Raw genomic sequence first — 55,294 nt, 5'->3', positions numbered from 1 at the left:
GGTCGCCCTGCTCGCCATAGAAGGCCGCGCCGTCCTCGATGTCGAATTCGCACAGCACGTTCTTGGCGGCATAGACCTTTTCCAGGCTTTGCACCAGGTCTTCGGCACGGCCTGCAATCGGCACCGCGGCAGCTGCAAACGTCTGGCGTCCGGTCGTCGCTGCACGTGCCAGCTGGTAGGCGACCAGTTCGTCCATGCGGCGCACCTGGTCCAGCACCGGTGCGCGCACGGTGGGTGGCAATTCACTGGCTTCCACCTGCGAGCGAATGACCGCCAGTGGCGTCTTCAAGCTATGCGCCAGGTCGGCCAGCGTGTTGCGATAGCGCGTACGCTGCTCGCGCTCGCTATCGATGAACGCATTGATGCGCCCGGTAAGGCCGGTGAGTTCGGCCGGATATTGGCTGTCCAGATGATCGCTCTGCCCGCGCTCGACCCGGCTCATGTCGCTGGCGACCTTGCGCAACGGCGTAAGGCTCCAGCGCAGCAGCAACAGCTGCAGCACGATCAACATCACCCCCAGCGTGGCCAGCCAGCCGACCAGGCTGCGCCGGTAGACGGTGGTGTTGCTTTCCAGTTCGGCTTCGGTTTGCGCCACCGTAAAGGTGAGATGCACCGGTGGACGCTCCGGTGCGCCGGCTGCAACCGGCACATCCAGCGCTACGCCGAAGCTGTAGTAGTAAAGCCGCCCGAGTTCCGTATCCACCGGGCCGATGAATTGCTGCTGCCCCGGTTGCAACGGATGCAGAAAACTGAAATCGCGCTGCAAGGCGGATGACGATTCCCAATGGAAGCCGTGATCGCCCATCACCACGGCATACAGGCCGGAGCCAGGGCGGGAGAACATCGGGTCCGGCGGCGTATCGGGCATCAATGGCGTGCCATCGCGCCGCGGATCGGTGCCGGCGATGTAGGTGATTACATAATCGTGCAGGCGGGCCTGCAGCTTGTTGAGTTCGCTGGCGGCGTAGGTGCGCGACAAGGTCCAGCCGACGGCGCCCAGGAAGGCAGCCAGCACGAGGCCGGTGGTAAGCGCCGCTCGCGCCGCCAGCGAGAACGGGCGGCGCTCGGCTGCATCATTCGTCTTCGCTGCGAGGAATGGCAAAGCGATACCCGCGTCCACGCACCGTCTCGATCGGCTTCAACGTCCCTTCCGGATCCAGTTTCCTGCGCAGGCGGCCGATGAAAACCTCAAGCACATTCGAATCGCGATCGAAATCCTGTTGATAGATGTGTTCGGTGAGGTCGGCCTTCGACACCAGTTCGCCGGCGTGCAGCATCAGGTATTCGAGCACCTTGTATTCATAGCTGGTGAGGTCCACCGGCTTGCCTTCCACCATTACCGTCTGCGCGGTGGTGTCCAGCTTGATCGGCCCACAGGCCAGCACCGGCTTGGACCAGCCGCTGGCACGGCGCACCAGCGCATTGATGCGCGCCAGCAGCTCTTCGACGTGGAACGGCTTGACCAGGTAATCGTCGGCGCCATGCTTCAGGCCTTCCACCTTGTCCTGCCAACTGCCGCGTGCGGTGAGAATCAGGATGGGATAGCGCTGGCCGGCTTCGCGCAGCGACTTGACCAGGTCCATACCCGACATCTTGGGCAACCCTAAGTCGATGATCGCCAGATCGAACGGCACCTCGCGGCCCAGGTACATGCCCTCTTCGCCGTCCTGTGCGGTATCCACGGCAAACCCGTCTCGTTTGAGTCGAGCCGCCAGCGTCTCGCGCAGCGGCGCTTCGTCTTCGACCAGGAGGATGCGCATCAGTGTTTCTCCTTCTTGCTCCCGCCGTTGGGAGACTTCTTGGGGGATTGTGCCGCAGGCGGCACGCGGGTGGCATCAGCAGGCACGGCGATGACGCGCACATGCCCTTCGGGCGTAAGCACCTTGATGCGGTACTCCACCCGGCGCCCGATATGGCGCGGCTCGGCCGACAACACCTTGCCGCCGACCCGTTGCTGTACTTGCGTAACGGCCTGATCCAGGCTCATGCCGCCTTGTGGTGGCGATGACTGGGCGACAGCCGAACCGGCCATCAACAGCCCGGCTGCAGCCATCCAAGCGAGTTGCTTCAAAGCCATATTCCCTTAAGTTGCGCGCCGGGAGGGGTCCGGCCGACGGGACATACTGCTCAACCCGGGCTGAATAATGACCGGACGGCTGAACGAACCTCGCCGCCGCCTTTATGCCGCCGCCAGCATCGGCGCCATCGCCTGCTCGAGCAGCGCCCAACCCGCCCCTTCCCGATGCGCCCCTTCGCTCAAGACGCGCCGGAAACCACGCGCGCCCGGCTCGCCCTGATACAACCCCAGGATGTGGCGGCTGATGTGCTTGAGCGCCGTGCCCCGCGCCAGCTCCGCCTCCACATAAGGCCGCATGTGTTGCAGCACGCTTTCACGCGTGGGCAGCGGCACGCCATACAGTGCTTGCTCGACCCGGGCAAGCACGTAGGGATCGTGATACGCCGCGCGCCCCAGCATCACCCCATCCACGTGCGCGAGATGCTCGCGCACTGCATCCACCGCAGTGATGCCGCCATTGATCACCACCACCAGCTGCGGGAACTCGCGCTTCAGTCGATACACGCGCTGGTAATCCAGCGGCGGAATCTCCCGGTTCTCCTTCGGCGAAAGTCCTTGCAACCACGCCTTGCGCGCATGCACCACCAGCACTTCCACGCCGGCTTGCAGCATGGTTTCGGTGAAGTGCTGCAGATCCGCGTACTCGTCCTGCTCATCCACGCCGATGCGGCATTTCACCGTCACCGGCACCGATACGGCATCGCGCATCGCCGTCACGCAGTCGCCCACCAGCACCGGCTCGCGCATCAGGCATGCTCCGAAGCGCCCGGACTGCACGCGATCGGAAGGGCAGCCCACGTTGAGATTGATTTCGTCATAACCGGCGTCCGCACCATGGCGCGCGGCTTCCGCCAGCTCGTGCGGATCGCTGCCACCTAGTTGCAACGCCACAGGATGTTCCTGCTGGCTGTGCTCAAGCAGCCGTAACTGCTTGCCGCGCACCAGCGCCGCGCTGGTGACCATTTCGGTATACAGCCGGGCGTTGGGAGAAAGCAGGCGGTGGAAGTACCGACAGTGCCTGTCTGTCCAGTCCATCATGGGCGCTACGGACAGGCGCCAGTCGTTGGAGTTGATGCTGTGCATGCCCATGATTCTACCTGCAAGGCAAGCCACAGGCCTTTTCAGCCACGCTCGCTACGTAAGTTCGAGAATCGAACTGATGACAAAGTCGGGGCTGCTCATCCTGATGTCCTGGCCATAGTTATAACCATAGTGCACAGCCGCGACAGCCATGCCGGCCGACCTAGCGGCATCAACATCGTTGATGGAATCACCAACTACCAAGCAATCCCTCGGAACAAGCGCCAGTTTCCTGGCGGTGTGCCACAACGGCATAGGATCCGGCTTTTTCACAGGGAGATCGTCGCCACCTACCCACGCACTAAAGAAACTGCCGATCTGAAGATGATCGAGCAAAGGCTTTATTAAATGCGAGGGCCGGTTGGAGCAAATGGCCAGACGGTAGCCTCGGGCAACGAGTGCTGGCAATGCTTCCAACACATCATGGAAAAGCCTGGAGCGTGAGGTGAACTCTTCGCCGAAGTGCTGCATGAACAGCGCCAGCGCGCGTTCGTGCTCATGCATCGCATCCATTCCGGCAAAGCGTAACGCGCGCTCGACAAGCTTGCTCGCTCCGTTGCCCAACCAGTCTCTGACGCGGATTTCTCCCGCCGGAGCATGCCCCAAATCAACAAGTGTCCGGTCTATGGCAACGGCGAGATCGGGCACAGTGTCGACCAGGGTTCCGTCGAGGTCGAAGATGATGCCTTTGTAGCGAATGGGATTGGCAAGACGAGCAGCGTATTCAGAAGAAGACACGCGCAATTCCCCAGCAATGGCTCGGGCAAATTGACCCGGCGACGACGGATGATTATCCAGGGACATATGGCGATGGGATGGCCAATATCTGCACTAGGGATGCTCTGATTTAAGGCATCACAAACCTCCGGCCCAGTGCCAAGCGTTCGCGCCCGCTGCATTCCATAGCGCTGCAGTCTGCAGTTTGAGGCGGGTGGGTCCACGCAACTTTGGATTCCAGAACTGCGGTGCATCGAAGGCGGACATCCATGATGGTCCACGATGCACACGTAGCCGTAGGTGCCTTTGACGGCTTCGACCTAGCCGTGCGGTTGCAGCACCATCACCGCGGCATGGTCAGAAATAGTCGCTGGCCATGCTGCGCGCCAGCTTTTATCTCGGCCGGCCGGTCAGCCATCAGGTACCGGGACAGGGGCGTGACGCAAACCGGCACCGCCCCGCATCCTCTTGTCTCCCCTGCCCCAGGCCCCATGTGAGAAAGCCGTTAACGCGAAAACCGGGCAAATGACGTAACCTACGCCACTTGTCCCGTGGCAAACACGGCACTCGCAAGGCAACGGCCCTGCCTCTCCCCGCGAGTTATCCGCTGTCCATGCAGCGCTTTCCCCTGTTCCACAACCCGAGAAGATAATCACCATGGTGGCTTTGGCGACCGAGCAAGTAATCGACGTCCATCACTGGAACGGCAGCCTTTTCAGCTTCCGCACGACGCGCGATCCGGGCTTCCGCTTCGACAGCGGCCAGTTCGTGATGATCGGCCTGCACGTGGACGGACGCCCGCTGATGCGCGCCTATTCCATCGCCAGCGCGAGTTGGGAAGAGCACCTGGAGTTCTTCTCGATCAAGGTGGAGAACGGTCCACTCACCTCGCGCCTGCAACACCTCAAACCGGGCGACAGCATCACGGTAAGCCGCAAGCCTACCGGCACGCTGGTGCTGACCGATCTCAAACCCGGCAAGCACCTGTATCTGCTGGGCACGGGCACGGGGCTAGCGCCGTTCATGAGCATCATCCGCGACCCGGAAACCTACGAGCGTTTCGATAAAGTCGTGTTGGCCCACGGCGTGCGCAACATCGACGACCTGGCCTATTCGAACTACCTGCAGAACGAACTGCCGCAGCACGAATACCTCGGCGAGCTGGTGCGCGAAAAGCTGATCTACTACCCCACAGTCACGCGCGAACCGTTCCGCAACCGTGGCCGCATTACCGACAACATCGTCGATGGCGCGATGGCGTCGGCAATTGGCTTGCCGACGCTCAATCCGGACACGGACCGCGTGATGCTTTGCGGCAGCCCGGCGATGCTGGACGATCTGTGTGCGTTGCTGGATGCGCGTGGATTCCAGGCATCGCCGCGTACGCGCGAGCCGGGGGATTACGTGATCGAGCGGGCGTTTGTCGAGAAGTAATCAAAGACGAAAATGCACGGCGACCCTTCCGGACGTCATTCCCGCGAAAGTGGGAATCCATCTTCGCTTTTCCGCAGCAGAGCAAATGGATTCCCGCTTTCGCGGGAATGACGGCTGTGAGGAGTCATGAAGATCACTCGCGCACGCGGCCTTTGCCTTCGTTATCCCAATAACCAAACACCTTTCGCGCAATCAGCTTGTAAAGCCGCTTGCCTGTCGCACGCCACACGCGCGAATGCGGCGCGGGCGTATTCAATATCGCCCACTGACGTGCGGTGAGTGCATGCGCGCAATAGGTGCGTTTGTGTTTGAGCAGATGACGCAAATCTTCACGCGCCAATAAACGAAACAGACGACCGCGCCTGCCGCGCGTCCAGGCAATCTGGAAGTCGACCAGCGCGGGGCGCCCATCGTCGCGCACCAGCCAATTGGGCTCTTTCGCCAGGTCGTTATGCACGATGCCGCGCCGATGCAGTTGCGCCAGCAGGCGCAGCGCATCGCGGTAATAGGCCGGATCACGCGGCTGCGCGTGTTGCATCGGGCGCCCGGCAATATAGCTGCGCAACAACTCGCGGCCGCTCCATCCCAGCAGCGCCGGCACGCCATCAAGGCCTTCCAGCTTGGCCAGCGCACGTGCTTCGCGCGCGGCGGCGCGATATGCAAACGCGCGTGCCCACCATCTCGCCGCACGAATATCGCGACGAACGCACGGCACGCCGTCGCGCCGGACGATCTCGATGCGCCCCAGTTCGTCGGCTTTCAGCAGAATGGGGTGGTCTGTCACGTATGTACCGATGAGAAACTTCGCTAAGGTTGTGGATACCCTGGTCGTCATTCCGGCGAACGCCGGAATCCAGTTAAATACGTCGTGCGCAGCACACAAAAACCTTTATGAAGTGTACTGCGCACGTCATTCTAGACTGGATTCCGGCGTTCGCCGGAATGACGCCAGGCTTCGAGATAGCGCCGACATACTCGAGGCAGTTCCATTCAAGGACCACCGCATGCTCTTCATGGACATCGCCCTCTACGCCCTCGCCATCGCCCTGATCATCGGCGGCCTGATCGGCACCGTGCTGCCCACGCTGCCGGGCATCCCGATGATCTTCGGCGGCATCTGGCTGGCCGCGGCGCTGGACGGCTATCAGCACCTCGGCGTTGCCTGGGTGATCGTTCTGGGCGTATTGGCTGCCATCGGCGTGGCGGTGGATTTCATCTCGGCCTCGCTGGGCGCCAAACGCGTGGGAGCAAGTTCGCTCGCTATTTGGGGCGCCTCCATCGGTACCTTCGTCGGCATGTTCTTCGGCATCCCTGGACTGGTGCTCGGTCCCTTCGTCGGCGCCCTCATCGGCGAACTCATTTCCAGCAAAAGCGTGCTGCGCTCCGCCCACGTCAGCATCGGCACCTGGCTTGGGCTCTTGTTCGGCACGCTGGTAAAGCTGGTGCTGTCGGTGGTGATGGTGGCGCTGGCGGTGGGCGTGTGGCTGTTCAACCTGTGACAGGTGGGGCATGCACGGCGCGTGCGATGTCGCATAAGCTCGCCGTTCCAACTCCACAGGGATATTCGTCATGCTGAAACGTCTCGCCTTGGCCGCGGCGATCGCCGTGGCTGCTACCGGCACGGCTTACGCGCAAGGCACCTCCCCGTCTTCCTGGGTCGAGCGCAGCAATCAGGACGCGCAGGCCCTGCTCACCGTCCAGGCGCAGTTCAATCCCGAGAACGCCACGCAGATCGGCCTGCCGGGTTATGACGACAAAGTCAGCGACCTGAAGCCCGGCACCGATGAGCGCCAGATCGCCGCCCTGAAAGCGGCACAGAGCAAGCTCGAAGCCATGCTGGCTGCCGAGCACGACCCCAATGTGCGCCAGGATCTGCAAATCATGGCCAAGGCGGCGGCGCTGAACATCGAAGGCATCCAGCTCAACGACAAATACCTGCTGCCTTACGTGGATGTGGGCCAGCTGTTCTTCGGCGGCGAGTTCTACCTGCTGAAGGACGACGTGGATCCCAAGCGCCGAGCCTATGCAGTGAAACGCCTGCAATGCTACGTCGGCAAGGCACCCGGCTGCACGCCCTTGACGCAACTGGCCGAGGCAAGAACCACCGAGCGCCTCTCCGACTCGCACCTGCTCGGCCCCTACAAAGGCAACGTGGACCAGCAGCTCGCCAACACGCAACGTTATGCGAAGGGCATTCGCGATTTGTTCGTGAAATACAAGCTGGACGATGCCGACGGCAAGGCCGCACTCGATGCGATGGACGCACAGCTGAAGGATTACGATGCATGGGTACGCAAAACGATCGTGCCGCACGAGCGTACCGACTTCCGCGAGCCTGAGCCGCTGTACGCCTATAACCTCAAGGCAACCGGCATCGACATACCAGCCGACGACCTGATCAAGCAGGCGCAACTCGAATTCATGGAAGTGCAGCAGGCCATGGCGGTGATGGCGCCGGTGGTAGCCAAGCAGGAAGACATTCAAGCTTCTGACTATCGCGACGTGTTGAAAGCGCTGAAGCAGCAGCAGCTCGGCAAGAACGACGTAGAACCCTGGTATCACCAGGTTATCGCCAGGATCGAGGACACCATCCGCCGCGAACACATCGTCACGCTGCCCAAGCGCGAGATGCAGATGCGCGTGGCTTCGGAAGCGGAAGCGGCTTCCACGCCCGCGCCGCACATGGACCCGCCGCCACTCATCAACAACCACGGCGAGCGCGGCACCTTCGTGTTGACCATGGGAAATCCGGCAACCGGCAACTCGTCCAAAAACAGCGACAGCTCCGACGCCTACGACGACTTCACCTTCAAAGCGGCCGCCTGGACCCTCACCGCGCACGAAGGCCGCCCGGGGCATGAGCTGCAGTACTCGGCGATGGTGGAACGCGGCGTATCGCTGGCGCGCAGCCTGTTCGCCTTCAACAGCGTCAACGTGGAAGGCTGGGCGCTGTATTCCGAAGCGGAAATGTTGCCGTACGAACCACCGGCCGGCCAGTTCGTCACGCTGCAATTGCGTTTGATGCGCGCAGCACGTGCGTTCCTCGATCCCATGTTGAATCTTGGCCTGATCAGCAAGGAACGCGCGCATGACGTATTGCGCCATGACGTGGGCCTGTCCGAAGCGATGACACGCGAAGAACTGGATCGCTACACCTTCAACAGCCCCGGCCAGGCCACGGCGTATTTCTACGGTTACATGCGCCTGCAGCAGTTGCGCTTGCAGACCGAGCTGGCGCTGGGCAAACAGTTCAACCACCAAGCCTTCAACGATTTCATCATCGGCCAGGGCTTGCTGCCGCCGGATCAGCTCGCCGAAGCGGTGCGGACGCAATTTATTCCGTCGCAGAAGAAGTGATGCTTCGGCCCGGGGACAACTCACGCGTAAAACTGTGGCGACGCTCACATCTCCGCATTTGTGAAGATCGTCATCACATAAACTCAACGGTTCATCAAGCTATCTTTCTGGAAGATAGCTGTCACGGGTATCGCCTCCCCGATATCCGTTAATCCTGCAGCCCCGCACCCCCGCGGGGTTTTTTTTGCGCCCAGAAAAGGCATGAAAAAAGCTCCCCCGCCTGCGACGGGGGAGCCGGTGTGATGGGAACTCAATACTTCAGGGTTACGCTGCTGGACGTGGTGGAGACGTTGTAGCTGCATTGCGGCGAAGCCGAGCCGACCGGATAGTCCGCACCCCATGGCGTACTGGAAATCTTGGTGAAGGCGGTGTTGTAGACCGCGATGCTTGAGTACGTAAGCGGCGAACTGGCAGGCAACTGGTTACAGCTGCTGACTCCGTAGACCTCCATCACGCCGCCGAACACCCACCGCAGGTTGCCATAGGGGCTGGTGGTAAGCGTGGTGCTCTTGCCGGTGGTGACGTCCTTGGAGGTGATCGTCCAGGTGCCGCAGCTGTTGGCGGCCTTGCACTGGGTGGTGCCCAGGATGGTGTCGCCCACATTCACGTTGATCGGACCGCTGTAGTAGGTCGTACCACTGACGCAACAGTTCCAGCTGGACAGCGTCCACACCGTGCCGCTGAACGCGTCATAGCCAAGCACCGGCTGCAGGATGCTTTCCACCGTCGGCAACTGTTCCAGGCCCGGGAAAAAGTAATCGGTCTGTCCGGACTGGTTGGTCGGCGTGCTCGGCACTTTCCAGGTCGCTACCAGCTTGCCGATGTTCACCGGGCTGTCGTAGTTCGCATCTTCCACCCAGCCATTGATGGCGGGTTTGCGCACCGCCGAGATGGGCGGCAACGAGAAGCTGCCGTTCGCTTCCACGCGCGTACCGTCGAACCGGTAGTGCGCCTGCGTACAGGCCATCGGTTTGCGCAGCATGCCATTGGCCGATTCGATGCTGCCGTCGGCATGCAGCGTTTCGCCTTCCGCTATGCGTTGCACGCACGATGGCGCGAAGAAGCCGTTCGGCGTCACCACGTAATCGGTCGGCACGCCTTGGGGCCGTGCGTTGGCGGCGAACTCGCTGATCGCCTTGGGCGTAAACGATTGACTGGCGTTGTCCGCGGCAAACGACATGCCGCATGCGCCGAAGACCGTCATTGCAATGAGCGCGCATGCGCTCTTCCACGATATCCGCGATTGATTAACCGGTTTCATGACACGCGTCTCTCCTCTTTAAGAAAAAAATGAGCGAACGCGTTCCTTCGCAAACGAAGGGTTTTTTCACCGCTCGAGGTGAAGCACGAAACACAAGAATCCCCGAAAGGGTACCCGGACCGTCCCTGTCGCCCTGGCGGGCAGGGCCGGGGCACTCTCGCGGCGAGGATGTGCAACATGGGTGAAGAAAACGCCGGCTTTCACGCGATTTAGACGAGTAACCGCTCAAAAGCTGAAGGGCAGCACAAATCTCAGGGCGGCGGATACCTCTCCGTCCATGTCTCCGAGCTGTCGCAAATCTATAGGGGCACGGACGCCATCCTTTCTCTCGTCGCTCCGACTGGCTGGAAGTCCAACAGCCAGCATGCGAGCCGTTCACGCCATAGGGACGCCTATTGCACAAACCCAAAAAGCAGGCATACGCTGAAGCCGCATCCACACGATCCCCCCGTGTCCCCACACGGCGTGGCGGGTGCCACAACCACATCGTCGTCAGGAGGTCGTCTTATGTCGTCCGCAGGCCTGGCAGTCGTTCGTCGTGCGCATCATCCAGACATGGTGCGCGTGGCTGCGCTCAGCGCAGCCATTACCCTCAACCTTGCCGCACTGGTCTTCGCACTGCGTCCGTTGGCGCCGCAGACTGCCGAAGTGTTCAAAGCCCCGCCGCCCACGTTCGTGGACGTCATCGCCCGGCCACCGCCGCCGCCTCCACCACCACCCATCGTATTGAAGGCTTTGCCCAAACCCGTGCCGGTGACGACGCCGGTGCACGTACCGGTGGTGCGGCATGAATCTCCACCCGTGGTCGACACGCCACCCATTACCGAACCCTCGCACAATGCCGTGCCGGCAACACCGCCAGTGGTGGCATCGCCACCCGCCATCGCGCCGGGCGTGGTCTCGCTCGCCTATCGCTCCTCACCGTTGCGCTTTCCCACACAAGCCTTGCGCTTGCACATGCAGGGTACGGTATTGCTACGCGTGCTGGTGGATGAAAACGGCAAGCCGATCGACGTAATCGTCGACCACGGCAGCGGTTATCCGCTATTGGATAAAAGCGCACGCGAACAAGTGCTGGCGAGTTGGCGGTTCCAGCCGGCGGTGATGGATGGCCATGCGGTCAAGGCGTGGGCGCAGGTGCCGGTCAGTTTCGTGTTGCAGGACATGTAAGAGACAGGGTTGGGGAGTAGGGAATGGTCAAGGGCGAACTGCGGCGTGTGCCGCGGCATTGCGCTTGCTGTTCCCTATTCCCCTTGCTTACCGATGCGTCCCGGTCAACGTGGCACCGGCGTCACCGCCGGCTTGCGTGCCAGGTGCACGATCGTCCATACCAGGCCGAACAACAGCAGCGCCGGCAGCAAGACCGGCAACAGCGACAAGGCGATCACCGGCAACACAAGCAGCATCACCACGCCGCTGATCACGATGCCAAGCGCGCCGGCAAGCAGGCTGAACAAGCCGCCGATCAAACCAAAGGTGAGCTTGAAGGCCAGGCCAACCAGCGAGCCTACCAACCACAGTCCGCCTATCACCAGAAAGATTGCCATCAGTTCGATCATGTCCGTTCCTCCGACGTCGGTACGCGTTCGATGCACGACGTCCGACAAAGGTTTAAGGAATTGTCCGCAAACATGCACAACCTGCGATCGTGACTTGAGCAACGAAACTATAGGAGGCCGCACACGCGGTTCCATGCCTCGGAAGTCATGCTCGCTCCAGCCTTACGACCATTTAACGGCGTGCATGCTCCACTTCCAGACATCTGCGGTCTGCTTACGAGTCCCATGCGTACATACCGAAATAGTCTTAAAAACTTGCGCGATATTGCACTTGCGTATTCGCTGGAAAAGAGTCCGGACCTAGCTTCGCTGTCACGCGAACTGGGCGGTATTGTGCATCGCGATGCGCGGGCGCTGGCCGCCGGCCTGTCCGATTTGCGAACGCACAACCGTGGTTTCGAACGCTGGATGCTGGCCCGCCGCGGCCATCCCGGCGTGAGTGTGCTGGTGATGGCATGGCCGCCCGGCTATAGCTTGCCGTCGCACGATCACGCGGGTTTGTGGGGCATTGAGATGAGCCTGTACGGCGCCCTCGAAGTGGAGTCGTGGACGCGAGCGTCCACCTCCGAACCGTGGCAGTTGCGCGGACGCGACTGGCTCGGTCCCGGCGATGCGACCTGGTTCGATGCGGATCCGCCATACATGCATCGCTGTCGCAATCTTTCGCGGCAGGAAACGGCGTTGACCTTGCACGTGTATGGCGGCGACCTCGAGGATTACGCCACTTACGAGCAGGTCGGGGCAGAGCCGTACTGGCTGAGCTTGCCCCAACGCGCTCGCATCGCCGGCCCGCTTCGCGCCTGATATCAACCTAAAGCCCGATCATCGTTTCAAGGAGTGACATGTTTCGACGCGTCGCCATCATTGGCGGCGGCGCCGCGGGAGCCATACTGCTCAGCGAACTGCTGGAGCGCCCCACGCCGCAGCCTCTGCATCTGGATTGGTACACCGGCGGCGGCACGCCAGGTCGTGGCATTGCCTATGGCACGCGTTCGGTACGACACCTGTTGAACGTGCGCGCCGCATCCATGGGCATGTTCGCCAGCCGCCCCAACGGCTTCCTGGAATACATGCAGAAGCGCGACCCCGAAATTTCCGGCACCGACTTCCTGCCGCGCTGCTGGTACGGCGAATATTTGGAAGGCGAAACGGCGAACGCACTGGCGCGCGCCAAAAGCCAGGGCCATGACGTGCGCATCGTGCCATACGCCGTGGAGGCGATGGTGCCCGAAAACGATGGCGTCACCATTTTCCAGGGCGAAACCACCACGCGTGTGGAAGCGGCCGTGCTTGCGCTCGGCACGCTGCCGCCGCGTCCGCTTCCCAACGTGGATGACGCGGTGTTGGCGAGCGGACGCTATGTGACGCAACCCTGGCCGATGCTGGCCGAAGCCAAGCCGGATACGCAGGCCTATCACGTCGCCGTGGTTGGCCTCGGGCTCACCGCGGTGGATGTGATCATCGAACTGGCCGCGCTGTGGCCCAACGCGCGCTTCACCGCCATCTCCCGCCATGGCGTAATGCCGGAAGTACATCAGGCCAATGCCTCGCTGCCGTTCGAGGATAGCGAGGAGCTGATCGAAACCATGCGCGATGCCCCGGACATCCGCACCTGGATGCGTCTGTTGCGCGAAGCCATCGAGCATACCGACGACTGGCGCCGCGTGATCGACAGCCTGCGCCCGCATACGCCCGCACTGTGGCAACTGCTGCCGCAAGCAGACCGCGCGCGTTTCCTGCGTCACGCACGCTGGGCATGGGAGCGCGCACGCCATCGCCTGCCGCAAGAAGCGGCGCAATCCATCGCCGAGCTGGAGCAACAAGGCCGCCTGCAACGGCTGCGTGGCCGTCTGCACGGCGCGACGCTTGCCGAACGCGGCCCGCAACTGGCGTACATGCCCCAAAGCGAACACCAGGCGCGCACGCTCGATGTGGATCTGATCGTGCAAAGCGTCGGCCTGGACAACGACATCCGCGGCACGCAACACACGTTGCTGCAGCAACTGCTTACCAACGGCCACATCCGCCCCGATCCGTTTGGCTTGGGGATACAGGCCGCGCCCGACGGCCGCCTTCTGCACGACAACAGTGCATGGCCGCGCTTGTATGCGATCGGCAGCATGCTGCGCGGCACGTTATGGGAATCCACCGCGATGCCGGAGATACGGCAGCAGGCGCGGCAGCTGGCCGACCGCTGGCTGGCGGAGTGATACGTCCCTCCATGACGGCACGGGGGTGACGGGGGCAGCAGAGTACCGATGCCCCACCCGTCATGCTCTACTTCCCGCCATGACGCTCTCAGCACTGGTCCCGCTGCTCGCCTTCCTGCTGCATGCCGCCGGCATCCTCGCCGCCATGCACGCAGTGATGAATACGCGCACGCCGCAAGGCGCGTTCGCCTGGGCACTCGGGTTATCGCTGCTCCCTTACTTCACCTTGCTGCCGTACCTCTATCTCGGCCGCAGCCATTTCCAGGGTTACGTCACGCTGCACCGCGTGCACCGCCAGCGTCTTTCGCAGGCAGCACAACGCGGCGAACGCAAGGAGATCCCGCCATCGTGCGACCGCTACAGCGCGCTGGTGCAAATGATGCACGGCACGTTTCATCCCGGCCAGCAATTGAAGTTGCTGATCGATGGCGAGGCGACGTTCGAGGCGATTTTCCAGGCCATGGCGCGCGCGGAGAACTGCATCCTGGTGCAGTTCTTTATTTTTCATGACGACGCCCTCGGCCAGCGCATGCAGCAGGTGTTGCTGGAACGGGCCGCGGCCGGCGTGCGCGTGTTCGTGTTGTTCGATGGCATCGGCAGCCACGCCCTGCCCCGCCACTACGTCGACACCCTACGCAACGGCGGCGTGGCCATCCATTCGTTCGCGACGCGGCGGCGCCCCAATCGCTTCCAGCTCAACTTCCGCAACCATCGCAAGATCGTCGTGGTGGATGGCGGGGTCGGTTTTCTCGGCGGACTCAACGTGGGCGATGAGTACCTTGGCCTCAAGCCGCCGCTCGCGCCATGGCGCGACACCCACCTGCAACTGGCCGGTCCGGCAGTGGCCGACCTGCAACGCAGCTTTGCGGTGGATTGGCATTGGGTCACCGGCGAATTGCCGCCCCTGCTGCCGGCAACACCGGCGGAGGGCGGCGCGCATACGCTGATCGCCGCCTCCGGACCGGCCGATCCGCAGGAAAGCTGCTCGCTGTTCTTTACCGTCGCGATCAACGCCGCCTGCAAGCGGCTGTGGCTCAGCACGCCGTACTTCGTGCCTGACCAGGCAGTGCTGTCGGCACTGCGACTGGCAGTGATGCGCGGGGTGGACGTGCGCGTGCTGCTGCCTTCGCGCCCGGATCACCACACCGTGTTTCTCGCCTCCATCCTGCATGCGCATGATGCGATCGACGCCGGTATTCGCATCTATCGCTATCAACCCGGCTTCATGCATCAAAAAGTGCTGCTGATCGACGACGACACCGCCTGCGTCAGCAGCATGAACCTGGACAACCGCTCGTTCCGGCTCAACTTCGAGATCGGTGCGTTGAACGTCGATCGCGCGTTTGCCGAAGAGGTGGAACGGATGTTCGTGGCGGACTTCGCCAGGTCGGTGGAAATCACGCGCGACGAATATCGCCAGTCGGCTTATCTGCGGAAGCTCGCCATGCACGTGGCGCGGCTGTTTGATCCGATCCTGTAGGAAGCGTTTGCACACACGCAACCATTCCAAATCGTCATTCCGGCGAAGGTGGAATCCGGTCAAAATATGGTGTGCGCAAGCACACTGCATAAAAACGTTTCGAGCGCTTCGCGCGGCGTATGTGTACTGGATTCCGGCCTTCGCCGGAATGACGACAACAGGCATCAAGGTGCGGGAGAACCTTCAATCGCCACGCAACGCACCGCGCCAGTCACCGCCGCGCAACAGCCACCCAAGCATCGCTCCCACCAGCGCGCCAAGCAGTTCCCAGAACACGCGCAAGCCGATGTTGTCCGGGTCGTGCACCTCTGCCAGCCGCACCTTCAGGTATTGCAGCGAGTTCATGTTGGCGTAATTGAAATAAATCAGGTCCCACATATCGCCACTGGCCGTCAGCAGCAGCGAAACCAGGAAGGCGATGGCGATCATCCGCAGCGGGCTCCAGCCCTGCTTGCGGCCAACGGCATACGCGACCAGGTACACCAGCACGGCTACGGCCGCGCTGATGCCGCCCGCTTCCAGGCCGCCCACCAGTCCATAGCCCATCCACGATTGGTCGTAATGCATCTGCCGTTCCCGGGTTCTTGAAGCGATCGCTTGCATTATGCCGCCGCTCCGCTGTGGAATCTTGCGACCACCTCACCGGACCCTTGCATGCATGCCCAGGCCGCCTTGATCGTTGTCGACGTGCAACCGGATTTCATGCCCGGCGGCGCGCTGGCCTGCCATGAAGGGGATGCCATCGTTCCCGGCATCGACCGGCTGCTGCGCCGGCGTCTTTTCGGGCAGGTGGTCGCCACGCAGGACTGGCATCCGGCCGGACATGTCTCTTTTGCCAGCACGCATGCGGGAAAAAGCCCGTTCGAGCAGATTCCGCTGTATGGCCATCCGCAGACGCTATGGCCCGACCACTGCGTACAGGACACCCCGGGCGCCGCCCTGCATCCCGCCATCGACTGGTCGCCGGTGGACCTGATTCTGCGCAAAGGCAGCCATGCGGCGGTGGATTCCTATAGCGCGTTCCAGGAGAACCACGGCCCGGATGGACAGCGGCCTCGCACCGGGCTGGCTGGGTGGCTCAAGGAGCGTGGCGTGAGCGAGGTGTATGCGGTGGGACTGGCGCGGGACGTATGCGTGCTGTGGACCGTGCAGGATGCGCTGGCGGCGGGACTGCGGGCGCGGGTGATCTGGGACCTGACGCGGCCGGTGACGCCGGAGAGCGATGGGGCGACGCGGGCGACGTTGGAGGGAATGGGAATCGGGATCGCGCAGTCCCATGACTTGCGCTGAAGCCAAAACCCCTCTCCCGGGGCCTGATTAGCGCCAAGTCTCAGCTGAGCCGCTTTTTAGAATCTCGCGGGAAACCTCGTCATCCCGGCGAAAGCCGGGACCCAGTGTCTTTCGCCTTGAAGTCGCCGCCTTTCGCCGGGCGACGATATAGGGAGCGATCGATCCGGGACACAACGCAATCAAGTCCCTGGGGGATAGGGGAGTAAAGCGCGTCAGACGTCGTCTTCGCCCGCCACGCTCACACGCACATCCTCATCCGCCCCGATCCACACCGACACGCTGATCGGCCGGCAACACACCTGGCAATCCTCGATGTAGTGCTGATCACCCGCCGAGGCATCGACGAGTATCTCAATGTGCTCCCCGCAATACGGACACTGGATCGTGCGTGGCGTCAGCATGTCCATGTCATGCTCCGGCGCGCTCGGCCAGCTGCGCGATCGCCGCGGGAATGGCCGCAGGCGTGTCGACGGTCAGCATGCGTGGCGCATCCGCCTCGCCCAGGCCGTTCTCCATTTCGTGCTCCCACGTCACGTGATAGGGCATGTGCACGCCCCAGCCGCCCAGGCGGATCACCGGCTCGATATCCGAGCGCAGCGAATTGCCCACCATCGCGAACTGCGCCGGCTCCAATGAAAACTCGCCAAGCACACGGTGATAGGTGGCCGCATCCTTTTCCGAGACGATCTCGATGCGATGGAACAGATCCGCCATGCCGGACTGCGCCACTTTCTTTTCCTGATGGAACAGGTCGCCCTTGGTGATCAATACCACCTCGTGATGCTCGGCCACGGCGCCGACCGCTTCGCGTACGCCGGGCAGCAGCTCCACCGGGTGTTGCAACACCGTCTTGCCGACCTCCACCAAGGCATGAATGTCGGCGGCGGAAATGCGGCCCTGGGTGATGGCGATGGCGGTTTCCACCATCGACAGCGTCATGCCTTTTGCGCCATAGCCGAACAGCTTCAGATTGCGCCGCTCGGTGGCCAGCATGCTCGCCTGCACATGGCTGTCGCCCACGTCCACGTAGCGCCCGACAAGCTCGGTGAAGCGCACGCTGGCTTCGCGGTAATAACCCTCGCTGTGCCAAAGCGTGTCGTCGCCGTCAAAGCCGATGAGCTTGAGCATGAGCCGTCCTTCGGATGGGGTTGGAAAGCTTACCGCGCCAACCGTGCCGGCGCATGCGAGAGTTACAATCGCCTGCAGCATTGACGCGGGGGTTGGGAACGATGAATGGCAATCGGGCAGGGGCCTTCTGGCAACGGCCGCGCGTCGTGCAGATCGGCGGACGCCCGTTCGTCTCCCAAGGGTTGAAAGACCATTTCTGGGACGACTTCTACCATCGCGCACTGACCATGAGCTGGCCGGCATTCTTTGGCGTGGCGATCAGCGTGTTCCTGATCTTCAACGCCTTGTTCGCGATGATCTACCAGGTCGACCCCAACGGCATCGCCAACCAGTTTCCGAAAGGCCTGGCCGGCGCGTTCTTTTTCAGCGTCGAAACGCTGGCCACGGTGGGCTATGGCGACATGCATCCGCAATCGGTCTACACGCATGTGATGGCCACGGCGGAGATCATCCTGGGCATGGGCAACATCGCCGTGTTCACCGGCCTGATCTTCGCCCGCTTCTCGCGCCCGCGTTCCAAGATCCTGTTCGGCAAGCATCCCATCGTGCGCATGATCGACGGCAAGCAGACGCTGATGCTGCGCGCCGCCAACATGCGCCAGAACCTGATCGCGCAAGCATCGGCGCAATTGCACCTGTTGCGCCTGCACGCTTCGCCGGAAGGTTTTCAGATACGCCGCATCGAGGACCTGAAGCTGGTGCGCGACCAGCATCCGATCTTCATGCTGAGCTGGAACGTGATGCACGTGATCGACCAGAGCAGCCCGCTATACGGTGCTTCACTGGAAAACCTCGAAACCAGCGAAGCCGCACTGCTGCTCACCATCGAAGGCGTCGACGAAACCACCTCGCAATCGATGATGGCGCGGCAGCAGTGGGGCATCAAGGAAGTGCGCTGGAACCATCGCTATGTCGATCTGGTGCACCGGGATAGCGATGGCGTCAGCATCATCGACTACAACGTCTTCCATGATGTGCTGCCGCTCGATGAGGAAGAGCAGCAACTTTCTTGATTCGCTCTCTCTCCTTTGGAGAGAGGGGCGAATCTCGCGATAGACGTGAATGTTGCTTGGGCAAAGAGCGTCAATCCATCAACGACGATTGAATTTACGGCGGCGTCGCCCCACACCCTGCCCTCCCCGGAGGGGAGAGGGAAAAGCAGATCAAGCCCCCACCCGCATCCGCTCCGCATCGATATCCTTCACCGGCCGCACCTCGATGCATCCCGTCGCCGCCCATGGAAACGACTGCGCAATGCGCACGGCCTCATCCATGTCCTTGGCCTCGATCAGGTTGAAGCCACCCAGGTATTCGCGTGTCTCGGCAAACGGGCCATCCACCACCATGGTGCGGTTGTTGCGCACGCGCACAGTCTTGGTCTGCGCGGGCGGCTCCAGTTGCATGGAATCGAGCAGGTGGCCTTCGGCGCGCAGCTCATCGGCGTGCTGGAAGCAGCTGTTCATCATGGTGTCGTAGCGGCCGGGGGGCAGCGTGTCCAGCAAGGTGTCGTCGTTGTAGATCATGACCAGGAATTTCATGGGCTTCTCACAGGGACATAGGGGTGGAAGGCGGCCGACAGCCGGCGCAGGGTAGGCCAAGCCGCAAGCGCGGTCCAGGGCCATTACGCCTGCCTGCCGGCGCACCGTTGGAGACGCGCCCAGGGCGCCTGCCTTATAGTTCACACGTTTCGCTGTAGGCCTAGCGGCGCCCGGCTGCCGCCCCGTATCTTCCGAGTAACCTGAATGGGAATGCTTAATAACGCCTGGCTCGTGCTGGGACTGATCGGCCAGACGATCTTTTCAGGCCGCTTTCTGCTGCAGTGGATCTACAGCGAATACAAGCGCCGCAGCGTCATCCCGGTGGCGTTCTGGTACGCCAGCATCGTCGGCGCGCTGCTGCTGCTGTGCTACGCCTGCTACAAGAAAGACCCGGTATTCATCGTGGCCCAGGCCAGCGGCCTGCTGATCTATCTTCGCAACCTGCAGATGCGCCGGCGCGACAAGAAAGAACCCGCCCCCGAATCCACGGAGCTTGCGTCATGACGCTGAGCAACCAGGCCCTATGGATCGGCGTTGGCATGACCGGGCAACTGTTGTTCGGCGTGCGTTTCCTGGTGCAATGGCTATATAGCGAGGCGCGTGGCCAGAGCCTGATTCCGCCCGCCTTCTGGTATCTGAGCGTGGCCGGCGGCGTGATCGTGCTGAGCTACGCCATCCACCAGCGCGAACTGGTGTTCATCATCGGCGAGTCGGTCACGCTGGCGATTTTCCTGCGCAACCTGATCATGCTGCGCAAGCGGCCCGAATCGGACTAGCACCTGCTCCCATCCATGCGCCTGCTCCTGCTCTGCTTCGCCATCCTGGCGCTATCGACCGCACGAGCAGGCACGGTACCTTCCTTCGACACACGACCCGAACAGGCGCTCATCGCACGCCTGCTGCCGTACCAGGCGCAGCAATTCGAACTCGGTACGCTGCCAGCCAACGGCCACGGGCGTTTCCGCATCGCACGCAACCATGGCCATATCCGCGTGGAAGGCAGCACGCCAAGCGCACTGCTGTTCGGCGTGAACTGGTATCTCAAATACGTGGCGCACGTGCAGATCTCGCCCAATGGCGACCGCATCGGGAATGCGCCGTTTCCATTGCCGGCGACGGTGATCGAGCGGGAAACGCCCTACCCCTATCGCTACGCCCTCAACGAGAACGTCGACGGCTACACCGCGCCCTACTGGGATTGGCCGCGCTGGCAGCGCGAGATCGACGTGCTCGCCCTGTCGGGCATCAATGCCGTGCTGGTCGAACGCGGCACGGATAGCGTGCTCTATCAAACCTTCCGCGATGCCGGTTATTCGGATCAGGACATCCGTAGCTGGATCACTCAACCCGCGCACCAGAACTGGCAGCTGATGGGCAACCTGTGCTGCTTCAACGGCCCGATCAGCACGGCCCTGCTGCACAAGCGTGCAGCGTCCGCGCAGAAGATCATCGCGCGCCTGCGCGAACTCGGCATCACGCCGGTGCTGCCGGGCTTCTACGGCATCGTGCCGGCCGATTTCCAGCGCAAGTTTCCCAAGGCGCACGTCATACCGCAGGGCGAATGGGCCGGCTTCACGCGGCCGGGCTGGCTCGATCCACGCGATCCGATGTTCGCCAAGCTGGCTGCCTCGTTCTATCGCCATCAACGCGAGTTGTTCGGCGACAGCAGCATCTACGACATGGAAGTGTTCCAGGAAGGCGGCGATGCCGGCGACGTGCCCGTGCCGGAAGCCGCGCGCGACGTGCAGGACGCCTTGCTCGCCGCGCATCCGCATGCGCGCTGGATGATGCTTGCCTGGCAAGGCAACCCGCGCCAGGACCTGCTCTCGGGCGTGAACCGGAAGGATCTGCTGATCATCGACATCGATCACGACCGCGTGCCGCGCGACAACCGGCAGAAAGATTTCCAGGACGCACCGTTCCTGTTCGGCGGCATCTGGGAATTCGGTGGGCGCACCACGTTCGGCGCAAACACCCGCAACATCACCGAACGGTTGCAACGCCTCGGCCGCAACAACGACAACATGGTGGGCACCGCGGTATTTACGGAAGGGATGGACACCAACCCCTTTGCCTTCGATCTTTTTACCGAAATGGCGTGGCGACACGAACCCGTCGACCTTGCTTCATGGACGGCCGACTATGTAAGGCGCCGCTACGGCGCCGCCGATCCGCATGCGCTGGCCGCATGGAACGTGTTGCTGCATACGGCCTATGACATTCGCATCGACCAGGTCGTATTCAACAGCGAGCGCGACGCAGCGCAGGAATCGCTGTTTAACGCCCAGCCAAGCCTCACCGCCAACCGCGCTTCCAACTGGTCGCCGGAAGCGATGCGCTACAGCGCGCAGGCGTTCAAGCAAGCGCTGCCAGAGATGCTGCAAGTCGCCCCTGTCCTGCGCAGCAGCGAAACCTATCAATACGACCTGGTGGACATCGCGCGTCAGACGCTGGCCAACGAAAGCCGCATGCTGCTGCCGCAGATCAAGGCGGCGTACGACGCCAAGGACCGAGGGCGCTTCGAAACGCTCACGCAACGCTGGTTACAGTGGATGGACCTGCAAGACCAGTTGCTTGCCACCAATCGATTCTTTCTGGTCGGCAACTGGCTGGTGCAAACGCAGCCGTGGGCGTCCTCGGCGCAGGAGCGGACGCGACTCGATTACGACGTGCGGTCCCTGCTTACAACCTGGGGCGATCGCCAAGCCAGCGAGGGAGCGAGCTTGCATGACTACGGCAACAAGGATTGGGCCGGGCTGACGCGCGATTATTACCGGCTGCGCTGGCAGACGTATTTCCAGTCTTTGGATGAAGCGCTGCGTGCAGGCACGCCACCGGAGGCAATCGATTGGTTTGCCATCGGAGAAGCATGGAATCGCGGCACGCAGGTGTATCGCGATAAACCCGAAGGCGATGCCTACGAAGTTGCAAAACGCATCGCTAAAACATGGCAATGAATACACATAGGCAGGGATGAAATCCCAGCATCCGACATGCTCCAGGAGAGCTGGGATGAGCATCCAGCCTACGTCACTGCTTAGCGTCCAGTCTCAGTTGCCGCGTTCTGCTCCCTTCCCTGCGCCAGCAGGGGAGGGACTGCATCTCGTGCAGCTGAAACCAGCTGGTGCCTGCAGGCGAGAGAGCCAGACGGTCGGCGGTCATGCCATCCGCGTTGCCTCGACCGGTGAGAGGCGCGATGCACGCCACGCCGGCACCAGCACCGCCGATTGGCCAAGCAGCAACAACGCCACCACGCCGGCCACCACATAATCCAGCGACAACCGCTGCATCTCGAAACGATCGACCAGCAGCGCGTTGAGCGCCAGCGCCAGGATGGTTCCGACCAGCACGCCGCCAAGGCTGATCAACAGATTCTCCGTGCAGAAATAGCCGAGAATATCCGCTTGCGTGGCGCCCAAGGCCCGGCGCACGCCAATCTGCCGGCGCCGCTGAGCAACCCAGAAACTGGTCAAGCCCACGATGCCGGCCGCCGTCGTTGCCAGCAGCACGGCACAGACCACGCCCATCAGGATGGCCATGCCGCGATCCTTGCGGTAAGCGATGCTGCGAATCTGCGCGTACGTTTTTACATCCGCTGGCCCGATCACGCGCAAAGGGTTTGCCGCCAACAGTGCCTGCGGCCCCATGCGCGCGACGCGTTCCATCGTGCCCGGTTGCGTGCGCACCAGATAGACCATGCTGCTGGTGAGCAACCGGAAAGGCACCAGGGTGGATTGCTCCGCCCAGGCATTGGAATAACTGCCAATCCAAGTCTGCATCCGATCCACCACACCGATGATGGTGCTGGGCGCCGCGGTGCCGACGCAGATCTGCTTGCCTACCGCATCGCCATGCGGAAAAAGGCGATCCGCCAGCGCCCGGGTAATGATGATGACGCGCGGAAGCAAGGTATCGCGTGCGCCCATGTCGCCGATCTCGCCGGCGCGGAAATTGCGGCCGGCCACCAGCTTCAATCCAAGTGTGGCCAGTGCCTGTTCATCGACAAAATAGATCGCCGTGGATGAGGCAGGGCTGCGCTGGTCCACGCTGTAGCGCACGCCTTTGGACCAGCCGCCATCGCCCAGCGGGTACGCGTTGCTGGCGTAGGCGTCGATCACACCGGGCACGTGCCGCAGCGTGTCCAGATCCGACGTCATCAACGCTCGCAGCTGGCTTGCCGTGTGATCGCCGAGCCATTGGTTCCGGAGCGCCAGCACATCGGCTTCATCCACGCCGCTGGGCCGCGACAAGCGGTTCACCCGTGCATGGATGATAAACAACGCATTGCAGACGATCGCCAGCGTCAACGCGATCTGCAACACGATCAATACGGTGCCGCCCTTGTGATGCCAGAGCGCGGAGGCAATCGGCCTGATCTGCATGCGGAACCCCTTATTGCGATTTCAATTGCCACGACGGCTGCACACGCGCCGCGCGCCATGCCGGATAAAGACCGGCAAGCATGGTCGCCAATACGGCCAGCAATACCGTCGCGCCAATCAGGCCCGTGGTAAGGCGCGCGAGTTTGGCGATGCCTGGCTCGAACAGCAGCGTGGTTCCGTGCATGCCGCCGGCGGTCAGCAGCAAACCGAGCAGGCCGCCGGCGACGCCGATGGCCGCCGCCTCGGCCAGGAACTGGCCACAGACATGTGCACGCGACGCACCCAGCGCCCGGCGCACGCCGATTTCGCCCGCTCGCCGCATGATCTTGGCCAACAGCAAACCCACCGTATTGACCAGGCATACCAGCAGGAATCCTGCTGCTACCAGCAGTGAAACCCGGGTTTCCGGCGGCACTACGCCTTCGTGATCCAGCCAGCCATTCAGATCGAACAGACGCACGTTGCCGACCCATTGGAATCGGCCGCTGCGCTGTTGTTCCGCGGCGTAATCGCGCAGGAATCGCCGGTAACGCGCCACCGAGGCGGCATCCGGCAACTCCACCCACAGCGATACCCACACGCATTCCGACTGCAGCCATCCTTCCCACCCGGGTGCGACAGGTTTCGCGGAAGCGGAACAGTTGTTGTTGCCATTGCTGGCGATGCGCAGATCGATGGCGCGCGAAAACGGCAGGTAATAATCCGGCGCTTCGCCGAAACTGAAACCATTGTTGACGTCGAAGAAACGCGGCTGGGGGTTCCAATCGTCAACCACGCCCACGATGCGGTAATCGTGGCCATCCAGATTCAGCGTCCGGCCCACGCTGTTGGCGCCGGCGAACAGGCGCTGGTTGAGACGGCGGCTGATCGCGATGTCGTTGGCGCGCCGGTCGTCATCGCCGCTTAGCCAGCCGTGCCCGTATTGGAACGGCACCTCGAACATCGAAAAGAAATCCGCGGAGGCGGCATAGCCGTCGGCAGCAAAAGCGCGCTGCTGGTTCGGTATGAGGTTGCCGGCGACCGGATAGATCACCGCTTGATGCGCAGCCGCCTTGGCTCGCATCAAGCCCATCGCATCAATGTAGGTCAGCGCATCCGGCAGGCGGTTGCGCGTGGCGCCGCTTTGCGGGCCGGCGTTGTCGATCTGCGGCACGAACAATTGCGCGGATTTGTCCGGTAGCGGATCGCCCGATACGGCGCGGAATACAGCGTAGGTGGTCATGGATGCGGCGACGCCGACGCCCATGATGATCACCATCAATGCGGTCAGGACCGGGCTGCGCTTGAGGCTGTGCAAGGCGAGCTGCAGGTAGTAAGTCAACATGGACATGCGGCTCCTCGTCAAAGCCCATCACTTGCACGGCATGGGTGCTCTCGTCACTATCCAGCTTGGCGCATGCAGCCAGACCCGACACCGCTTTTGGGATGGCCGGCCAAGCATCAGGGGCCAGCGGTAGCGCTACGGCGGCAAACGGTCAGCGCAAGCGCAGCGCGCTACGCGCCGCCTGCCGGAAGCGCCGGCTCAAATCCAGCCGCGTGCCATCGTGCAGCACGATTTCCGCATGTCCCTGGAACAGCGTGTGCACTTCCCGGATGCGGTTCATGTTGACGACGATGCTGCGGTGGATGCGCAGGAAATTCGCCGGGTCCAGCGAGGCATGCAGATGGCTCAGCGTCTCGCGATGCAGGTAAGTACTGCCGCTCGCATGAATGCGCACGTAGTTGTCGTCAGCGCGGATCCAGTCGATGTCCGATACCGGGATCACGATGGTGCGCTCGCCCATCGGTACGCTGATGCGCTTTACGTAGCCGCCACTGCTCGCAGCAGCTCGATGTTGCTGCAACCCCTGCCAATGCTTGCGCACCCGGTCCATCGCCTGGTCGAAGCGAGCCTGGTCGATCGGCTTGAGTACGTAGTCGATCGCATTGGCGTCGAACGCCTGCAGGGCGTGGTCGGCGAATGCCGTGGTGAACACGATCAAGGGCCGCGCTTCGCCCGAAGCGCGGCCGTGCAACAAGCCGAAGCCATCGCCGCCCGGCATCTGGATATCGAGGAAGGCCAAATCCGGTTGCAGTGTTGCGATCGCCTGTACCGCCTCCTGCACGTTGCCGCACTCGCCCACCACTTCGATATCCGCATGCACGGCCAATGCCTGGCGCAGCGCCACGCGCGCAAGGATTTCGTCGTCAACCAATAACGCGCGCAGACGCAAGGCAGTCACGCGCCGACTTCCACGAAGGGAAAACGCAATGCCACGCGTGTGCCGCCGTCGTCGCGCGGGGATAGATCTATATTCGCCTTGTCGCCGAACATCGCCTGCAAGCGTGCGCGGGTATTGCTGAGGCCCACGCCTTCCACCGCGCCGCTTGCCGGCAGGCCGAGACCGTCGTCTTCCACACACAACAGCAAGTCATCGCCGTCGCGCCGCGCGAGAATGAGCAACGCGCCGCCATCGTTCTTGGCGAGCAATCCATGGCGCAGCGCGTTCTCCACCAGCGGCTGCAGGATCAGGCTAGGCACCATCGCCTTGCCGGTATCGCCGACGTCCACGTGGGTGACCAGGCGATCCTGGAAGCGCACTTGCTGGATGCCCAGGTACGATTCCAGGAACTGCATTTCACGCGACAGCGGCACCTGTTGCGCATGGCGTTCCTCCAAGGTCAGCCGCAGGAAATCGCTGAGCCGCGCGATCATCAGCTTGGCCTGGGGCGGATCAGCCACCGTCAGGGCGGAGATCGCATTGAGCGTGTTGAACAGGAAGTGCGGCTGCAGCTGCATGCGCAATGCTTGCAGTTGCGATTGCGCCAGCTGCATCTCCAGTTGCGCACTGCGATACCGCTCGTCGCGCAACGAACGCCAGGATGCAAAGCCGCGCAGCACCACCAGCATCATCCAATAGGTCAGCAACGCAAGATGGAACTTGTAGACGGCCTCGTTGCGCAGCAAGTCGCCCAGCGTGAGCACGTTGCCTTTCGGATTGGGGCCGCAGCACCAGAAGAACAACAGCAACATCACCGTGCTTTGCAGCACGGCAAGAGCGATGCTGCTGGGAACATGCAGCATCCAGAACCGCCGCCATCCCTGCGCACCGGCGCGACCCAGCCAGCTTACGAGCGGCGTCAGCACCATCCACAGATAGAAATCGATGAAGTTCCACGATAGCGCTCGATACCACGACACCGGATGGCCTTCGCTGATGCCGCCAAGCACCGAACTGGCCGCATACGACAGCGCCAGCATCGTCCAGAACCCGTACGCCAGGCCGAAGGTTTTGAATTTGTGCATGCGGACCGATTCGTTCATGCCCCTTCGCCCTCCACCGCTCCCCGGCAGCCAATGCAGCGGTAGTGTGCGGACTATGCAGACGCTTGGGAAGCGCGCTCCGCGGCTGTTTCCACACGCAACCGTTCACCCTGGCGATCCGACCGTTCACCCCGAAACGAAGACGCTCGTCACAAGGCACGTGTCCGCCTGCCAGGGAACACCGATGCTCGGCACTCTCACCGAATCTTTCAGAGGATGCATATGGCGATCTTCATTCAAACCCGCATGGCCGCGATCACGGCGATCACCTGGCTTGCCTGCCTGGCCGTTCCGCTGCAAACCATCGCCGCGGTTGCGCCGGCTGACGAAACGCAGCAAACGGAAGCTGGCGTGATGGCCACGGACACGCATTGGTCTCTCGCCGAAATGACGGGCGATACCGCATGGCTCGATCAGATGCTGCTGCCGGAGTACCGTTCGGTAGGCAACACCGGCGTGGTGCACGCCAAGGATGCGATTCTTGCCGGCGCCGCCAAGCGCAAGGGCACCAGCCTGGAGCAGGCCAGGCTCAAGTTTGCGGATTATCAGCGGCAGCATCCGTATGGCAGCGCGGTGGTCGTACACGGCAATACCGCCGTGGTGACGTTTTATGACCCGGCGCTGGGGCCGCAGAAAGGCGTGCGCTCGTCGGATGTTTTCATTTATGCCGACGGACACTGGCATGCGCTGTATTCGCAGCACACGGGGGTGCAGGCGTAGTCACGCACGCTTGCCGCAATCCGTTCCCTCCTGCGGCAGTAGGGGAGGGAATCGCTTTTCGCGATGATCAAAACATGCGCGCTTAAGCCAGCATCCACTCCGCCGCCTTGCGCGCATGGATCGCCGTGGTATCAAACAACGGCACCTGTGCATCCGGCGCACTCACCAGCATGGATATTTCCGTGCAGCCAAGAATGATCGCCTGCGCACCGCGCGCTACAAGCCCCGCCATGATGCGGCGATAGGCATCGCGTGAGTGGTCGAGGAGCTTGCCCAGGCACAGCTCCTCGTACACCACCCGGTGCACCAGCTCGCGATCGGCCTGTTCCGGTATCAACGTCTGCAAACCATGGCGCGCCAGGCGCTCGGTGTAGAACGGCTGTTCCATGGTGAAACGCGTGCCTAGCAAACCGACGTTGTGAAAGCCGGCAGCGCGGATGTCCTCGGCTACGGCATCCACCACGTGCAGTACCGGCAGGCGTACGGCGGCCTCGATCGCCGGCGCCACCTTGTGCATGGTGTTGGCGCAGATCACCAGCCCTTCCGCACCGGCACGTTCCAGTCGCTGTGCCGCATCCGCCAGCACGCGGCCGGCGGCGTCCCAATCGCCAGCGTGCTGCAAGGTGGCAATCTCATCGAAATCGACGCTGTAGATCACCAGCTTCGCCGAATGCAGTCCGCCCAGCCTGGCCTTGATGGTTTCGTTGACCAGCCGGTAATAGGGAACGGTGGATTCCCAACTCATGCCACCGATCAGCCCAAGCGTTTTCATCGTGCGTCCTCGCTGCAAGCAGGTTTTTTGGAATGCCCTAGCATTGCGTAGGCGGGGATGAAAGCCCAGCGCTGAAGTTCCAGGCGAGCCAGCCGATAACCCGGATGAGCACGGCCCCAGCGCCGCGCGGCAGTGACCCGGAGAACCGCATGATCAGCAGCCAGCCCAACCTCGCCTACCTCAAAGCCGCCTGGGCGGCGCACGCCAGCATCAGCGCGGAGAACTGTCGCCGAAGCTACGACGAGGCCGGCATCTCCTTCGAGCGCGTGAATCATTCCTGGATCGTGCGCAAGAACGATACGCAAGTCTCCACCATGCCGCTGCGCTACACCCGGCAGGAACTGCGCATGGGGTTCCTGGGCCGCATCGAGATGGAAGCGCGCAAGGCTGCCGCGGAAATCGAAGCGGTGCTGCTGCGCGACCTCGCGCTGCCTGAGGATCACGTGCTGGTGGTGGAGCTGGAGGAATCCATGCGCCATCTGCGCCGCCGCGGCCATCGCGCGCTGGCCATCTTCATCGTACCTACCGCCGCCGCGCCCCCTTCACAACGCATCGGCGTGGAAATCCAGGCGTTTCTCGATGCCCCCCGGGCATGCCTGTACGTCCACGCCCTGCAAGCCGACGGCCACGCCGGCAGCGACCTGCTGGCGGGCTACCCGAAACGTGAGCGCCATCCCCGCGCGCAAACCTACGGGCAGCTGGGACAGCACATCGTTGGCACGCTGCATGACGCACTGGAGCGATTCGCGACCAGAGCGCCCGCTGCCCATTGATGCTTGCCCGGGGAACGGGCTTACAATCGTTCACGACTTTTTCACCCGGTGCCGGGGCATCGTCGCCCTCTTTGCAGGGCAAGTGTTTGGAAAGGGCGTAGAGCGTGCTGAGCAAGCTATCCCCCATGGCGGGCGACCCCACCACCGTGTCGCCCGACTTGAATGTACTGAGCCACCTGCCGCTGGCGATTTATACGACCGACGCGGAAGGGCGGATCACCTTTTTCAATGACGCCGCCGTGGCGTTCGCGGGGCGGCAGCCCGCCCTCGGCGAGCTGTGGTGCGTGACATGGCGGCTGTTCTACCCGGACGGCACGCCGCTGCCGCACGATCAATGCCCCATGGCCGTCGCCCTGCGCGAACGACGTCCGGTGCGCGGGGTGGAAGCAGTGGCGGAGCGTCCCGACGGCCGGCGCGTGCCGTTCATGCCCTACCCCACACCGCTGTTCGACGCGAACGGGGAGCTGATCGGCGCGATCAACGCGCTGGTGGACCTGACGGACCGCAAGCACGCGCAAGCGCAGCTCACCCAAGCGCAGGAGCTGGCCGCGACGCAAGCGTCGGGAGTCGACGTACAACATGCCGAGATGGCTAAAAACCTGGCCAGCTCCAGGCGCGATTTCGAACTGCTGCTGCGTAGCGTTACCGACTACGCGATCTACATGCTCGATACCACCGGCCATGTCACCAGCTGGAACAGCGGCGCGGAGAAGATCAAGGGCTATCGCGCCGAAGAGATCATCGGCCGCCATTTCTCCGTGTTCTACACCCCCGAAGACGTGGCCGCCGGCATTCCGCAACTGGCGCTCACCACCGCGCTGCACGAAGGACGCTTCGAGACGGATGCCTGGCGCGTGCGCAAGGACGGCACACGCTTCTGGGCCAACGTGGTCATCGATCCGGTCTGGGACAACGGCGAGCTGATCGGTTTTGCCAAGGTCACGCGCGATGCCACCACCCGCCGCAATGCCGAGCTGGCGCTGTTCGAAAGCGAGCGCCGCTTCCGCGGCATCGTCAACACCGCGCTGGATGCCTTCGCGCAGATCGACGAATCCGGCCGCATTACCGAGTGGAATCCGCAGGCGCACGAATTGTTCGGCTGGTCGCGCGAACAAGTGCTCGGCAAGCCGCTGATCACCTTGTGCTTTCCGCACGACGACGACACCGCGTCGGAGTGGCTGGCATCGGCGTGGCAGCAGAAGCCGGTAAGGCAAACGCATCAACTCATTGCGGTGAACCGTGCGGGACGGCGTTTCACGGCCGAATTGAGCGTCAGCGTGCTCTCGCTCGTCTCCGGCCCCGCGATGTGCATCTTCATGCGCGACCTCACCGAAAAGATCCAGATGGAAACCCAGCTGCGGCAATCGCAGAAAATGGAAGCGCTGGGCCAGCTCACCGGCGGCATCGCGCACGATTTCAACAACATTCTGCAGGCCATTTCCAGCTCGCTGGAAGTGGTGGAGATCATCGGCCGGCGCGCGCAGTTCACCGCCGCCGACAAGCACATCCAGAACGCGCTCGGCAGTGTGCGACGCGCGGCCGGGCTCACCCATCGCCTGCTCGCCTTCGCGCGCCGCCAGGCCCTGGATCCGCAGGCCGTGGACGTGGGCGCGCTGATTGCCAGCATGAGCGAACTGCTGAGCCATTCGATCGGCGAGCACATCTCGCTGGAACTCGCGCTGCCGGAAGAACTGTGGACCGCGCACTGCGATGCGAACCAGCTGGAGAACGCCATTCTCAATCTCGCCATCAACGCGCGCGATGCGATGCCACAAGGCGGCCGCCTGCGCATCGAAGCGGCCAACGTCGACGGCGATGATCCGTCCGCCTTCAACGTGCTTGATCCGGACAACAGCTACATCAAGATCGTGGTGGCCGACAGCGGCACCGGCATGCCGGCGGACGTGCGCGAGCGCGCGTTCGATCCTTTCTACACCACCAAGCCGGTCGGCCAGGGCACCGGGCTTGGCCTGTCGATGGTGTACGGTTTCGCGCGCCAATCCGGCGGCCATTGCGCCATCGAAAGCGAACTGGGCGAAGGCACGCGCATCATCCTGTTGCTGCCGCGCTATGTCGGCCCGGCGCAGGCGCGCGCCGAATGGGTGAGCGCGCAAGAGCAGCCGGCGGCGCGGGGCGAACACATCCTGCTGGTGGAAGACCAGAGCGTCATTCGCGACGCGGTGACCGAAGTGCTCGGCAAGCTCGGTTATGAAGTGACGCAGGCGTCGGATGGCCTGGAAGGTTTATCGATGGCGATGGCCGGGCAAACCTTCGACCTGATCATCACCGACATCGGCCTGCCCGGCATCAGCGGACGCAGCCTCGCAGATACCGTGCGCAGCCAGCACCCGCATGTGCCGGTCTTGCTGATCACCGGATACGATCCGACTGCGGTCCATTCTTCGCCAAGCCTGCCGCCCGGCATGGCGTTGTTGCCCAAGCCGTTCAACGTCGAGACATTGGGCGAGCAGGTGCGTCGACTGATCGAGTGGCGCCACGTGCAACTCGAATCCGATGGCGAGTAACGCGCTGTCGATTGGGGCGACGCCGAACCCAAGCTTGCCTCACCGTCATTCGACCACCGCCGGACTGCAGTGAGAGCGCATTGGCAGATCACATCCGCGTACGCAGATTCTCCAGCGCGCTGAGCAGCGCGCTCGCGCCATACGGCTTTTGCAAATACAAATCGTAACGCGCGCGGTGCGGCGGAAACTGCGATTCGGGCACCGCGCTGCACAGAATGATCGGGCCGGCGTATCCCGCCTCGCGCGCCTGCTCGATCATCTCCAGCCCCGACATCATCGGCATCATGAAATCGGTGATGACCAGTTCCGGCTGCTCCTGCAGGATCAGGTCCAGGCCATAGCGACCGTTGGACGCCACCGTGACGTGGTAGTCGCAGTATTCCAGCATGCCGCTGGTCACCTGTGCGACATCGGGATCGTCCTCCACCAACAGGATTCGTAACATCGGCTCAATCCGCCCGGCCGGGATCGACAAGCTTGGGATTCAAGCCCAGCGCCAGCCCCTGCTCCCCCATATAGAACGGCTGCACACGCAGATCGAAATGCCGATCGCGCATCTTGATGATGGATATGTAGCGTTGGTGCGTGTGATGACGGCGCGAAATGTTGAGCACCATCACATTGTCAACCATGGCCGACAGCTCGTCGCTCGGCATGGCACGGTCCACTTCCATCTCCGCGCATTCCTGCGTGTACACCACCGTGGCGCCGCATTCGGTCAGTTGCAGGCTCAGTGCATTGATCAGATACGGCAGGCGTTGGCGATAAATCAGATTGTCGCGCAACACCACGATGCCATCGATGAAAACGCGTTTCGCGCCAATAGCCTTGGCGTGCTGCACGATGCCATGCGCCACTTCATCCACGATCAGCTCCGCCGGCGACAACCACAACAAGCGCAATACATTCTGGTCCGCCAGCCGATCCAGATCGAAGCCCAGTTCCCGCGCACGTGCGCGCAAGCGCGTGGGGCTCTCGTAAAAGCTGAGCATCAACGCAGGCGCCTGCTCCATCGCCTGCGCCACGAAATACATGCCCAGCGTCGTCTTGCCCGAACCGGTCGGCCCCATGATCAACGTCGCCGATTCGGAAGGAAGGCCGCCGCCCAGCAGCCGGTCCAGGTCCGGCAAGCCGGTGCTGACGCCGGTATTCGGATACGCGCGCGGCGGCATGTCGCTGATGCAGCTTTCGAGACGCGGATACACTTCCACGCCATTGGCGCTGATGCGCAACAGATGCTTGCCGCTTAGTACCTGCACGCCACGATGTTTGCGCACCTGGATGCTCGGCACCGCGCGGTAATCGAAGGTGTCGTAGTTCATTTCGATCCAGCCATCGACCATCGTGTGTTCGGGGCTGCTCACTTCGCGCGCCTGATGCGTCAGCATCACCAGCACGGCGCCGGCCATCCCGGCTACACCCTGCAAGGTGTGAATGAAGGAACGGAATTCGTTTTCCGAAGCAACCGACTGCGCCACGAAGGTGCCATCGAGCACCATCGCCGTCGCGTCGTGGCGCTTCAATTCGTGCTGGACCAGCTTCAGAAGACCCGGCAAGCCTTCGCGTTCCAGCACGCCGTAGGCGCTGATGTACTCCATGCGCGAGGGCACCATCTCGCGATCGAAAAACGTCATCTGGCTGACGTAATTGAGCATGCGCGCGCTCGATTCGGCCAGCAGCGACATGTACAGCGCCTTCCCGCCGGCACGAACGTGCGCGTAGCAAAATTGATTGGCCAGCAGGGTTTTCCCCGCACCCGGCGGACCTTGGATGATGTACGCCGAACCGCGCAAAAAACCGCCGCCCATCAGACGATCCAGCCCTTCCACACCTGTGGAGATCTTTTCAATCACTAGCCGCTCTCCCCGCTTTTTGTCGATGGATCATACGGGTCCGTTGGCCCCACCAACAATGGCAGAGGGCACGCCAAGCGGATGTGAGCCGCCGGCTTGATACCCCTGATGTGGCGCCGGGTATGATGCGATGCCCACCGAACCGGGTCATCGAGGAAACCGCGATGAAGCGCATCGTCCTTGCTTGGGTTCTTGCTCTGTCCGCCGGCCCAGTCTTCGCCGCCGGCCAGGCACCGCTCGTGCAACACATCAACCCATCCACGCTAGGCACGCCGCATGGCTACACCCATGTCATCACGGTCGATGGCGGACGCACGGTGTACATCGCCGGGCAAGTGCCGCTCGATCAACACGGCCAGCTTGTCGGCGCCGGTGATTTCGCGGTGCAGGTGCGGCAAACCTTCGACAACCTGAAAGCCGCACTGGCTGCCGGCGGCGCGAATTTCTCCGACATCGTCGAGATGACGACCTATGTGACCGACATGTCGCAGATAGACATCTATCGCAAGATACGCAACGAATACATGACCGGTCCCATGCCCACCGCCAGCCTGGTGGAAGTGAAAGGGTTGTTCCGCCAGGACGTGATGCTTGAAGTCAGTGCAGTGGCCGTCGTACCTGCGCCGATGCACGTGCCGGTGAAGCCGGCCGAGCGTACGCCCAAGGGTTGAGGCAACACTGAACAAGTATCGCCGTCGTCACCAGCCCCGTCTGCCCGCATGCCTTCGGTCCGTCGTCTCGACAGACGGCCAGTCTGCCTTCGCCGCCGACCCTGTGGCCTGCGAACAGGCAGGGCTGGTGACGACGGCGATACTTAATTCAGTGTTGCCTTGAGTCGCAGTCACGGCAAATGTCCGCGTTTGCGCACAGGCGCATGATGCAACATGCGCAGCCTGGCGACGCCACGCTGCCCGTCACCACAGCGAGGACCTTCCCATGCTCGACTGGCTGGATTACCGCAAGCAACTTCTGGGCCGTATCGGCGAGATCGGCAAACTCAGCCCCGACACCGTCGCCGGCTACCAGACCCTGTCCAGGGCAGCCCAGAAAACCGGCAAGCTGGATGCCAAGACGCGCGAGCTGATCGCCCTGGCCGTCGCCGTCACCACCCGCTGCGATGGCTGCATCACCGTGCACACCGGTGAAGCCCTGAAGCACGGCGCCAGCCACGAGGAAATCGCCGAGGCGCTGGGGGTGGCGATTGCCCTCAACGCGGGCGCTGCGCTGGTGTACTCGGCGCGCGTGATGGATGCCGTGAGCGCACACGAGGCAGGCTCCTGACCCCGGCCTGCAAGCCGTCCACTGCGCCGTTTCAAAATCCGGCACGCCAAACGTCTTCTCTCCAGCCGGCATCGCGCCGGCTGCCGACCTTGGCTACCCGAACGCGGAGACGTCGTATCCATGCCCCTGCAGGAAGTTGAACGGCAATTGGCCGAACTGGCCGGCGCCATGCCGGAGCTGTTGCAACACAACCAGGGCGTCGAGTTCTGGATCGAGTTCATGGACCGGGCCGATGCGATTCGCAACCGCGTGTCGCTCGACCAGTTCGACTGGGTCACCGAGCGGATCTATGAGGTGTTGGCCGCCTACGGCATTTCCACGCCCTCGCGCTGGATTCTGGCGGCGGCCGCCAGCGCCCACTGAACGGATTCAAGCTTGCCGCCAATCGACCGATAAGGTTTCCAGGGCCCCAATGCTGCGGGGCCTTGGGAATCGCCATGACTACTTCATCCGTCGTCGCAGCGCTGATGCTGCACAACCAATCCTGCTCCGCCTGCTGCGTGGGCGAGCCTTGCGTGGTGACCGAACGCATCCTGGACGAATGGCTGCACCGCCAGGTTGCCGCCGAGGCGCAGACCGCGACATGGCCCGCCGAAGACGCAGCGTAAGTCCATCCCGGCTAAGCTAGCCCCACTCCAATGGGGAGCCAAGGCGGAAAGTGAGGGGCTTATGCATTCGCACCCGTTCTTTGGATTGTTCGCCGCCATCCTGGCCGTGATTCCGGCCTGGAAGATCGTGTCGAAAGCCGGCTACCACGGCGCATGGTCGCTGCTGATCTTCGTGCCACTGGTGAACATCATCATGATGTACGTGTTTGCGTTCAGCCTGTGGCCGATGGAGCGCGGGCGTACGCAGCTTCCGTAGGGATGAAGGCCGGCATTCGCATCAACGCGATTTTTTGAGAGCACGACACTCAACGCCGTCCCTGCGTGCACCCGGTTCTGCCCCTTCCCTGCGTCGGCAGGAGAGGGTCGGGGCTGAGGTCCCCACGTTTAGCTCGTCATTCCGGCGAAGGCCGAGGCGCTTCGAAATAGATTCATGTAACCCCTGAATTTTCCCCGCGAAACCGCATCACCCAGCCATCTGCACGCGTGCAGAAACAAGCCGCGCAAGCAAATTCAGGCGATGCGCAGCCCGGCTTTGACAAAAATGTTATCTATCTATCATTGACACACAAATGTTATCTTGATACCAATGTACACCACGGGCTGTCCGTATCTCGGGGAGGGGGTCGTGGACATGAGTGGTTTGCCATACATACGCCGCCGTCTTGGCACGGCGGTTGTCCTGGGCCTGATGAGCCCGCTCTGCGCCATCGCGCAAACGCAGGACGGCGGCAACCAGGCCGCCGCAAGCACGGCGCAGGCCGTGCCGCAAAAAAACGGCGCGCAAAAGCCGCGCAATACACCGCAGCAAGCAGCCCAGCTGGGCACCATCATCGTCACCGCCAACAAGCGCGAAGAACGCTTGCAGGACGTGCCGATGGCGGTATCCGTACTGGATGACAGCAAGCTGCAGCGCCAGAACGCGCTCAGCTTTACCGACTACGCGTCACAGGTGCCGGGACTCAACGTGATCTCTTCCGGCGAAGGCTGGACGCAGCTGGTACTGCGCGGCATCACCTCCGGCGGCAGGCAGCCCAACGCCACCGTGGGCACGTACATCGACGACACGCCGTTCGGATCGAGCACGGTGTATTCGGCCGGCAGCGTGCTGACGCCGGATATCGACCCTAGCGACCTGCAACGCATCGAAGTACTGCGCGGTCCGCAAGGCACCTTGTATGGATCGAACACATTGGGCGGGCTGATCAAGTTCGTCACCACGCCACCGGATGCAAGCCAGGCCAGCGCACACATCGGTTTCAGCACCAGCAGCGTGCAGGGCGGCGGCAGCGGTTACGGCGCGCATGCCACGGTCAATCTGCCGCTGATCACCGACAAGCTGGCGCTGCGCGTGAACGTGTACGACCGCGACGATCCCGGCTACATCCGCAACATCACCACCGGCAAGAACACCATCGACGAAGCCAAGGTCAGCGGCGGACGCGCGCAAGTGCTGTGGACGCCAAGCGACAAGGTGTCGGTGCGTTTCTCCGCGCTGGCGCAGAATCTCAATAGCGATGGCCTGGCCAACCAGGGCATCGATATCAACCCCACTACTCTGCAACCGGTGTACGGCTGGCCCAACCAGGCGCGCGCTGCCGGCACCGGTTTGTTCAAGATCAAATACCGCCTTTACGATTTGACCGTGAATGCGGATTTCGGCTGGGCCAGGCTGGTTTCCACCACCAGCTACGGCACGCTCGGTTTCAAGGAAAACACCGACATTACCGCGCTCTACGGCCCGGTGCTCAATCCGCTGTTCGGTCTTACCAACGGCGGCTACTCGGAACTGCAACCGATCGCGTTGAACAAAGTCACGCAGGAGCTGCGCCTGCAATCGCCCGCCGATCAAACCTGGGAATGGCGCGCCGGCGTGTTCTTTACGCACGAGCACACCACCGACAACCAGAGCATCCTGAGTTTCGACGCCACCACCGGCGCACCCATCGCCTTGCCAACGCTGGGCGAGATTGCCGAAGGGCCGGCGATCTTCCGCGAATGGGCCGGCTATGGCGATCTCACCTGGCATGCCACATCGAAACTGAGCATCCTGGTCGGCGCGCGCTACAGCAACGATTACACCTCATACACGCAAACCAGCCAGGGCCTGCTGATCGGGCCCACCGACTTCACCATCGTCGGCCACGATCATCCGGTCACTTACCTGTTCAACCCCAGCTACAAATTCAGCGACGACGTGATGGCGTACATCCGCGTCGCTTCAGGCTTCCGCCCCGGCGGCCCGAACGTGGGCGTACCGCCGGGACTCGGCGCGCCGCTCACGTTCGAGCCGGACCGGCTGGTGAATTACGAGTTCGGCCTGAAAGCGCTGATGCTCGACAAGCGCATGAGCTTCGACGGCGACGTGTTCTACATCGACTGGAGCAAGGTGCAGCTCACCACCATCGTGGGCGGCATCAGCTTTCTCGGCAATGGCGGCAAGGCGACCAGCAAGGGCGCGGAATTGAGCTGGACCTTCAAACCGCTGCGCGGGCTCACGCTCACGGCGAATACCACCTATACGAAAGCCGAGCTGGCGACGGATACGCCCACCGGTAGCATCTATGGCCTGAAAGGCGATGCGCTGCCCTATGTGCCGAAGTGGAGCGCGAACGTGGGCGCGGATTACGATTTCCCGATTGCCGGCGACTGGTCCGGCTTCGTCGGCGGCAACTTCAGTTACATCGGCGCGCGTGCCTCGGAGTTCAATCCGGTGCCGGGACCGCGCGTACGCCTGCCCGCTTACAACAATCTCGACCTGCACGCGGGTGTGAACGTCGATAACTGGACGGTCGAGGTGTACGCCAAGAACCTGGGCAACCAGCGCGGCATTACCGCGGTGTGGCCGGAAACGATCGATCCACTTGGCAGTCCGTTCCAGGCCACGTACCAGACGCCGCGCACGATCGGCATGTCCGCGAGCCTGGATTTCTAGCTCTTTCCTGATGCTTCCCCTGCATGGAGTATCCGCATGAATCGCCACGTTCGACGCTTGGTGGCTCTGTTTGCCGGCTTTACCGCCAGTATCGCGATGGCGCAGACGGCACCGCCGACACCCCTGGGCCCCACCACGGCAACACCACAGCCCATCAGTACTACGGAAACTGCGCCACCCACGATGACGCAACAGGACGTCACCGCCTTCTTTGACGGATTGATTCCCTTCGCGCTCCAGCGCAGCGATATCGCCGGCGGCGTGATCGTGGTCGTGAAAGATGGCAACGTGCTGTTCGCCAAAGGCTATGGTTATGCGGATCTCGCGCACCACACGACACCGTCGCCGGAAACCACGCTGTTCCGCCCTGGCTCGATCTCCAAGCTGTTCACCTGGACGTCGGTGATGCAGCTGGTGGAGCAAGGCAAGCTGCAACTGGATCGCGACATCAACGATTACCTCGATTTCAAGATCCCGCCTTACCAAGGCAAACCGATCACCCTGCGCAACCTGATGACGCATACGCCGGGTTTCGAAGACACCGCCAAGGGCTTGCTGCCGGCGTCGATCGACGATGTGAACCTGGAGCGTTACCTCAAGACGCATATTCCCGCGCGCATCTTTCCGCCGGGCGAGATCGTCGCCTACTCCAACTACGGCTGCGGTCTGGCGGGCTATATCGTGCAACGCGTTTCCGGCGAACGCTTCGAGGATTACGTCGCCAACCATATCTTCCAGCCGCTGCAGATGGCGCATTCCAGCTTTGCGCAACCGCTGCCGCCGTCGCTGGCGCCGATGTTGTCGAAGGGCTACAAGACCGCTTCGGATGGCACGCCGCAACCGTTCGAGCTGGTCGATCCGGCGCCGGCAGGTTCCCTGAGTTCCACCGCCATGGACATGGCGCATTTCATGATTGCGCAATTGCAGAACGGCCAGTACGGCAGCACGCGCATCCTGCAAGCGCAAACCGCCGAGCTGATGCATAGCCAGCAATACGTGCCGGCGCCAGGCATCAATGGTTTCGATCTTGGCTTCTACCAGGAAAACCGCAACGGCCTGCGCATCATCGGACACGGCGGCGATACGGTGTATTTCCATAGCGACCTGCACTTGCTGCTGGACCAGAACATCGGCGTGTTCATGTCGTTCAACAGCGCCGGCAATCCGGAAGCGCACGGTACGCTGATGGTACGCACGGCGATCTTCGATGCCTTTCTCGACCGCTACTTTCCCCATACGGAGCCGGCACAGCCGACGCTTTCCACCGCCAAGGCCGATGCCGCCAAAGTGGTGGGCTGGTATCAGGCCAGCCGTCGCAACGAAAGCGCCTTGCGCATGCTCTACCTCACCGGACAGGTGAACGTCGGCGCGCAGCCGGACGGCACGCTGCTGGTGTCCTTTCTCACCGACTACGCGGGACAGCCTTTGAAGTGGCGCGAAGTGGGTCCGCTGCAATACCGCGAAGTCAATGGACAAGACAAGCTCGCGTTCGTGACCAATGCGGATGGCAGCATTCGCTACTGGGCGACGGATTATCTGCCTGGCGTGGAAGTGTTCCAGCGCGTGCCCGGGTTCAAGAGCATGGGCAGCGTGGGCGTGTTGGTAGCGATCGCCATCGCGGTGATGCTGGTGACGATGCTGGTCTGGTTCGTCGGCTGGCTGCTGCGCCGCCATTACCGCAGCGCGCTCGAACTCTCGCCTGCGCTGCGGCGCACTCGCCTGCTGTCGCGTCTTGGCATCGTGGCGATGCTGGCCAGCGTGCTGGGCTGGGTCGCGCTGCTGGTCGCCGCTGGCATTGACGAGAACGTACTGCTGCACGGCTCGGCGACGCCGTGGATGGTGCTGCTGTATGTGCTCGGCGTGATTGCATTGCTCGGCGCCATCGCCATCGTCGCGCATGCATGGCGCAACTGGCGTCCCGCCGAGCGCAGCCGCTGGGTACGCGCGGGCGAAACCCTGCTCGCGCTGGCCGCGCTCTATCTGTGCTGGTTCATCCTGGCCTTCGGCCTGGTCAGCTTCAGCACCAGCTATTGACGAGGGAATCTCATGACCAAGCTTTGGCAGGCACCCCTTGCATTGAGTGCTTATGTTGAAAAGCGGCCGCTGACGCAGGCGTTCCACATCACCGGCTACACCTTTACCGAAAGCGAGGTGCTGGTGGTCTGCCTGCAGGATGGCGAACGCATGGGACGCGGCGAAGGGCTGGGTGTGTATTACCGAAACGACACGCCATCCTCCATGCTCAAGCAGATTGAGGCGCTGCGCCAAAGGATCGAACTGGGCGTGACGCGTGAGCAGTTGCAGGAACTGCTACCACCCGGCGGCGCACGCAACGCCCTCGATTGCGCGCTGTGGGACCTGGACGCCAAGCGCGAAGGCAAACCGGTGTGGCAACTGGCCGGCATGCCCACGCCGCAATCACTGCTGACCACCTTCACCTTGAGCGCCGACGAACCGGAAGCGATGGCGGAAAGCGCACGCCAGCTCAGCGATGCGCGCGCACTCAAGCTCAAGCTGACCAACGACCATCGCAACGCCGAACGCGTGCGCGCCGTGCGTGCGGCGCGGCCGGGTGCGTGGATGATGGTGGACGCCAACCAGGGCTTTACGCGTGATTCGCTGCAGGATGCCTTGCCGGCGTTCGTGGAAGCCGGCGTGGCCGTGGTCGAACAGCCCTTCCCGGTTGGCAACGAACACTGGCTCGATGGCTTGAACTCCCCTATTCCGCTCGCCGCCGACGAAAGCGTGCAGGACCATCGCGATCTCAGGGGCATGGTGGGACGCGTGCAGGTGATCAACATCAAGCTGGATAAATGCGGCGGGCTCACCGAGGCATTGACGATGGCGCACATGGCACGCGACCTTGGCTTCAAGCTGATGGTGGGCAACATGGGCGGATCGTCGTGGTCGATGGCGCCGGCCTTCGTGCTGGGCTCGCTGTGTGCGGTGGTGGATCTGGATGGGCCGGTATACGTGCGCACGGATCGCACGCCGGGGGTGAGTTATCGGGATGGGCGGATCTGGTGTCCGGATGAGGTGTGGGGTGGGGCGTGATGATTGCATATCGCCGGAAACTCTCACTCGTCATTCCAGCGAAAGCTGGAATCCAGTTAAAAATGCAGTGCGCAGCCCACGACATAAATGTTTTGAGTGCTTCGCACGACGTATTGGAACTGGATTCCAGCTTTCGCTGGAATGACGCGCAAGAGAGTTTCCGGCAATCGGAAACCTTCAGTTCGCAGTGAATTCGTAGGAAGAAAAGCGCATGGCGTCCACCAACAACCCGCGCGAACGCAACTGGTTCGGCCACCCGCCCGGCCTCACCATCCTGTTCCTCACCGAAATGTGGGAGATGTTCTCCTTCTTCGGCATGCGCGCGCTGCTGGTCTATTACATGACCATGCACCTGGACATCCGCCAGGAATACGCCTCGCTGATCTACGGCGTCTACGCGGCATTCGTGTACTTCACGCCGGTATTCGGCGGCATCGTCGCAGACCGCTGGCTGGGCAAGCGCAAGGCGGTGATCATCGGCGGGGCGACGATGGCGCTGGGGCATTTCATGATGGCCTCCGAGCCGCTGTTCTATCCCGCGCTGGCCACCATCGCGCTGGGCAACGGCTTGTTTCTGCCCAGCCTTGCCAGCCAGATCGAAGGCCTGTATCGCCAAGGCGATCCGCGCAGCAAGAGCGCGTACAACGTGTACTACGTGGGCGTGAATATCGGCGCCTTCATCGCGCCATTGATCTGCGGCAGCCTGGGCGAAGCCTATGGCTGGCATTGGGGCTTTGCGGCGGCGGGCATCGGCATGCTGGCCTCGCTGGTGATTTACCTGGCCGGCCAGCATCACCTGCCGCGCGAAACCCAGCGCGCCGACACCAACCAGCCGGCACGGCCGCCGCTCGATCCGTCGGCATGGCGCCGGCTGGCATTCCTGATCGGCGTGGCGGCCATCATCGTGGTGTTTCGCGGTGCCTACGAACAGGTCGGCAACACCATCGCGCTATGGGCGGACGAAGGCGTGGATCGCCACGTCACCGCCAACTGGAGCATTCCCATGACGTGGTTCCAGTCGCTCGATTCGTTCGTGGTATTCACGGCAACGCCTTTGCTGCTGGCACGCTGGGCGCGCCTGGCCAGGCGCGGCATCGAAACACCCTGGCTGCACAAGATGGCGTTCGGCGCGGCGGTGGTGGGGCTCTCCTATGTGTTGCTGGCCGCGGTATCCGCCTGGGCCGAGGCCCACGGCACGCGCGCCCATTGGGGCTGGCTTACCGGCTGGTTCGTGTTGATGACGCTGGGCGAGCTGTACATCCTGCCGGTGGGCCTTGGCCTGTTCGGGCGCATGGCGCCGGAAGGTTTTCGCGCCACCTGCATCGCCATCTGGTTCTTCGCCGGCTTCTTCGGCAACCTGCTGGCCGGCGCGCTGGGCACCTTGTGGAGTCCGCTGTCGCACGGCTGGTTCTTCATGCTGATCGGCGGCGTGGCCGGTGTGGCCGCGTTGCTGCTGTATGTGGTCGGCGTGCGCATGGGACAGGTGGAAAAGCGCGAGAATGCAGGCCTGGCCGCCATGCTTTCCCGGTAACCCGATGACGACACCCAAGGACCTGCAACAACTGCTCAAGGATCGCTGGGACAGCTTCACCGCGTCCGAGCAGAAGATCGCCCATTACCTGCTGCACCACATCCGCGACCTGCCGTTCGAAACCGCCGCATCGCTGAGCAAGCGCGTCGGCGTGAGCCCCATGACGGTCGGCCGCTTCCTGCGCACGCTGGGCTACGACGGCCTCAACGAATTGAAGGAAGAACTGCGCGGCGACGGCAGCTGGCGCCATCTGTACAAGGAACCGGAACAACCCAAGGACACCGACACGGTGGCTGCGCACCTGCAAGCGGAAATCCGTGCGCTCACCGAGGTACATGCATTGGTCGGCAGCAAGGAATGGAAATCCGTGCTGAAACTGCTGATGACCGCCGACCGCGTTTCCGTCGCCAGCTTCCAGCACGCCGCCTTCCTCGGCGAAGGGCTTACCAAGACCCTAGAACAACTCAGGCCGCACGTGTCGTTCCACTCGGGCATCGACGGCGCCTATATCGACATGCTGCTCGACACCACGCGCAACAGCTGCGTGGTGCTGATCGACATGCGCCGCTACTTCAAGCAATTCCGCGTGATCGCCGAGGAAGTCGCCACACGCGGCATCCCGCTGGTGATGATCACCGACACCGACTGCTACTGGGCACGCGACCTCACCCCGCACGTGCTGATGATCCCGCCCAGCTGGGTGTGGCACAGCTACAGCGCCTACATCACCCTGTTCAGCCTGCTGGCCACATCGTTCGTGCAGGAGACCGGCGAGGACGTGATGGAGCGGCTGGGGGATATCAACCAGCTGCGGCAGAAGCTGGTGGGGTATCTGGGCGCGGGCGTGCGAGAGCCGTCCGCGGGTGGCGGCAGCCGCGCCGACACGGGCAAGCGCAAACCCAAGAAACCAGGCTGACCGCGTAGGCTGGGGTGGCAATCCCGGCATTCGACGCCCACCTGTCATATAGCCTCATAGGCGCGTGAGTGCTTTCCGTGCCTATCTGGTTGCACCGCTACCACCCCCGTGCAACCCCGCCGGACAGAACCGGCACTCACCGGCGAAGGACCCTATCAGCGCCAACCCCACAGGCAGACTTGGGCTGTCAGTCATTCCATCAAGAACAACTTGTCATCAAGGTCATCGACGGCATGCATACCGGAGAGCAGTACCACCAGATTATCCAGAGCTCGCCGCGAGACCGGATGGTACGCAGCCAGTTCCAGAAGATCGCGCTGGATCTGCTGCCCGAAGGTGCCGACGTGCTCGATTTCGGCGCCGGGACCGGCATCGATGCGCGAGTGTTTGCCACCAGCGGACACCGTACCTTCGTCTACGAACCGTCGGAGGCGATGCGCGGACACTTGTTGCAACATTGCCGCGACGAAATTGCCGGGGCGCGCGTTGTTCCGCTGGCCTCACCGCTGGCCTGCAAGGTAGCGGGAGTGACGGCGAACTTCGCCGTACTCAATCACTTTGAAGATCACACCGCGCTATTTGAAGAGTTGGCGGGTGTCGTCCACAAGGGCGGTTTCGTATTGGCCAGCATGCTCAGCCCTTATTACCTGGGCGATGCGCGTTACGGCTGGTGGCGAAAGAACCTGGTCAATCTTGTACGGCACGGGCGCTACGGCATTGCCAGTGAAAGCCGCATTCATCGCTTCACGCCGCAAGTCGTGGCCCAAGCCGCGGCACCTCACTTCAAGCTGGAGCAGGTCACTCCGCGTGGCCTTGGATTGGCTGCCAATCTTTATATGTTTTTGCTGTTCCGGCGGCACTGACATGTTGAAGGATTGGCTGAGACCATTCGTACGTCCGCTGCCGCAGTGGTCTCCGGTGGCGATTAATCCTCCGTCGCAACTGATTAGCGCAACCTTGCGCTGGAACGGCAATGTGGCGGATGTCACAGCGGACCACACCGTGGCCTCGCTCAATCCACTCACCATCGCGAGCAGCATCGATACCGGCGGCCATGCCTTGCTCGAATACAGCGATAGCGCCATGGGGAAAACCCTTGGCGTGTTGCACCTGACAAAAACAGGCTCGATCGCGACGGAACAATCATCCGTCACGTTGTACAGCGTCCTAGCCGGCGAACATCACTGCCTTGGATGGCCTCGACGTTCCTGGAACGCCTGGCTGCAAAATCGAAGCATGATTAGAAATAGCCGGTCGAACCACCTGAACATGGCACCGGCCGCGGCACAACAGCTGATGATCGCGTATCTCTATCCGCGGCCGGTCGTCCTGGTCTCCGTCGATACGCCCGATCATCGAAACATCTTCCCCATGGACTTGATCGGCCCACTTGAGCGCAGCGGCCTTTTTTCGCTCGCACTACGCAGTACCAACGTTTCGCAGGCGGTCATGCGCGATGCGCGCCAGGTCGCCTTTTCCGCCATTCCCGCAACCATGAAGGCGACGGTCTACAAGCTCGCGGAGCATCACAAGACGCCGCTACAAGATTGGAGCACGCTTTCGTTTCCCGTCCGCCCATCACGGGAATTTGCCATCCCGGTGGTTGCCCAGGCACCGCGCGTGCGGGAACTGAGCATCGTGCATAGCCAGGAGATCGGCATACACACGTTTTTCCTTGGCCGCATCAGCTCGGATGAAAGTCTTACCAGCGTCGATCAACTTCACCATACGGCGGGTTTTCATCAAGCCTATCGCCGCAAACGTGGCATGCCGTTTGTCGAGATTTAGAAAAGAAGATCGCTTGCATCTTCAATTGTTTGTAACTGCAGCCAGATTATCTTTTATCCAATCCGCCGCATCCTCACCGACCTCCTTGGCGAGGCGATTCATGATGCCGCAAGTACTTTTAAACGGTCCCCATACGCCACCGTTCGACGTACGCTTCGATGTGGTTGTCTGCAGCACCTTGCCGTCCTTGATCAGGTCCAGCGTGACCGACAGGTGCCTGGGGCCGGTCCAGCCGCCGCCGACCGAAGCGCCCCACACCGAGGTGATGGTGGTTTTCAATAGCAGCCCATCAGCCGGGTGCACGCTACCGTCCACCTGCCGGGTGCGGTCATAGACTTTACTGACCGATGCAAAGACCTGATCCGCGACCAATTGCGGCACCTTGCATTGCGCCTTGATGCCACCGGGAATGGACGTGCTTTCCGGCAAAACGGCAGGCGTTTGGACATTCAAGACATTTCCTGCCATGCAGCTTGTCGACAAAGCTGCAAGGGCGAGCGCAAATACCGTCTTCTTCATGATTTCCCCCTGCTCCGATCATTCCTTTGGGTGAAAGCTTACCTGCAATCGTGGCAAGCAGCGCGAGCACCTAAGGATGCTCCGATTTAATCCACGAAACGTCACGCTCGCAGTGATCCGCTCCCTCCCCTGCGGCAGCAGTGAGGGTTGGGGCTGAGGTATCCCCACGTTTTTGCTCGTCATTCCGGCGAAGGCCGGAATCCAGTGAAATATGATGTGCGAAGCACGCCGCATTAAAAAAATAATGTGTGCTGCGCACGATGTTACTTAGACTGGGTTCCGGCCTTCGCCCATTGCTGTCCGGGGGGAAATGAAGTTCTTCAGAAATGCGCGGGCATAGCACCCCGCATCGAAAATTTTCCATGGAAATTCAGTGCCATCAGTCCGTCATTCCAGCGAAAGCTGGAATCCAGTGCCTTTGCAGATTTTCAAGTCGCTGGATTCCAGCTTTCGCTGGAATGACGTCGTTTTAGCTCTCCCGCAAGAACAGCGAAAAATTTCCCGGAAAGCAGTGGGCTTTCGCCGGAATGACGAGCGAAAATGGAGGGATACCTCGCCCCTGCCCCTCCCCTGCATGCAGGGAAGGGAACTGTTCTTCGCGAACATCAAAGCGTCCCGCCTAAGTGAGCGCCATTGCACCTAAGGGTGTCCTGGTTTACCCCTGATCGAACCGCGCAGGCGGAGATGAAATTCCAGCGCTCGCGCGAATTCCTACGCTGGGATTTTTATCCAGCCACGCGCGCGCCGCTGCAATCGGAATGAATCGGGACTTTTCCTAAACAGCACGAACGTGGGGGCAATCCGCGCGTGTGGCCGTCAAGCCGCGGCAAGGGCGCTCACGATCTTGTCGAGGTCCGCATCGCTTACGGGGTTGTACACGATCATCGTCAGGTCCGGGCGCCCATCCACGGCAAAGGCCGAGTGTTCGAAGCCGAAAGGCCCGAGCACGGGATGATTGATGTGCTTGACCCGTTCCTGCTGGGCGTGAACATGCGTGTCGCGCCACATGCGTTCGAAGTCTGGGCTGCGGCGGCACAGTTCGTCGACCAGATCGGCAACGGCCGACGCCGCACCGGCGCGCACAACGTCCGCGCGGAATGAACCGACGACATAGCGCGCCACGCTTTCCCAATCGTGTTGCGATGCGCGCACGCGTGGATTGAGGAAGATGTGCTTCAACACATTGCGGTCTTCGGGCGCCAGCGAGCCATAGTCGACCAGCAGCACGGTGGCCGCCTTGTTCCACGCCACGACGTCCCAGGTGGCGGTGCGAATAAGCGCCGGACTCGGGTTGAGCCGGTCGAGCACGCGCTGCAAGCGCGGTGTAATCGCATCGTGCGGCTCATAACGCACTTCCGGCGGGCGGCCCAGGCCGAGCATAAAAACGTGTTCGCGCTCGATCTGCGTCAACATCAAGGCTTCGGCAATGCGTTCGAGCACTTCCGCCGAAGGCGCGCCGCCACGGCCTTGCTCCAGCCACGTGTACCACGCGGTGCTGATGTTGGCGCGTTGCGCGACTTCTTCCCTTCGCAGGCCCGGTGTGCGGCGACGTTTGGAGACAAAGCCGAGCGCCGCCGGATCCAGCTTGCTGCGGCGGTCTTTCAGGTAAATCCCTAGCGGGTTGGGGCGTGCTTCTTCGCTCATCCTGGTAGTCACTATCACACGATAAGGTCACTACTTTTCCACGATGGATCCAGGCGCGATGTTAGCGCCAGTTCAATGCGGAGGTCATGTTTCATGCGTGTATTTGTGACAGGCGCAAGCGGTTGGGTCGGTTCGGCCGTCGTCAAGGAGCTGTTGTCGTCGGGACACCATGTGCTGGGGCTGGTGCGATCGGAAGCCGGTGCAAAGAAGGTCGCCGAACTCGGTGCCGAGGTGCTGCATGGCACCCTTGACGACCTGGCCACGCTGCAACAAGCCGCCGTGCAAGCGGATGGCGTCATCCACACTGCGTTCCATCACGATTTCAGCAAAATCGTCGAAAGCTCCGAACAGGAGCGACGCGCCATCGAGGCCATCGGCAGCAAACTGGAAGGTTCGCATCGCCCGTTCGTGGTGACGTCGGGCGTCGCCTTGCTTGCACCGGGTCGAGTGACGAGTGAAGACGATGCCTCACCTCCCCCACTCGCTTCGTTCCCGCGCGCCCCGGAAACCACCGCCTTCGCCTTTGCAGCACGCGGCGTGCGCGTGGCTGCGGTGCGCCTTGCGCCAACCGTGCACGGCATCGGCGACAACGGTTTTGTGCCGCGGCTGGTGCACTTTGCACGGCAAACGGGCATCTCGGCCTATGTGGATGAGGGCCGCAATCGCTGGCCGACCGTGCACCGTCTTGATGCGGCACATCTGTATCGCCTGGCATTGGAAAACGAGGCCGCCCACGGGCCATTCCACGCCATCACCGAAGAAGGCGTAACACTCAAGCAGATTGCCGAAGCCATCGGCCGTGGCCTGGATATACCGGTGGTCTCGCTATCCGGAGAGAAGGCGGCCGAGCACTTCAGCTGGTTCACGCGTTTCGCAGGCATCGACTGCCCCAGCTCCAGCCCGCGCTCGCGCAGTTTGCTGGGTTGGAAACCGGAGCAACCGACGCTGCTGGAAGACATGGCCCATGCGGCATATTTCGAGGCGCACCAGTAAACGATAAGAGGAGTGCACGGATGCGGGGAAACCCTGCCTTCTCGCGCGACGCGAAACGCATGCGTGACGGCGATGTGGCCCATCGCCTGGCGCGAGCCCAGCGGGCTTGATACCTACTGCCACACGGGACGGCGCGAACCGATACCGTTTTCCTCGCCGAGGCGGTTGAGTACGTCGTCGATACGGCCGTTGATCGCTTCGAACACAAAGCTGAGTTCGGCGCGGCCAAGAACCAACGCGGTGCTGCCATCGTCGCTGTCTGCGCAGTAGGCAATCTGCGCCATCACGGTCAACATGGCTTGCAGGTCTCTGAGGCTTTCGTAGCCGGCTTCGGACAATAGATAAAGCTGCGGCCCGCAGTGGCCGCCTTGCATGTCATCCATAGCAATCTCCATACGCTTAGGTCACGCCGCGTATTGCGCGCGGCGTGAAGGGCTCTCAGGAAAAAATCCTGCTCGCTTTATCGGAATCAGCTGCTTCCGGTTCGGCGAGTGCCCACTTGGGCTCGACGTCGCGCGGCCCGCGCGGCGGTGAAGTAGGGAAAAAGCACCATGGCGGGGGCACGTGAGTGTGCGGGTGCCGTATGATTCGATCTAACCATCATTGACTCCTGGTAAGTTTGTGGTGGCCAGCGGATTGCCTGGGGTCCAGCCCAGGTGATCCGCGCTACTTCACTTCATGTCGGGCGTGTCGCGGTCATCACACGGATGCACACGCCCGACAGCCGCACCTTCGCACAAAAGCGAGCTTGGCGTCTGTCAGAAGCGAGTGATGGAATGCCTTGGGGAAAACCTACAGCGTGAGGCGCACCGCGGCGCCATGAGGTTGCAGACGGTGCATGTGATTGACCCGCGCAAGACTGCCGGCTGAGTCGATCAAGCGTGCCCATTGCGCCATCGCATGGCATGTCGTTTCTTGCGGGGCATGGATCAACGTCGCACGACGCCTTCGTGTTGAGTCCGTGTCATCGCGTGCAAGACCTGCAGATATTGCGGTCGCGCCAACAGGTAGCTGTTATCGTGGCGGCCACCCTGCACCGGGTAGAACGTGACGTTTGCATGCCCTTGTACAACCGCCTGCGCCTCGGAAAAGGGCGTGACGTCATCAGCAGTTCCCTGGAACACGGCGATGGGAATATCGGTCAGGCGCGCAAGCACAAGAGACACGGGATAGAGGTGTCCGCCCAAAAGCCGCTGGATGGGTAACAGCTGCCAGCCACGTGCCAGCGGATGACGAGCGATCCACGCACGAATAACCACGGCGAGACTGGCGCCCAGGCCATCAACTACGACACCTGCGGGCCGGATCCGCTCCGCTTCCAGCAGTGCAACGGTTGCGCCAAGTGACCGGCCAATGAAAACGCTTTGGCTGAGGTCGCAGTTTGCGGTGTGAGCGACGGCCCTGACTGCGTTTTCGACTTGATCAAAAAGCAATGCGAGGCGTGCTTGGCCGCCAGAACCGTCCTGGCCCGGATAGGAAACTGCGAAAACTGCCGCTCCGCTCGTGCGCAGGTAGGGAAAGAGCGTGCGCTCGTAGGTGCCGATACCGCCATGCTGGCCGGGAAAGAAGAAAATGCATGCGCTGCCGCTACCGTTGTATCGGCGGACGGCAATGTTGGCGTCGTTGCCTACGGCGATGCGGTAGCGCTGCGATTCGTGGGTAGTGTCGTGCGACTGGGAGGAAAAAATCAGGCGATCGAGACGCCAATGGATGAGAGCCGCCGGGAGTGCAAAGTAGAAAACGGCGGCGAGGACCGCAGCGCCCAGTGTCTTAAGCAACCAGCTCTTGGTTGCCGAGGTCATAGCATTACGCCCCTTTCTGACGTCTAATCACGCCTTCAACAAAAAGCAACCAGAAGCCAACATAGGCCAACAGAAGCAGGCTAGCCAGTCCTCTCCCCAAAACACTGATGCGGGGCACCGGTACAGTGGGATGGAAGAATTGCCTGCACGACGGCCACCACAGAGCTGCGAGCGATAACCCACCAATTGACAAAGCCACACCCAACACGATCCTCCGGCCTAGCAGGCGTTTACGGCTGAGGCTGCCACTATCTGGGGTCACTTCGTCTTCCTGCTCCGCTACCTCATAGTCTCCTTTCCAGGTTGCGTTAAGCACTTCGAATGCGACGGCCAGATGCTCCCTGCGCACGAAGATGCGAACGCCGCCCAGGGCATAGAACCACAATGGATCGACGTGCACGACATTCGCGCCGGACAGGTGCGCGTCAACGCTTTCGGCATGCAGGCGACCAAGCAGAATTTGCGCATTGAGCGGTGAAAGGCCGCGCACGAGCTGCCGATAGGCAGGCGAGATTCCACCAGTTTCGTTTCCGCCGCGGAAAGCATCGGTTGCGCCAACGGGTAGCAAATCCCTTCGGCTCAACTCCGCCGTCAACATGCCGAGCGCGGACCCGTCGAGCTTCACTGAAGCGGCATATTGCTGTAATTCGTCATCCGACATTTGCGTGAAGCGTCGTACGAGATCGTCTTCCATAACTCCCCCTTTGCTAATTTATGTACGACGAGCAATCGCCTTCCGGGACTGTCGATAACAAGCAAAGGCAAAGACGAGAAATCCAACGCCAAGGAGGACCGTGAAATCCAGCACTCCGCTTGGCGACGAAAGCCCCCAGGCTATAAACACCGCTCCCATGAAGGCGTAAAAAATCGGCGCTATCAAGATGTTTTTCGGGGCAGCGGCAACAATTCGCTGATTCCGCTTGAGCATGTCGTGATAGAGCTGCACAGTTGCCTCATGCTCACCTTTGCACGACAGGCCATGCCCCAGGTCGACGATGCACTCATGGCAAAGACCTTTGGCGCATGCTTTGCAATTCCCCAGAGCCACCGTGCCTGGATGGTTGAAGCAATTCATAAAATCCCCCTGACAGAATATCTACTTCTGTTCCTTCTCGTAGGCTTTCACGAGCACGAAGCCGGACGGCCGATTGATACCAATAGTTGCCGCCGCCAATTTAATTGCGACTGCCGTGGACGATAAGCAAGGGACTGTCGCGATGGAACTCCAAGGGTTCGCTCACGTTGAAGCCCCACTCTCAGCCTTGTGCTGCCTTTTCCCGCATAGCTTCATACTTACCAAGAAGTATCTCTGCATACGCTAGGTCATTGCTGGTATCAGATTTGTCGTCTTCGTTCTGCGCGCCGCTTTCAAGGAGCGTGTTGTACTTTTCTATCAACGCTTCGAGCGCTTCGATGATGCAGTTGATCTCAGCCCATTCCATATCTTTTTCCTCAGCAGTTTATCCAGCGACCGCCACGAGCAATGGCTTCTTCGATAGGCAGCTTGGATACATCCAACAGGCTGCATAGCTGCTCGGTATACGCCGTCAGCAACATATCTTCCGAAGGTCGAATGGTGTAGTGCGTTATGCCTGTTTTTGGATTCGTTGTGTCGCGGGTCACCACCAATCCATGCGGAACTATAGTTCCCGCCTTGATCCACCACCAATTTGGCTCTGGGCGCGGAGCGGTGAACGTCGATATGCCACCGGACATACCCTTGACCTTGATAAGGCCAGACTGCGGGTCTTTGACTTTGATGATGTCCTTGTCCCGGACGTTATCGAATCGCGGCGACGTAGCATTGCCACCTCGATAGAGGTCGATGTCAATCTTCATCGAAGCCTCTATTCGCACCAAATATTGCCCTGATCCCATGGCTCCTCCCTGCGTTTTTGCTGCCGAATCTACTTCGGTAGATGGCAACAAGTTGATCTACTTGAGCCCCAAATTAGAGCTGGAATTGTTACAAGAGTAACCCGACCCATGCTGCCCTGCCCCGCATATGCTTCAGAAGCGAGCCCGGCCGACTTGGATTTTCGCGCCCGCTTCCGAAGTGAGCCTGGAACCGTTTTTCATATCCTGGTGGAGCTTGCTTCATAAGGTCTGACGCCCCTGATTGATATCTACTTCTGTTCCTTCTCGTAGGCTTTCACGAGCACGAAGCCAGATGGTTCGATCTGATAGTAATAGTCGCCGCCGCCACTTTCGTTACGGCTGCCGTGGGCGATAAGCAAGCGACTGTCGCGATGGAACTCCAAGGGCTCGCTCACGTTGAAATCCCAGCAACAGATGGTGAAAGGAAGCCAGACCACTTTGCCGCTTTGCGCATCGATCGCCGCACCCATGACACAAGAGGCACCACAGCCCCAGCTGACCAGCGTGTAATGCCCGCCGAAGTTGGGCTTACGCCCGCTTAGTTGGCGCAGGCGTGTGGCGTATTCGCGGTCTTTGGCGGAAACGATTTGCAGCTTCGCAGGCCGACCTTTGAACGGCTGTGCGGGGAAGTCACCAAATATTGGGGCCGATTCACCGGCGAATGCCAACCCGTGACAGAAAACCATCATGCTGAGGACAGCGATAAGAATACGCTTCATTTTTTAGTACCAATGATGTTTTTCCCAGAATGCCCGCGCCAGACTCGCCGTGTGGTATCTACCCATGATGTAGCGGATACCGCCCTGGCATTCCTCGACCGCATTCCCGAATGACTTTTCGCCATGGGGATTGAGTCCGTATTGCGGGCGAAGCAGTTGATATAAGCCGCGCGCTGTGGAAGCCGGATTTCGCGCGTCCACGACGCCGCTGGATTCCTGCGCCATGATCCACAACAAGTCGTCGAAGCTTGTAACAGGGACGGCTTCCAGCACCATGGCTTTGCGAAGTGCGTCTTGAACAGAAATGGGAGCGACAGATGTGTCTTTGGCTTCCCAACCTTTCTTTTGCTGCTTGAATGGCCTATGGCCGTGCGCGTGCTTGTGCATTTGCAAACCTTCTTTCCCTAAAGATTTATTCTGAAATCCAGACTACGTTGATGCGGCCAGCCACTCATGGGAACAGACTTGCTACCAATAACTCAACCTGACCCCTATATTTGCGGAAACCTTCTTTGGAACCGTCTTCGCAAACGTTATCTGGCACCATTTTTTTTCAGCCAATCCCATGCATCACGAGGCAGCCACCCTCCGACCTCGCAATTACTAATATCAACAATTAACAATCTGTCATTGGCGTCGATTAATGCATTTAATTTAGACTGTAGATCCCGCACAGTTTCGTTGGTCGCGACCACCCAATTCGATTCCATATAGTGCCACCAGCCAGGCGAGGCCTTAATAGCCTCCTGCAATGCATTGTAATTTCTTCCAGGCGCTTTGAGATCGTAATCTATCAACATTAGTTTCATGTTACTTCCTTAAATTTTTCCTTAGCCTCAGAAACGGTTAAGACGGCGAAGTCGAACTTCGAATTATTACCGTAGTCTTTAGCAGAGCTTCCTGCCCAATAGATTGAAACATAGTATTTAATTGGCCGGCGAATATTCTCTGAAAATATAGTAATAGGGAGAACCACTCTCCCGAGGCCAACTTTCATATACTCGCCTTTAGACTGCGACTGAGAGCCTCTCAAAAAACTAAGATGAAGACAGTGCCTATCAACAGAGATTGTCTGCGCATCTTTACTGACACCTTCTGCTTGCTCGCTTTTCACACAAGCTACTTCTAGGAAATAAGGAAAATTTGGAACCAAATCTATTGGCCTATCATCATCCGGCCAAGGAATTACTCTTGGCAAAATTTCATCTTTGTGTAACTCGGGATCACCATCCCTAGTTTTGTAAACACAATCTACGACGACCCTGCTCGCCTTAGCGATGGATCTACCTCTGTTCGTAATACATATCCGAAGGTGTAGTTGATCTTTGACCGAAATTTCACTCGATTCCGAAGATACACGTTCAGAAGTGAGTTCCACGTGGGGAAGGGATGCAGTGGTTGTGATGTGCAATTTTGGACGCGCCAAATAAGCACGCAACCTATCTCCGAATACGGCTAGAAGCGCAACGACAAACGTTCCCAGTGCAATAAATAAGTCGAATACGTATTCATAATTCGACAAAGGTTTTTCATTTGATGCAGGAATCTGAACTATGACTCTCTGTCCAGCGTATACAGACGAACTTGCACCACCAGCGATTGAGGCGGGATCTCTCGATGAGTCACCGCCCACTTGCGCCCCCTGTTCTTCCATGCGCATCCCCTATAGATGATATTTACTCGTCTTTTATCCGCACTTCGAATACCCACAATTCAAACAAGTCTGACACCCATCCATCAGCACCAACGCCTTCGTATTGCACTTCGCACACAACGTAGCCCCCGGCGGGAAGCCGGCTGAGTCGTTGGTATCAGCATCCGTGGGACTGACCACGCTCAGGTCAGTTTTTTTTTGAGTGGCGTTTTCGTAAGCGGCGCGCTTCTCGGCGATCAGCGCACGCTGGGCATCACTCATCTCGGGGTCGTGGATGAGGCCGATGTTCTTCATGTGCTGCTCGATCACCGCGCCGATCTCGGCGACGATGCTGGGCATGTACACGCCGCCGGCCTTGAAGTAGCCGCCGCGCGGGTCGAATACGGCCTTGAGCTCTTCGACGATGAAGGTGACGTCGCCGCCTTTGCGGAAGACGGCGGAGAGGATGCGGGTGAGCGCGACGATCCACTGGAAGTGGTCCATGTTCTTCGAGTTGATGAAGATCTCGAAGGGGC

General features: G+C 61.4%; 59 protein-coding genes and 1 pseudogene (1 of these 60 cut by a window edge). 28 read left to right on the top strand and 32 right to left on the bottom strand.

Annotation, left to right across the window (positions count from 1 at the left end; translation table 11 throughout):
- The 5 genes from V7M64_RS09040 to V7M64_RS09020 form a co-directional block, all read right to left on the bottom strand.
- Positions 1 to 1,120: the 5' portion of an ATP-binding protein gene (locus V7M64_RS09040; RefSeq protein ID WP_333678707.1), read on the bottom strand. 326 nt of this gene lie to the left of the window's left edge; the window shows 1,120 of its 1,446 coding nt (coding positions 1-1,120); the start codon lies at positions 1,118 to 1,120; its stop codon lies off the left edge, out of view.
- Positions 1,074 to 1,760: a response regulator transcription factor gene (locus tag V7M64_RS09035; protein WP_324146114.1), complete on the bottom strand. Its 687-nt coding sequence runs from the start codon at positions 1,758 to 1,760 to the stop codon at positions 1,074 to 1,076. Before V7M64_RS09035 ends, V7M64_RS09040 begins: the two co-directional genes overlap by 47 nt.
- On the bottom strand, positions 1,760 to 2,077 hold the full coding sequence (locus V7M64_RS09030) for a hypothetical protein (protein ID WP_333678704.1): 318 nt from the start codon (positions 2,075 to 2,077) through the stop codon (positions 1,760 to 1,762). The genes V7M64_RS09035 and V7M64_RS09030 overlap by 1 nt, the downstream gene beginning before the upstream one ends.
- Before the next feature lie 102 nt (positions 2,078 to 2,179).
- Positions 2,180 to 3,160, bottom strand: a complete 981-nt coding sequence (dusA, locus tag V7M64_RS09025) for a tRNA dihydrouridine(20/20a) synthase DusA (RefSeq protein ID WP_333678702.1) — start codon at positions 3,158 to 3,160, stop codon at positions 2,180 to 2,182.
- A gap of 51 nt (positions 3,161 to 3,211) precedes the next feature.
- Positions 3,212 to 3,895 (bottom strand): phosphoglycolate phosphatase, encoded by a 684-nt coding sequence (locus V7M64_RS09020; protein WP_333678700.1) that lies wholly within the window; start codon positions 3,893 to 3,895, stop codon positions 3,212 to 3,214.
- 636 nt (positions 3,896 to 4,531) lie between these two features.
- Here V7M64_RS09020 and V7M64_RS09015 point away from each other — a divergent pair.
- A complete protein-coding gene (locus V7M64_RS09015) occupies positions 4,532 to 5,308 on the top strand; it encodes a ferredoxin--NADP reductase (RefSeq protein WP_333678698.1) in 777 nt (258 codons plus the stop codon).
- Positions 5,309 to 5,441: 133 nt separating this feature from the next.
- Here the strand turns inward: V7M64_RS09015 and V7M64_RS09010 are convergent, their stop codons facing one another.
- The gene (locus tag V7M64_RS09010) at positions 5,442 to 6,092 is read right to left on the bottom strand and encodes a serine/threonine protein kinase (RefSeq protein ID WP_333678696.1); all 651 of its coding nucleotides are present in this window, start codon (positions 6,090 to 6,092) and stop codon (positions 5,442 to 5,444) included.
- Between the two features lie 229 nt (positions 6,093 to 6,321).
- Between V7M64_RS09010 and V7M64_RS09005 the strand changes: the two genes are divergently transcribed.
- Positions 6,322 to 6,807, top strand: coding sequence for a DUF456 domain-containing protein (locus V7M64_RS09005; RefSeq protein WP_333678745.1), 486 nt, complete (start codon positions 6,322 to 6,324; stop codon positions 6,805 to 6,807).
- A gap of 70 nt (positions 6,808 to 6,877) precedes the next feature.
- Positions 6,878 to 8,665: a DUF885 domain-containing protein gene (locus tag V7M64_RS09000; RefSeq protein ID WP_333678694.1), complete on the top strand. Its 1,788-nt coding sequence runs from the start codon at positions 6,878 to 6,880 to the stop codon at positions 8,663 to 8,665.
- A 250-nt stretch (positions 8,666 to 8,915) separates the two neighbouring features.
- Here the strand turns inward: V7M64_RS09000 and V7M64_RS08995 are convergent, their stop codons facing one another.
- Positions 8,916 to 9,845 (bottom strand): hypothetical protein, encoded by a 930-nt coding sequence (locus V7M64_RS08995; protein ID WP_333678693.1) that lies wholly within the window; start codon positions 9,843 to 9,845, stop codon positions 8,916 to 8,918.
- Positions 9,846 to 10,433: 588 nt separating this feature from the next.
- Here V7M64_RS08995 and V7M64_RS08990 point away from each other — a divergent pair.
- Entirely contained in the window at positions 10,434 to 11,096 is a 663-nt protein-coding gene (locus V7M64_RS08990; protein WP_333678692.1) for an energy transducer TonB, read from the top strand.
- Between the two features lie 104 nt (positions 11,097 to 11,200).
- Here V7M64_RS08990 and V7M64_RS08985 read toward each other — a convergent pair whose 3' ends face one another.
- Positions 11,201 to 11,485 (bottom strand): hypothetical protein, encoded by a 285-nt coding sequence (locus V7M64_RS08985; RefSeq protein ID WP_333678691.1) that lies wholly within the window; start codon positions 11,483 to 11,485, stop codon positions 11,201 to 11,203.
- A gap of 225 nt (positions 11,486 to 11,710) precedes the next feature.
- On the opposite strand from V7M64_RS08985, the gene V7M64_RS08980 reads away from it, so the two are divergent.
- The 3 genes from V7M64_RS08980 to cls all read left to right on the top strand — a co-directional run bounded on the left by V7M64_RS08980 (position 11,711) and on the right by cls (position 15,175).
- Complete coding sequence (locus tag V7M64_RS08980) at positions 11,711 to 12,289, top strand: cysteine dioxygenase family protein (RefSeq protein WP_333678690.1); 579 nt, start codon at positions 11,711 to 11,713, stop codon at positions 12,287 to 12,289.
- A gap of 38 nt (positions 12,290 to 12,327) precedes the next feature.
- Complete coding sequence (locus V7M64_RS08975) at positions 12,328 to 13,695, top strand: FAD/NAD(P)-binding protein (protein ID WP_333678688.1); 1,368 nt, start codon at positions 12,328 to 12,330, stop codon at positions 13,693 to 13,695.
- 79 nt (positions 13,696 to 13,774) lie between these two features.
- Positions 13,775 to 15,175, top strand: coding sequence for a cardiolipin synthase (cls, locus tag V7M64_RS08970; protein WP_333678686.1), 1,401 nt, complete (start codon positions 13,775 to 13,777; stop codon positions 15,173 to 15,175).
- 183 nt (positions 15,176 to 15,358) lie between these two features.
- On the opposite strand, the gene V7M64_RS08965 is transcribed toward cls, so the two are convergent.
- Positions 15,359 to 15,742: a hypothetical protein gene (locus tag V7M64_RS08965; protein ID WP_333678685.1), complete on the bottom strand. Its 384-nt coding sequence runs from the start codon at positions 15,740 to 15,742 to the stop codon at positions 15,359 to 15,361.
- Positions 15,743 to 15,829: 87 nt separating this feature from the next.
- Here V7M64_RS08965 and pncA point away from each other — a divergent pair, with 87 nt between their 5' ends.
- Positions 15,830 to 16,465, top strand: a complete 636-nt coding sequence (gene pncA / locus V7M64_RS08960; RefSeq protein ID WP_333678684.1) for a bifunctional nicotinamidase/pyrazinamidase — start codon at positions 15,830 to 15,832, stop codon at positions 16,463 to 16,465.
- Positions 16,466 to 16,677: 212 nt separating this feature from the next.
- Here pncA and V7M64_RS08955 read toward each other — a convergent pair whose 3' ends face one another.
- Together V7M64_RS08955 and V7M64_RS08950 are read right to left on the bottom strand one after the other, a co-directional pair.
- On the bottom strand, positions 16,678 to 16,866 hold the full coding sequence (locus tag V7M64_RS08955) for a CPXCG motif-containing cysteine-rich protein (protein ID WP_333678743.1): 189 nt from the start codon (positions 16,864 to 16,866) through the stop codon (positions 16,678 to 16,680).
- A gap of 7 nt (positions 16,867 to 16,873) precedes the next feature.
- Positions 16,874 to 17,593: an HAD family hydrolase gene (locus tag V7M64_RS08950; protein ID WP_333678683.1), complete on the bottom strand. Its 720-nt coding sequence runs from the start codon at positions 17,591 to 17,593 to the stop codon at positions 16,874 to 16,876.
- A gap of 101 nt (positions 17,594 to 17,694) precedes the next feature.
- On the opposite strand from V7M64_RS08950, the gene V7M64_RS08945 reads away from it, so the two are divergent.
- Positions 17,695 to 18,606, top strand: a complete 912-nt coding sequence (locus tag V7M64_RS08945) for an ion channel (RefSeq protein ID WP_333678681.1) — start codon at positions 17,695 to 17,697, stop codon at positions 18,604 to 18,606.
- Positions 18,607 to 18,756: 150 nt separating this feature from the next.
- On the opposite strand, the gene V7M64_RS08940 is transcribed toward V7M64_RS08945, so the two are convergent.
- A complete protein-coding gene (locus V7M64_RS08940; RefSeq protein WP_333678679.1) occupies positions 18,757 to 19,131 on the bottom strand; it encodes a YciI family protein in 375 nt (124 codons plus the stop codon).
- A gap of 210 nt (positions 19,132 to 19,341) precedes the next feature.
- Between V7M64_RS08940 and V7M64_RS08935 the strand changes: the two genes are divergently transcribed.
- Genes V7M64_RS08935 through V7M64_RS08925 form a run of 3 tightly spaced genes read left to right on the top strand, consistent with a single transcriptional unit; the run spans position 19,342 to position 22,088 of the window.
- Positions 19,342 to 19,635, top strand: a complete 294-nt coding sequence (locus V7M64_RS08935; RefSeq protein ID WP_333678678.1) for a lipid-A-disaccharide synthase N-terminal domain-containing protein — start codon at positions 19,342 to 19,344, stop codon at positions 19,633 to 19,635.
- A complete protein-coding gene (locus V7M64_RS08930) occupies positions 19,632 to 19,907 on the top strand; it encodes a lipid-A-disaccharide synthase N-terminal domain-containing protein (protein ID WP_333678676.1) in 276 nt (91 codons plus the stop codon). The genes V7M64_RS08935 and V7M64_RS08930 overlap by 4 nt, the downstream gene beginning before the upstream one ends.
- Positions 19,908 to 19,922: 15 nt before the next feature.
- Positions 19,923 to 22,088, top strand: coding sequence for an alpha-N-acetylglucosaminidase (locus V7M64_RS08925; RefSeq protein ID WP_333678674.1), 2,166 nt, complete (start codon positions 19,923 to 19,925; stop codon positions 22,086 to 22,088).
- 201 nt (positions 22,089 to 22,289) lie between these two features.
- On the opposite strand, the gene V7M64_RS08920 is transcribed toward V7M64_RS08925, so the two are convergent.
- From V7M64_RS08920 to V7M64_RS08905, 4 genes are all read right to left on the bottom strand, one after another.
- Entirely contained in the window at positions 22,290 to 23,513 is a 1,224-nt protein-coding gene (locus tag V7M64_RS08920; protein ID WP_333678672.1) for an FtsX-like permease family protein, read from the bottom strand.
- A 10-nt stretch (positions 23,514 to 23,523) separates the two neighbouring features.
- Positions 23,524 to 24,837 (bottom strand): ABC transporter permease, encoded by a 1,314-nt coding sequence (locus V7M64_RS08915; protein ID WP_333678741.1) that lies wholly within the window; start codon positions 24,835 to 24,837, stop codon positions 23,524 to 23,526.
- 151 nt (positions 24,838 to 24,988) lie between these two features.
- Entirely contained in the window at positions 24,989 to 25,735 is a 747-nt protein-coding gene (locus V7M64_RS08910; RefSeq protein WP_333678670.1) for a LytTR family DNA-binding domain-containing protein, read from the bottom strand.
- Positions 25,732 to 26,817, bottom strand: coding sequence for a histidine kinase (locus V7M64_RS08905; RefSeq protein WP_333678668.1), 1,086 nt, complete (start codon positions 26,815 to 26,817; stop codon positions 25,732 to 25,734). Before V7M64_RS08905 ends, V7M64_RS08910 begins: the two co-directional genes overlap by 4 nt.
- 222 nt (positions 26,818 to 27,039) lie before the next feature.
- Here V7M64_RS08905 and V7M64_RS08900 point away from each other — a divergent pair, with 222 nt between their 5' ends.
- Positions 27,040 to 27,537: a nuclear transport factor 2 family protein gene (locus tag V7M64_RS08900; RefSeq protein ID WP_333678666.1), complete on the top strand. Its 498-nt coding sequence runs from the start codon at positions 27,040 to 27,042 to the stop codon at positions 27,535 to 27,537.
- An 82-nt stretch (positions 27,538 to 27,619) separates the two neighbouring features.
- On the opposite strand, the gene V7M64_RS08895 is transcribed toward V7M64_RS08900, so the two are convergent.
- Positions 27,620 to 28,309, bottom strand: a complete 690-nt coding sequence (locus tag V7M64_RS08895; protein WP_333678665.1) for an aspartate/glutamate racemase family protein — start codon at positions 28,307 to 28,309, stop codon at positions 27,620 to 27,622.
- Positions 28,310 to 28,413: 104 nt separating this feature from the next.
- Between V7M64_RS08895 and V7M64_RS08890 the strand changes: the two genes are divergently transcribed.
- Positions 28,414 to 29,082: a hypothetical protein gene (locus V7M64_RS08890; protein ID WP_333678664.1), complete on the top strand. Its 669-nt coding sequence runs from the start codon at positions 28,414 to 28,416 to the stop codon at positions 29,080 to 29,082.
- 104 nt (positions 29,083 to 29,186) lie between these two features.
- Positions 29,187 to 31,607, top strand: a complete 2,421-nt coding sequence (locus V7M64_RS08885; protein WP_333678663.1) for a PAS domain S-box protein — start codon at positions 29,187 to 29,189, stop codon at positions 31,605 to 31,607.
- An 88-nt stretch (positions 31,608 to 31,695) separates the two neighbouring features.
- Here the strand turns inward: V7M64_RS08885 and V7M64_RS08880 are convergent, their stop codons facing one another.
- Together V7M64_RS08880 and V7M64_RS08875 are read right to left on the bottom strand one after the other, a co-directional pair.
- Positions 31,696 to 32,052: a response regulator gene (locus V7M64_RS08880; RefSeq protein ID WP_333678662.1), complete on the bottom strand. Its 357-nt coding sequence runs from the start codon at positions 32,050 to 32,052 to the stop codon at positions 31,696 to 31,698.
- 4 nt (positions 32,053 to 32,056) lie between these two features.
- Positions 32,057 to 33,460 carry an ATPase domain-containing protein gene (locus V7M64_RS08875; RefSeq protein WP_333678661.1) on the bottom strand — a complete coding sequence of 468 codons (1,404 nt, stop codon included), beginning with the start codon at positions 33,458 to 33,460 and terminating at the stop codon, positions 32,057 to 32,059.
- A gap of 164 nt (positions 33,461 to 33,624) precedes the next feature.
- Here V7M64_RS08875 and V7M64_RS08870 point away from each other — a divergent pair, with 164 nt between their 5' ends.
- From V7M64_RS08870 to V7M64_RS08815, 12 genes are all read left to right on the top strand, one after another.
- Entirely contained in the window at positions 33,625 to 34,131 is a 507-nt protein-coding gene (locus V7M64_RS08870; protein WP_333678659.1) for a RidA family protein, read from the top strand.
- A gap of 265 nt (positions 34,132 to 34,396) precedes the next feature.
- Complete coding sequence (locus V7M64_RS08865; RefSeq protein ID WP_333678657.1) at positions 34,397 to 34,741, top strand: carboxymuconolactone decarboxylase family protein; 345 nt, start codon at positions 34,397 to 34,399, stop codon at positions 34,739 to 34,741.
- A gap of 120 nt (positions 34,742 to 34,861) precedes the next feature.
- Positions 34,862 to 35,104, top strand: a complete 243-nt coding sequence (locus V7M64_RS08860; protein WP_333678655.1) for a hypothetical protein — start codon at positions 34,862 to 34,864, stop codon at positions 35,102 to 35,104.
- Positions 35,105 to 35,178: 74 nt separating this feature from the next.
- The gene (locus tag V7M64_RS08855) at positions 35,179 to 35,349 is read left to right on the top strand and encodes a hypothetical protein (protein ID WP_333678653.1); all 171 of its coding nucleotides are present in this window, start codon (positions 35,179 to 35,181) and stop codon (positions 35,347 to 35,349) included.
- 61 nt (positions 35,350 to 35,410) lie between these two features.
- Positions 35,411 to 35,605, top strand: a complete 195-nt coding sequence (locus V7M64_RS08850) for a hypothetical protein (RefSeq protein WP_333678652.1) — start codon at positions 35,411 to 35,413, stop codon at positions 35,603 to 35,605.
- Between the two features lie 375 nt (positions 35,606 to 35,980).
- The gene (locus tag V7M64_RS08845) at positions 35,981 to 38,281 is read left to right on the top strand and encodes a TonB-dependent receptor (protein WP_333678650.1); all 2,301 of its coding nucleotides are present in this window, start codon (positions 35,981 to 35,983) and stop codon (positions 38,279 to 38,281) included.
- Between the two features lie 36 nt (positions 38,282 to 38,317).
- Entirely contained in the window at positions 38,318 to 40,315 is a 1,998-nt protein-coding gene (locus V7M64_RS08840) for a serine hydrolase domain-containing protein (RefSeq protein WP_333678648.1), read from the top strand.
- A gap of 12 nt (positions 40,316 to 40,327) precedes the next feature.
- On the top strand, positions 40,328 to 41,335 hold the full coding sequence (locus V7M64_RS08835; RefSeq protein ID WP_333678646.1) for a dipeptide epimerase: 1,008 nt from the start codon (positions 40,328 to 40,330) through the stop codon (positions 41,333 to 41,335).
- 211 nt (positions 41,336 to 41,546) lie between these two features.
- Positions 41,547 to 42,866, top strand: coding sequence for a peptide MFS transporter (locus V7M64_RS08830; protein ID WP_333678644.1), 1,320 nt, complete (start codon positions 41,547 to 41,549; stop codon positions 42,864 to 42,866).
- Positions 42,867 to 42,870: 4 nt separating this feature from the next.
- On the top strand, positions 42,871 to 43,782 hold the full coding sequence (locus V7M64_RS08825) for a MurR/RpiR family transcriptional regulator (protein ID WP_333678643.1): 912 nt from the start codon (positions 42,871 to 42,873) through the stop codon (positions 43,780 to 43,782).
- A 77-nt stretch (positions 43,783 to 43,859) separates the two neighbouring features.
- Positions 43,860 to 44,645: a methyltransferase domain-containing protein gene (locus V7M64_RS08820; protein WP_333678642.1), complete on the top strand. Its 786-nt coding sequence runs from the start codon at positions 43,860 to 43,862 to the stop codon at positions 44,643 to 44,645.
- Between the two features lies 1 nt (position 44,646).
- On the top strand, positions 44,647 to 45,570 hold the full coding sequence (locus V7M64_RS08815) for a hypothetical protein (RefSeq protein WP_333678641.1): 924 nt from the start codon (positions 44,647 to 44,649) through the stop codon (positions 45,568 to 45,570).
- 21 nt (positions 45,571 to 45,591) lie between these two features.
- On the opposite strand, the gene V7M64_RS08810 is transcribed toward V7M64_RS08815, so the two are convergent.
- Complete coding sequence (locus V7M64_RS08810; protein WP_333678639.1) at positions 45,592 to 46,089, bottom strand: hypothetical protein; 498 nt, start codon at positions 46,087 to 46,089, stop codon at positions 45,592 to 45,594.
- 816 nt (positions 46,090 to 46,905) lie between these two features.
- Positions 46,906 to 47,733: a helix-turn-helix transcriptional regulator gene (locus V7M64_RS08805; RefSeq protein ID WP_333678638.1), complete on the bottom strand. Its 828-nt coding sequence runs from the start codon at positions 47,731 to 47,733 to the stop codon at positions 46,906 to 46,908.
- A 93-nt stretch (positions 47,734 to 47,826) separates the two neighbouring features.
- Here V7M64_RS08805 and V7M64_RS08800 point away from each other — a divergent pair, with 93 nt between their 5' ends.
- Positions 47,827 to 48,726 (top strand): SDR family oxidoreductase, encoded by a 900-nt coding sequence (locus V7M64_RS08800; protein WP_333678637.1) that lies wholly within the window; start codon positions 47,827 to 47,829, stop codon positions 48,724 to 48,726.
- 113 nt (positions 48,727 to 48,839) lie between these two features.
- Here V7M64_RS08800 and V7M64_RS08795 read toward each other — a convergent pair whose 3' ends face one another.
- The 11 genes and pseudogenes from V7M64_RS08795 to V7M64_RS08745 form a co-directional block, all read right to left on the bottom strand.
- Entirely contained in the window at positions 48,840 to 49,109 is a 270-nt protein-coding gene (locus V7M64_RS08795; protein WP_333678636.1) for a hypothetical protein, read from the bottom strand.
- A gap of 546 nt (positions 49,110 to 49,655) precedes the next feature.
- Positions 49,656 to 50,528: a hypothetical protein gene (locus tag V7M64_RS08790; protein ID WP_333678635.1), complete on the bottom strand. Its 873-nt coding sequence runs from the start codon at positions 50,526 to 50,528 to the stop codon at positions 49,656 to 49,658.
- 4 nt (positions 50,529 to 50,532) lie between these two features.
- A complete protein-coding gene (locus tag V7M64_RS08785; RefSeq protein WP_333678634.1) occupies positions 50,533 to 51,222 on the bottom strand; it encodes a hypothetical protein in 690 nt (229 codons plus the stop codon).
- 18 nt (positions 51,223 to 51,240) lie between these two features.
- A complete protein-coding gene (locus V7M64_RS08780; protein WP_333678633.1) occupies positions 51,241 to 51,603 on the bottom strand; it encodes a hypothetical protein in 363 nt (120 codons plus the stop codon).
- A 181-nt stretch (positions 51,604 to 51,784) separates the two neighbouring features.
- The gene (locus V7M64_RS08775) at positions 51,785 to 51,970 is read right to left on the bottom strand and encodes a hypothetical protein (RefSeq protein WP_333678632.1); all 186 of its coding nucleotides are present in this window, start codon (positions 51,968 to 51,970) and stop codon (positions 51,785 to 51,787) included.
- 10 nt (positions 51,971 to 51,980) lie between these two features.
- Positions 51,981 to 52,367, bottom strand: a complete 387-nt coding sequence (locus V7M64_RS08770) for a hypothetical protein (protein WP_333678630.1) — start codon at positions 52,365 to 52,367, stop codon at positions 51,981 to 51,983.
- 287 nt (positions 52,368 to 52,654) lie between these two features.
- Positions 52,655 to 53,125 (bottom strand): hypothetical protein, encoded by a 471-nt coding sequence (locus V7M64_RS08765; RefSeq protein ID WP_333678628.1) that lies wholly within the window; start codon positions 53,123 to 53,125, stop codon positions 52,655 to 52,657.
- 3 nt (positions 53,126 to 53,128) lie between these two features.
- On the bottom strand, positions 53,129 to 53,512 hold the full coding sequence (locus tag V7M64_RS08760) for a hypothetical protein (RefSeq protein WP_333678627.1): 384 nt from the start codon (positions 53,510 to 53,512) through the stop codon (positions 53,129 to 53,131).
- A 146-nt stretch (positions 53,513 to 53,658) separates the two neighbouring features.
- A complete protein-coding gene (locus V7M64_RS08755; protein WP_333678626.1) occupies positions 53,659 to 53,934 on the bottom strand; it encodes a hypothetical protein in 276 nt (91 codons plus the stop codon).
- Complete coding sequence (locus V7M64_RS08750) at positions 53,931 to 54,779, bottom strand: hypothetical protein (protein ID WP_333678624.1); 849 nt, start codon at positions 54,777 to 54,779, stop codon at positions 53,931 to 53,933. Before V7M64_RS08750 ends, V7M64_RS08755 begins: the two co-directional genes overlap by 4 nt.
- 33 nt (positions 54,780 to 54,812) lie before the next feature.
- Positions 54,813 to 55,294: pseudogene (locus V7M64_RS08745) on the bottom strand (NrdJb); the annotation flags it as partial.

It is taken from the genome of Dyella sp., from assembly GCF_036746095.1.
GTDB lineage: Bacteria > Pseudomonadota > Gammaproteobacteria > Xanthomonadales > Rhodanobacteraceae > Dyella_B.
The sequence above is the reverse complement of the archived record's forward strand: the minus strand, read 5'-3'. Positions and strand labels throughout refer to the sequence as shown.

What these genes read in the sequence shown, in the direction of transcription:
- V7M64_RS09035 (WP_324146114.1), bottom strand. Translation starts at nt 1,760, where the DNA reads ATGCGCATCCTCCTGGTCGAAGACGAAGCGCCGCTGCGCGAGACGCTG.
- V7M64_RS09030 (WP_333678704.1), bottom strand. Translation starts at nt 2,077, where the DNA reads ATGGCTTTGAAGCAACTCGCTTGGATGGCTGCAGCCGGGCTGTTGATG.
- dusA (WP_333678702.1), bottom strand. Translation starts at nt 3,160, where the DNA reads ATGCACAGCATCAACTCCAACGACTGGCGCCTGTCCGTAGCGCCCATG.
- V7M64_RS09015 (WP_333678698.1), top strand. Translation starts at nt 4,532, where the DNA reads ATGGTGGCTTTGGCGACCGAGCAAGTAATCGACGTCCATCACTGGAAC.
- V7M64_RS09005 (WP_333678745.1), top strand. Translation starts at nt 6,322, where the DNA reads ATGGACATCGCCCTCTACGCCCTCGCCATCGCCCTGATCATCGGCGGC.
- V7M64_RS09000 (WP_333678694.1), top strand. Translation starts at nt 6,878, where the DNA reads ATGCTGAAACGTCTCGCCTTGGCCGCGGCGATCGCCGTGGCTGCTACC.
- V7M64_RS08995 (WP_333678693.1), bottom strand. Translation starts at nt 9,845, where the DNA reads ATGTCGTTTGCCGCGGACAACGCCAGTCAATCGTTTACGCCCAAGGCG.
- V7M64_RS08990 (WP_333678692.1), top strand. Translation starts at nt 10,434, where the DNA reads ATGTCGTCCGCAGGCCTGGCAGTCGTTCGTCGTGCGCATCATCCAGAC.
- V7M64_RS08985 (WP_333678691.1), bottom strand. Translation starts at nt 11,485, where the DNA reads ATGATCGAACTGATGGCAATCTTTCTGGTGATAGGCGGACTGTGGTTG.
- V7M64_RS08980 (WP_333678690.1), top strand. Translation starts at nt 11,711, where the DNA reads ATGCGTACATACCGAAATAGTCTTAAAAACTTGCGCGATATTGCACTT.
- V7M64_RS08975 (WP_333678688.1), top strand. Translation starts at nt 12,328, where the DNA reads ATGTTTCGACGCGTCGCCATCATTGGCGGCGGCGCCGCGGGAGCCATA.
- cls (WP_333678686.1), top strand. Translation starts at nt 13,775, where the DNA reads ATGACGCTCTCAGCACTGGTCCCGCTGCTCGCCTTCCTGCTGCATGCC.
- V7M64_RS08965 (WP_333678685.1), bottom strand. Translation starts at nt 15,742, where the DNA reads ATGCATTACGACCAATCGTGGATGGGCTATGGACTGGTGGGCGGCCTG.
- pncA (WP_333678684.1), top strand. Translation starts at nt 15,830, where the DNA reads ATGCATGCCCAGGCCGCCTTGATCGTTGTCGACGTGCAACCGGATTTC.
- V7M64_RS08955 (WP_333678743.1), bottom strand. Translation starts at nt 16,866, where the DNA reads ATGCTGACGCCACGCACGATCCAGTGTCCGTATTGCGGGGAGCACATT.
- V7M64_RS08950 (WP_333678683.1), bottom strand. Translation starts at nt 17,593, where the DNA reads ATGCTCAAGCTCATCGGCTTTGACGGCGACGACACGCTTTGGCACAGC.
- V7M64_RS08945 (WP_333678681.1), top strand. Translation starts at nt 17,695, where the DNA reads ATGAATGGCAATCGGGCAGGGGCCTTCTGGCAACGGCCGCGCGTCGTG.
- V7M64_RS08940 (WP_333678679.1), bottom strand. Translation starts at nt 19,131, where the DNA reads ATGAAATTCCTGGTCATGATCTACAACGACGACACCTTGCTGGACACG.
- V7M64_RS08935 (WP_333678678.1), top strand. Translation starts at nt 19,342, where the DNA reads ATGCTTAATAACGCCTGGCTCGTGCTGGGACTGATCGGCCAGACGATC.
- V7M64_RS08930 (WP_333678676.1), top strand. Translation starts at nt 19,632, where the DNA reads ATGACGCTGAGCAACCAGGCCCTATGGATCGGCGTTGGCATGACCGGG.
- V7M64_RS08925 (WP_333678674.1), top strand. Translation starts at nt 19,923, where the DNA reads ATGCGCCTGCTCCTGCTCTGCTTCGCCATCCTGGCGCTATCGACCGCA.
- V7M64_RS08920 (WP_333678672.1), bottom strand. Translation starts at nt 23,513, where the DNA reads ATGCAGATCAGGCCGATTGCCTCCGCGCTCTGGCATCACAAGGGCGGC.
- V7M64_RS08915 (WP_333678741.1), bottom strand. Translation starts at nt 24,837, where the DNA reads ATGTTGACTTACTACCTGCAGCTCGCCTTGCACAGCCTCAAGCGCAGC.
- V7M64_RS08905 (WP_333678668.1), bottom strand. Translation starts at nt 26,817, where the DNA reads ATGAACGAATCGGTCCGCATGCACAAATTCAAAACCTTCGGCCTGGCG.
- V7M64_RS08900 (WP_333678666.1), top strand. Translation starts at nt 27,040, where the DNA reads ATGGCGATCTTCATTCAAACCCGCATGGCCGCGATCACGGCGATCACC.
- V7M64_RS08895 (WP_333678665.1), bottom strand. Translation starts at nt 28,309, where the DNA reads ATGAAAACGCTTGGGCTGATCGGTGGCATGAGTTGGGAATCCACCGTT.
- V7M64_RS08890 (WP_333678664.1), top strand. Translation starts at nt 28,414, where the DNA reads ATGAGCACGGCCCCAGCGCCGCGCGGCAGTGACCCGGAGAACCGCATG.
- V7M64_RS08880 (WP_333678662.1), bottom strand. Translation starts at nt 32,052, where the DNA reads ATGTTACGAATCCTGTTGGTGGAGGACGATCCCGATGTCGCACAGGTG.
- V7M64_RS08870 (WP_333678659.1), top strand. Translation starts at nt 33,625, where the DNA reads ATGAAGCGCATCGTCCTTGCTTGGGTTCTTGCTCTGTCCGCCGGCCCA.
- V7M64_RS08865 (WP_333678657.1), top strand. Translation starts at nt 34,397, where the DNA reads ATGCTCGACTGGCTGGATTACCGCAAGCAACTTCTGGGCCGTATCGGC.
- V7M64_RS08860 (WP_333678655.1), top strand. Translation starts at nt 34,862, where the DNA reads ATGCCCCTGCAGGAAGTTGAACGGCAATTGGCCGAACTGGCCGGCGCC.
- V7M64_RS08855 (WP_333678653.1), top strand. Translation starts at nt 35,179, where the DNA reads ATGACTACTTCATCCGTCGTCGCAGCGCTGATGCTGCACAACCAATCC.
- V7M64_RS08850 (WP_333678652.1), top strand. Translation starts at nt 35,411, where the DNA reads ATGCATTCGCACCCGTTCTTTGGATTGTTCGCCGCCATCCTGGCCGTG.
- V7M64_RS08845 (WP_333678650.1), top strand. Translation starts at nt 35,981, where the DNA reads ATGAGTGGTTTGCCATACATACGCCGCCGTCTTGGCACGGCGGTTGTC.
- V7M64_RS08840 (WP_333678648.1), top strand. Translation starts at nt 38,318, where the DNA reads ATGAATCGCCACGTTCGACGCTTGGTGGCTCTGTTTGCCGGCTTTACC.
- V7M64_RS08835 (WP_333678646.1), top strand. Translation starts at nt 40,328, where the DNA reads ATGACCAAGCTTTGGCAGGCACCCCTTGCATTGAGTGCTTATGTTGAA.
- V7M64_RS08830 (WP_333678644.1), top strand. Translation starts at nt 41,547, where the DNA reads ATGGCGTCCACCAACAACCCGCGCGAACGCAACTGGTTCGGCCACCCG.
- V7M64_RS08825 (WP_333678643.1), top strand. Translation starts at nt 42,871, where the DNA reads ATGACGACACCCAAGGACCTGCAACAACTGCTCAAGGATCGCTGGGAC.
- V7M64_RS08815 (WP_333678641.1), top strand. Translation starts at nt 44,647, where the DNA reads ATGTTGAAGGATTGGCTGAGACCATTCGTACGTCCGCTGCCGCAGTGG.
- V7M64_RS08810 (WP_333678639.1), bottom strand. Translation starts at nt 46,089, where the DNA reads ATGAAGAAGACGGTATTTGCGCTCGCCCTTGCAGCTTTGTCGACAAGC.
- V7M64_RS08805 (WP_333678638.1), bottom strand. Translation starts at nt 47,733, where the DNA reads ATGAGCGAAGAAGCACGCCCCAACCCGCTAGGGATTTACCTGAAAGAC.
- V7M64_RS08800 (WP_333678637.1), top strand. Translation starts at nt 47,827, where the DNA reads ATGCGTGTATTTGTGACAGGCGCAAGCGGTTGGGTCGGTTCGGCCGTC.
- V7M64_RS08795 (WP_333678636.1), bottom strand. Translation starts at nt 49,109, where the DNA reads ATGGATGACATGCAAGGCGGCCACTGCGGGCCGCAGCTTTATCTATTG.
- V7M64_RS08790 (WP_333678635.1), bottom strand. Translation starts at nt 50,528, where the DNA reads ATGACCTCGGCAACCAAGAGCTGGTTGCTTAAGACACTGGGCGCTGCG.
- V7M64_RS08785 (WP_333678634.1), bottom strand. Translation starts at nt 51,222, where the DNA reads ATGGAAGACGATCTCGTACGACGCTTCACGCAAATGTCGGATGACGAA.
- V7M64_RS08780 (WP_333678633.1), bottom strand. Translation starts at nt 51,603, where the DNA reads ATGAATTGCTTCAACCATCCAGGCACGGTGGCTCTGGGGAATTGCAAA.
- V7M64_RS08775 (WP_333678632.1), bottom strand. Translation starts at nt 51,970, where the DNA reads ATGGAATGGGCTGAGATCAACTGCATCATCGAAGCGCTCGAAGCGTTG.
- V7M64_RS08770 (WP_333678630.1), bottom strand. Translation starts at nt 52,367, where the DNA reads ATGAAGATTGACATCGACCTCTATCGAGGTGGCAATGCTACGTCGCCG.
- V7M64_RS08765 (WP_333678628.1), bottom strand. Translation starts at nt 53,125, where the DNA reads ATGAAGCGTATTCTTATCGCTGTCCTCAGCATGATGGTTTTCTGTCAC.
- V7M64_RS08760 (WP_333678627.1), bottom strand. Translation starts at nt 53,512, where the DNA reads ATGCACAAGCACGCGCACGGCCATAGGCCATTCAAGCAGCAAAAGAAA.
- V7M64_RS08755 (WP_333678626.1), bottom strand. Translation starts at nt 53,934, where the DNA reads ATGAAACTAATGTTGATAGATTACGATCTCAAAGCGCCTGGAAGAAAT.
- V7M64_RS08750 (WP_333678624.1), bottom strand. Translation starts at nt 54,779, where the DNA reads ATGGAAGAACAGGGGGCGCAAGTGGGCGGTGACTCATCGAGAGATCCC.